Annotated in this window: 64 protein-coding genes and 1 pseudogene (2 of these 65 running past the window's edge); 32 read left to right on the plus strand and 33 right to left on the minus strand. The window is 58.6% G+C overall.

What is annotated here, in order from left to right; genetic code table 11:
* Together fecA and V6L81_RS21945 are read left to right on the plus strand one after the other, a co-directional pair.
* A protein-coding gene (gene fecA, locus V6L81_RS21940) for a TonB-dependent Fe(3+) dicitrate receptor FecA (protein WP_338660329.1) crosses the window boundary here: on the plus strand, positions 1-1,094 show its final stretch. 1,243 nt of this gene lie to the left of the window's left edge; the window shows 1,094 of its 2,337 coding nt (coding positions 1,244-2,337); its start codon lies off the left edge, out of view; it ends in the stop codon at positions 1,092-1,094.
* Positions 1,095-1,296: 202 nt separating this feature from the next.
* Entirely contained in the window at positions 1,297-1,725 is a 429-nt protein-coding gene (locus V6L81_RS21945) for an HPF/RaiA family ribosome-associated protein (RefSeq protein ID WP_095001183.1), read from the plus strand.
* 74 nt (positions 1,726-1,799) lie between these two features.
* Here the strand turns inward: V6L81_RS21945 and V6L81_RS21950 are convergent, their stop codons facing one another.
* A complete protein-coding gene (locus tag V6L81_RS21950) occupies positions 1,800-2,300 on the minus strand; it encodes a phosphate-starvation-inducible protein PsiE (protein WP_016781843.1) in 501 nt (166 codons plus the stop codon).
* A 269-nt stretch (positions 2,301-2,569) separates the two neighbouring features.
* On the opposite strand from V6L81_RS21950, the gene V6L81_RS21955 reads away from it, so the two are divergent.
* The 3 genes from V6L81_RS21955 (at position 2,570) to V6L81_RS21965 (ending at position 3,904) form a co-directional block, all read left to right on the plus strand.
* A complete protein-coding gene (locus V6L81_RS21955) occupies positions 2,570-2,827 on the plus strand; it encodes a YebG family protein (protein WP_016781842.1) in 258 nt (85 codons plus the stop codon).
* 78 nt (positions 2,828-2,905) lie between these two features.
* Positions 2,906-3,481, plus strand: coding sequence for an NAD(P)H-dependent oxidoreductase (locus V6L81_RS21960; protein WP_095001390.1), 576 nt, complete (start codon positions 2,906-2,908; stop codon positions 3,479-3,481).
* A 30-nt stretch (positions 3,482-3,511) separates the two neighbouring features.
* Positions 3,512-3,904 carry a MerR family transcriptional regulator gene (locus V6L81_RS21965; RefSeq protein WP_095018224.1) on the plus strand — a complete coding sequence of 131 codons (393 nt, stop codon included), beginning with the start codon at positions 3,512-3,514 and terminating at the stop codon, positions 3,902-3,904.
* On the opposite strand, the gene V6L81_RS21970 is transcribed toward V6L81_RS21965, so the two are convergent.
* From V6L81_RS21970 to hmgA, 4 genes are all read right to left on the minus strand, one after another.
* Entirely contained in the window at positions 3,880-4,905 is a 1,026-nt protein-coding gene (locus tag V6L81_RS21970) for a Glu/Leu/Phe/Val dehydrogenase dimerization domain-containing protein (protein WP_095018259.1), read from the minus strand. The genes V6L81_RS21965 and V6L81_RS21970 overlap by 25 nt on opposite strands.
* 225 nt (positions 4,906-5,130) lie before the next feature.
* Positions 5,131-5,769, minus strand: coding sequence for a maleylacetoacetate isomerase (maiA, locus tag V6L81_RS21975; protein ID WP_315266759.1), 639 nt, complete (start codon positions 5,767-5,769; stop codon positions 5,131-5,133).
* A gap of 12 nt (positions 5,770-5,781) precedes the next feature.
* Entirely contained in the window at positions 5,782-7,086 is a 1,305-nt protein-coding gene (fahA, locus tag V6L81_RS21980) for a fumarylacetoacetase (protein WP_130871992.1), read from the minus strand.
* 3 nt (positions 7,087-7,089) lie between these two features.
* On the minus strand, positions 7,090-8,394 hold the full coding sequence (gene hmgA, locus V6L81_RS21985; protein WP_338660330.1) for a homogentisate 1,2-dioxygenase: 1,305 nt from the start codon (positions 8,392-8,394) through the stop codon (positions 7,090-7,092).
* Between the two features lie 164 nt (positions 8,395-8,558).
* Here hmgA and V6L81_RS21990 point away from each other — a divergent pair, with 164 nt between their 5' ends.
* Entirely contained in the window at positions 8,559-9,353 is a 795-nt protein-coding gene (locus V6L81_RS21990; RefSeq protein ID WP_095001178.1) for an IclR family transcriptional regulator, read from the plus strand.
* 12 nt (positions 9,354-9,365) lie between these two features.
* Here V6L81_RS21990 and V6L81_RS21995 read toward each other — a convergent pair whose 3' ends face one another.
* From V6L81_RS21995 to V6L81_RS22005, 3 genes are all read right to left on the minus strand, one after another.
* Positions 9,366-9,740, minus strand: a complete 375-nt coding sequence (locus V6L81_RS21995) for a hypothetical protein (protein WP_338660331.1) — start codon at positions 9,738-9,740, stop codon at positions 9,366-9,368.
* Between the two features lie 457 nt (positions 9,741-10,197).
* Positions 10,198-10,884: an LrgB family protein gene (locus tag V6L81_RS22000; RefSeq protein ID WP_095023067.1), complete on the minus strand. Its 687-nt coding sequence runs from the start codon at positions 10,882-10,884 to the stop codon at positions 10,198-10,200.
* Positions 10,874-11,260, minus strand: coding sequence for a CidA/LrgA family protein (locus V6L81_RS22005; protein WP_095001174.1), 387 nt, complete (start codon positions 11,258-11,260; stop codon positions 10,874-10,876). Before V6L81_RS22005 ends, V6L81_RS22000 begins: the two co-directional genes overlap by 11 nt.
* Positions 11,261-11,359: 99 nt before the next feature.
* Here V6L81_RS22005 and V6L81_RS22010 point away from each other — a divergent pair, with 99 nt between their 5' ends.
* Positions 11,360-12,256 (plus strand): LysR family transcriptional regulator, encoded by an 897-nt coding sequence (locus tag V6L81_RS22010; RefSeq protein ID WP_095001173.1) that lies wholly within the window; start codon positions 11,360-11,362, stop codon positions 12,254-12,256.
* Here V6L81_RS22010 and V6L81_RS22015 read toward each other — a convergent pair.
* The gene (locus tag V6L81_RS22015; protein ID WP_095001172.1) at positions 12,237-12,692 is read right to left on the minus strand and encodes a flavodoxin; all 456 of its coding nucleotides are present in this window, start codon (positions 12,690-12,692) and stop codon (positions 12,237-12,239) included. The genes V6L81_RS22010 and V6L81_RS22015 overlap by 20 nt on opposite strands.
* Before the next feature lie 101 nt (positions 12,693-12,793).
* On the opposite strand from V6L81_RS22015, the gene V6L81_RS22020 reads away from it, so the two are divergent.
* Positions 12,794-13,261: a PAS domain-containing protein gene (locus tag V6L81_RS22020; RefSeq protein ID WP_095001171.1), complete on the plus strand. Its 468-nt coding sequence runs from the start codon at positions 12,794-12,796 to the stop codon at positions 13,259-13,261.
* Between the two features lie 58 nt (positions 13,262-13,319).
* On the plus strand, positions 13,320-13,925 hold the full coding sequence (locus tag V6L81_RS22025; RefSeq protein WP_338660332.1) for a hypothetical protein: 606 nt from the start codon (positions 13,320-13,322) through the stop codon (positions 13,923-13,925).
* On the opposite strand, the gene V6L81_RS22030 is transcribed toward V6L81_RS22025, so the two are convergent.
* Positions 13,926-14,858, minus strand: coding sequence for a MerR family transcriptional regulator (locus V6L81_RS22030; RefSeq protein ID WP_095020531.1), 933 nt, complete (start codon positions 14,856-14,858; stop codon positions 13,926-13,928).
* A gap of 246 nt (positions 14,859-15,104) precedes the next feature.
* On the opposite strand from V6L81_RS22030, the gene V6L81_RS22035 reads away from it, so the two are divergent.
* The 6 genes from V6L81_RS22035 to V6L81_RS22060 all read left to right on the plus strand — a co-directional run bounded on the left by V6L81_RS22035 (position 15,105) and on the right by V6L81_RS22060 (position 18,090).
* On the plus strand, positions 15,105-15,674 hold the full coding sequence (locus V6L81_RS22035; RefSeq protein ID WP_095001168.1) for an antibiotic biosynthesis monooxygenase: 570 nt from the start codon (positions 15,105-15,107) through the stop codon (positions 15,672-15,674).
* Positions 15,675-15,762: 88 nt separating this feature from the next.
* The gene (folM, locus tag V6L81_RS22040) at positions 15,763-16,473 is read left to right on the plus strand and encodes a dihydromonapterin reductase (RefSeq protein ID WP_095001167.1); all 711 of its coding nucleotides are present in this window, start codon (positions 15,763-15,765) and stop codon (positions 16,471-16,473) included.
* Between the two features lie 25 nt (positions 16,474-16,498).
* Positions 16,499-17,059, plus strand: a complete 561-nt coding sequence (folE, locus tag V6L81_RS22045; protein WP_095001166.1) for a GTP cyclohydrolase I FolE — start codon at positions 16,499-16,501, stop codon at positions 17,057-17,059.
* Positions 17,059-17,445 carry a dihydroneopterin triphosphate 2'-epimerase gene (folX, locus tag V6L81_RS22050; protein ID WP_095001165.1) on the plus strand — a complete coding sequence of 129 codons (387 nt, stop codon included), beginning with the start codon at positions 17,059-17,061 and terminating at the stop codon, positions 17,443-17,445. Before folE ends, folX begins: the two co-directional genes overlap by 1 nt.
* Positions 17,446-17,459: 14 nt before the next feature.
* Entirely contained in the window at positions 17,460-17,756 is a 297-nt protein-coding gene (locus V6L81_RS22055; protein WP_095023069.1) for a DUF1244 domain-containing protein, read from the plus strand.
* Positions 17,749-18,090 carry a HopJ type III effector protein gene (locus V6L81_RS22060; RefSeq protein ID WP_095023070.1) on the plus strand — a complete coding sequence of 114 codons (342 nt, stop codon included), beginning with the start codon at positions 17,749-17,751 and terminating at the stop codon, positions 18,088-18,090. The genes V6L81_RS22055 and V6L81_RS22060 overlap by 8 nt, the downstream gene beginning before the upstream one ends.
* Before the next feature lie 151 nt (positions 18,091-18,241).
* Here V6L81_RS22060 and trxB read toward each other — a convergent pair whose 3' ends face one another.
* Positions 18,242-19,204, minus strand: coding sequence for a thioredoxin-disulfide reductase (gene trxB, locus V6L81_RS22065; protein WP_016781820.1), 963 nt, complete (start codon positions 19,202-19,204; stop codon positions 18,242-18,244).
* Positions 19,205-19,515: 311 nt separating this feature from the next.
* Here trxB and cysZ point away from each other — a divergent pair, with 311 nt between their 5' ends.
* Together cysZ and V6L81_RS22075 are read left to right on the plus strand one after the other, a co-directional pair.
* Positions 19,516-20,277, plus strand: a complete 762-nt coding sequence (gene cysZ, locus V6L81_RS22070; RefSeq protein WP_338660333.1) for a sulfate transporter CysZ — start codon at positions 19,516-19,518, stop codon at positions 20,275-20,277.
* A 61-nt stretch (positions 20,278-20,338) separates the two neighbouring features.
* A complete protein-coding gene (locus V6L81_RS22075) occupies positions 20,339-21,529 on the plus strand; it encodes a glycosyltransferase family 1 protein (protein ID WP_232527634.1) in 1,191 nt (396 codons plus the stop codon).
* On the opposite strand, the gene V6L81_RS22080 is transcribed toward V6L81_RS22075, so the two are convergent.
* Positions 21,526-22,008, minus strand: a complete 483-nt coding sequence (locus tag V6L81_RS22080) for a glutathione peroxidase (RefSeq protein ID WP_095001160.1) — start codon at positions 22,006-22,008, stop codon at positions 21,526-21,528. The two genes, V6L81_RS22075 and V6L81_RS22080, sit on opposite strands and share 4 nt — an antisense overlap.
* Positions 22,009-22,143: 135 nt before the next feature.
* Entirely contained in the window at positions 22,144-22,629 is a 486-nt protein-coding gene (locus V6L81_RS22085) for a peptidylprolyl isomerase (protein ID WP_095001159.1), read from the minus strand.
* Between V6L81_RS22085 and V6L81_RS22090 the strand changes: the two are divergent.
* From V6L81_RS22090 to V6L81_RS22100, 3 genes and pseudogenes are all read left to right on the plus strand, one after another.
* Positions 22,628-22,935, plus strand: a pseudogene (locus V6L81_RS22090) (DUF3565 domain-containing protein). The gene V6L81_RS22085 and the pseudogene V6L81_RS22090 overlap by 2 nt on opposite strands.
* Positions 22,936-22,995: 60 nt before the next feature.
* Entirely contained in the window at positions 22,996-25,095 is a 2,100-nt protein-coding gene (gene pta / locus V6L81_RS22095) for a phosphate acetyltransferase (RefSeq protein ID WP_095001158.1), read from the plus strand.
* Positions 25,096-26,001 carry an acyltransferase gene (locus V6L81_RS22100; protein ID WP_271351151.1) on the plus strand — a complete coding sequence of 302 codons (906 nt, stop codon included), beginning with the start codon at positions 25,096-25,098 and terminating at the stop codon, positions 25,999-26,001.
* A gap of 180 nt (positions 26,002-26,181) precedes the next feature.
* Here the strand turns inward: V6L81_RS22100 and cysN are convergent, their stop codons facing one another.
* The 3 genes from cysN to V6L81_RS22115 form a co-directional block, all read right to left on the minus strand.
* Positions 26,182-28,080: a sulfate adenylyltransferase subunit CysN gene (cysN, locus tag V6L81_RS22105; protein WP_095024926.1), complete on the minus strand. Its 1,899-nt coding sequence runs from the start codon at positions 28,078-28,080 to the stop codon at positions 26,182-26,184.
* Positions 28,081-28,089: 9 nt separating this feature from the next.
* Positions 28,090-29,007, minus strand: a complete 918-nt coding sequence (gene cysD, locus V6L81_RS22110; RefSeq protein ID WP_095001155.1) for a sulfate adenylyltransferase subunit CysD — start codon at positions 29,005-29,007, stop codon at positions 28,090-28,092.
* A 247-nt stretch (positions 29,008-29,254) separates the two neighbouring features.
* Positions 29,255-30,013 (minus strand): Nif3-like dinuclear metal center hexameric protein, encoded by a 759-nt coding sequence (locus V6L81_RS22115; protein WP_095001154.1) that lies wholly within the window; start codon positions 30,011-30,013, stop codon positions 29,255-29,257.
* 100 nt (positions 30,014-30,113) lie between these two features.
* Between V6L81_RS22115 and algW the strand changes: the two genes are divergently transcribed.
* Positions 30,114-31,268, plus strand: a complete 1,155-nt coding sequence (algW, locus tag V6L81_RS22120) for a Do family serine endopeptidase AlgW (protein ID WP_095001153.1) — start codon at positions 30,114-30,116, stop codon at positions 31,266-31,268.
* 106 nt (positions 31,269-31,374) lie between these two features.
* On the opposite strand, the gene hisC is transcribed toward algW, so the two are convergent.
* The 10 genes from hisC to V6L81_RS22170 all read right to left on the minus strand — a co-directional run bounded on the left by hisC (position 31,375) and on the right by V6L81_RS22170 (position 39,419).
* A complete protein-coding gene (gene hisC, locus V6L81_RS22125) occupies positions 31,375-32,427 on the minus strand; it encodes a histidinol-phosphate transaminase (protein WP_095024927.1) in 1,053 nt (350 codons plus the stop codon).
* A 5-nt stretch (positions 32,428-32,432) separates the two neighbouring features.
* Positions 32,433-33,755, minus strand: a complete 1,323-nt coding sequence (gene hisD, locus V6L81_RS22130) for a histidinol dehydrogenase (protein WP_095001151.1) — start codon at positions 33,753-33,755, stop codon at positions 32,433-32,435.
* Between the two features lie 148 nt (positions 33,756-33,903).
* Positions 33,904-34,539, minus strand: coding sequence for an ATP phosphoribosyltransferase (hisG, locus tag V6L81_RS22135; RefSeq protein WP_016781809.1), 636 nt, complete (start codon positions 34,537-34,539; stop codon positions 33,904-33,906).
* Between the two features lie 181 nt (positions 34,540-34,720).
* Positions 34,721-35,986 carry a UDP-N-acetylglucosamine 1-carboxyvinyltransferase gene (gene murA / locus V6L81_RS22140; protein ID WP_095001150.1) on the minus strand — a complete coding sequence of 422 codons (1,266 nt, stop codon included), beginning with the start codon at positions 35,984-35,986 and terminating at the stop codon, positions 34,721-34,723.
* A gap of 31 nt (positions 35,987-36,017) precedes the next feature.
* The gene (locus V6L81_RS22145) at positions 36,018-36,257 is read right to left on the minus strand and encodes a BolA family protein (RefSeq protein ID WP_003439919.1); all 240 of its coding nucleotides are present in this window, start codon (positions 36,255-36,257) and stop codon (positions 36,018-36,020) included.
* Positions 36,258-36,372: 115 nt separating this feature from the next.
* Positions 36,373-36,678, minus strand: coding sequence for a lipid asymmetry maintenance protein MlaB (locus tag V6L81_RS22150; RefSeq protein ID WP_095001149.1), 306 nt, complete (start codon positions 36,676-36,678; stop codon positions 36,373-36,375).
* Positions 36,675-37,334: a phospholipid-binding protein MlaC gene (locus tag V6L81_RS22155; RefSeq protein WP_095001148.1), complete on the minus strand. Its 660-nt coding sequence runs from the start codon at positions 37,332-37,334 to the stop codon at positions 36,675-36,677. The genes V6L81_RS22150 and V6L81_RS22155 overlap by 4 nt, the downstream gene beginning before the upstream one ends.
* An 11-nt stretch (positions 37,335-37,345) precedes the next feature.
* On the minus strand, positions 37,346-37,813 hold the full coding sequence (gene mlaD, locus V6L81_RS22160) for an outer membrane lipid asymmetry maintenance protein MlaD (RefSeq protein WP_095018238.1): 468 nt from the start codon (positions 37,811-37,813) through the stop codon (positions 37,346-37,348).
* Positions 37,813-38,610: a lipid asymmetry maintenance ABC transporter permease subunit MlaE gene (gene mlaE / locus V6L81_RS22165; protein WP_095001146.1), complete on the minus strand. Its 798-nt coding sequence runs from the start codon at positions 38,608-38,610 to the stop codon at positions 37,813-37,815. The genes mlaD and mlaE overlap by 1 nt, the downstream gene beginning before the upstream one ends.
* On the minus strand, positions 38,610-39,419 hold the full coding sequence (locus V6L81_RS22170) for an ATP-binding cassette domain-containing protein (protein WP_095001145.1): 810 nt from the start codon (positions 39,417-39,419) through the stop codon (positions 38,610-38,612). The genes mlaE and V6L81_RS22170 overlap by 1 nt, the downstream gene beginning before the upstream one ends.
* A 292-nt stretch (positions 39,420-39,711) precedes the next feature.
* Here V6L81_RS22170 and V6L81_RS22175 point away from each other — a divergent pair, with 292 nt between their 5' ends.
* The 10 genes from V6L81_RS22175 to V6L81_RS22220 all read left to right on the plus strand — a co-directional run bounded on the left by V6L81_RS22175 (position 39,712) and on the right by V6L81_RS22220 (position 46,786).
* Positions 39,712-40,686, plus strand: a complete 975-nt coding sequence (locus V6L81_RS22175; RefSeq protein WP_095001144.1) for a KpsF/GutQ family sugar-phosphate isomerase — start codon at positions 39,712-39,714, stop codon at positions 40,684-40,686.
* Entirely contained in the window at positions 40,686-41,210 is a 525-nt protein-coding gene (locus tag V6L81_RS22180) for an HAD family hydrolase (protein ID WP_095001143.1), read from the plus strand. Before V6L81_RS22175 ends, V6L81_RS22180 begins: the two co-directional genes overlap by 1 nt.
* A gap of 8 nt (positions 41,211-41,218) precedes the next feature.
* A complete protein-coding gene (gene lptC, locus V6L81_RS22185) occupies positions 41,219-41,791 on the plus strand; it encodes an LPS export ABC transporter periplasmic protein LptC (RefSeq protein ID WP_095031458.1) in 573 nt (190 codons plus the stop codon).
* Positions 41,778-42,323: a lipopolysaccharide transport periplasmic protein LptA gene (gene lptA / locus V6L81_RS22190; RefSeq protein ID WP_095001141.1), complete on the plus strand. Its 546-nt coding sequence runs from the start codon at positions 41,778-41,780 to the stop codon at positions 42,321-42,323. The genes lptC and lptA overlap by 14 nt, the downstream gene beginning before the upstream one ends.
* Entirely contained in the window at positions 42,323-43,048 is a 726-nt protein-coding gene (gene lptB, locus V6L81_RS22195; protein WP_095001140.1) for an LPS export ABC transporter ATP-binding protein, read from the plus strand. Before lptA ends, lptB begins: the two co-directional genes overlap by 1 nt.
* A 235-nt stretch (positions 43,049-43,283) precedes the next feature.
* Positions 43,284-44,777 carry an RNA polymerase factor sigma-54 gene (locus V6L81_RS22200; RefSeq protein ID WP_095001139.1) on the plus strand — a complete coding sequence of 498 codons (1,494 nt, stop codon included), beginning with the start codon at positions 43,284-43,286 and terminating at the stop codon, positions 44,775-44,777.
* Positions 44,778-44,852: 75 nt separating this feature from the next.
* The gene (gene hpf / locus V6L81_RS22205; protein ID WP_016781796.1) at positions 44,853-45,161 is read left to right on the plus strand and encodes a ribosome hibernation-promoting factor, HPF/YfiA family; all 309 of its coding nucleotides are present in this window, start codon (positions 44,853-44,855) and stop codon (positions 45,159-45,161) included.
* Positions 45,162-45,173: 12 nt separating this feature from the next.
* Positions 45,174-45,638 (plus strand): PTS IIA-like nitrogen regulatory protein PtsN, encoded by a 465-nt coding sequence (ptsN, locus tag V6L81_RS22210; RefSeq protein ID WP_095001138.1) that lies wholly within the window; start codon positions 45,174-45,176, stop codon positions 45,636-45,638.
* A gap of 2 nt (positions 45,639-45,640) precedes the next feature.
* Positions 45,641-46,498: an RNase adapter RapZ gene (gene rapZ, locus V6L81_RS22215; RefSeq protein ID WP_019825031.1), complete on the plus strand. Its 858-nt coding sequence runs from the start codon at positions 45,641-45,643 to the stop codon at positions 46,496-46,498.
* 15 nt (positions 46,499-46,513) lie between these two features.
* Positions 46,514-46,786, plus strand: coding sequence for an HPr family phosphocarrier protein (locus V6L81_RS22220; RefSeq protein WP_095001137.1), 273 nt, complete (start codon positions 46,514-46,516; stop codon positions 46,784-46,786).
* A 133-nt stretch (positions 46,787-46,919) separates the two neighbouring features.
* On the opposite strand, the gene V6L81_RS22225 is transcribed toward V6L81_RS22220, so the two are convergent.
* The 6 genes from V6L81_RS22225 to pmbA all read right to left on the minus strand — a co-directional run bounded on the left by V6L81_RS22225 (position 46,920) and on the right by pmbA (position 52,182).
* Positions 46,920-47,813, minus strand: coding sequence for a ZIP family metal transporter (locus V6L81_RS22225; protein WP_095001136.1), 894 nt, complete (start codon positions 47,811-47,813; stop codon positions 46,920-46,922).
* Between the two features lie 26 nt (positions 47,814-47,839).
* The gene (locus tag V6L81_RS22230) at positions 47,840-48,451 is read right to left on the minus strand and encodes a superoxide dismutase (RefSeq protein WP_153326378.1); all 612 of its coding nucleotides are present in this window, start codon (positions 48,449-48,451) and stop codon (positions 47,840-47,842) included.
* A gap of 1 nt (position 48,452) precedes the next feature.
* Positions 48,453-48,902, minus strand: a complete 450-nt coding sequence (locus tag V6L81_RS22235) for a hypothetical protein (protein ID WP_095001134.1) — start codon at positions 48,900-48,902, stop codon at positions 48,453-48,455.
* Between the two features lie 27 nt (positions 48,903-48,929).
* Entirely contained in the window at positions 48,930-50,306 is a 1,377-nt protein-coding gene (locus tag V6L81_RS22240; RefSeq protein ID WP_095018241.1) for an aspartate ammonia-lyase, read from the minus strand.
* Complete coding sequence (locus V6L81_RS22245; protein ID WP_095001132.1) at positions 50,299-50,694, minus strand: FagA protein; 396 nt, start codon at positions 50,692-50,694, stop codon at positions 50,299-50,301. Before V6L81_RS22245 ends, V6L81_RS22240 begins: the two co-directional genes overlap by 8 nt.
* Positions 50,695-50,835: 141 nt before the next feature.
* A complete protein-coding gene (gene pmbA, locus V6L81_RS22250; protein ID WP_095018242.1) occupies positions 50,836-52,182 on the minus strand; it encodes a metalloprotease PmbA in 1,347 nt (448 codons plus the stop codon).
* 107 nt (positions 52,183-52,289) lie between these two features.
* Between pmbA and yjgA the strand changes: the two genes are divergently transcribed.
* On the plus strand, positions 52,290-52,811 hold the full coding sequence (gene yjgA, locus V6L81_RS22255) for a ribosome biogenesis factor YjgA (protein ID WP_016781786.1): 522 nt from the start codon (positions 52,290-52,292) through the stop codon (positions 52,809-52,811).
* A 47-nt stretch (positions 52,812-52,858) separates the two neighbouring features.
* On the opposite strand, the gene tldD is transcribed toward yjgA, so the two are convergent.
* Positions 52,859-53,857 carry the 3' portion of a metalloprotease TldD gene (gene tldD, locus V6L81_RS22260; RefSeq protein ID WP_338660334.1) on the minus strand. 444 nt of this gene lie beyond the right edge of the window, so the window shows 999 of its 1,443 coding nt (coding positions 445-1,443); its start codon lies off the right edge, out of view; the stop codon is at positions 52,859-52,861.

The following is a 53,857-nucleotide window of genomic DNA, read 5'->3' on the forward strand; positions in this document are numbered from 1 at the left end:
CACCGCGGGAATATTGGGTGCGCGGGATCGAAACCCGCATAGCCCAGGGCTTTGATCTGGGCAACAGCAGCCACGAAGTGGGCGCAGGTTATCGTTATATCAACGAAGCCGGCCATGAGTTGCGCTACCGCACGCCGATTGCCGCCAATGAACTGCCCACCACCAACAGCCGCAATGACCGCGACACCCGTGGTGCCACCGAAGCCCATGCATTCTTTATCGACGACAAGATCGACATCGGCAAATGGACCTTCACTCCGGGCATTCGCTACGAAATGATTGAACAACAGCAAACCAACTTGCTGACCAACGTCAAATACAAGGGCGACTACAACACTCCGCTTCCCGCCCTGAACGTGATGTACCACGTGACCGACAGCTGGAATCTGTATGCCAATACCGAAGGCTCCTTCGGCAGCGTGCAGTACAGCCAGATGCCCAATCGCGTTACCGGCGGCGAAGTAAAACCGGAAAAAGCGCGCACCTGGGAAATTGGCACTCGCTACGACAATGGCAACCTGCGCGCGGAGATCGGCGCATTTCTGATCAACTTCAACAACCAGTACGACAGCAACCAAACCACCGACACGGTGATCGCACGGGGCAAGACCCGTCATCAGGGCATCGAGGCCAGCGTCAACTACGCGCTGGATGGCCTGAGCCCGGTACTGGTGGGGTTCGACGTATACGCCACCTATGCCTATGTTGACGCGACCATCCGCGAAGACGGGCCGAACAAAGGCAATCGTGTGCCGTTCTCCTCGAAAAACAAAGGCAGCATCGGCGTCGGCTATACCGAGGGGCCGTGGAAAGCCAACCTGGACAGCACCTTCCAAAGCAACCAGTTCGCCGACAACGCCAATACCCGCGCCGAAAGCGCTGACGGCAGCACCGGTTTGATCCCAGGCTATATGGTCTTCAACAGCCGTGTGGGCTATGACTTTGGCCACCAGCTGTCCGACCTTAACGTGGCTGTGGGAGTCAAAAATATCCTCAACCACGAGTACTATACCCGCTCGTTTGACGACAACAACAAGGGCAAATACGTGGGCGAGCCACGCACGCTCTATGTACAAACCTCTGTCGCATTTTGATTTAAATTGGCTAAAGCCCGCACACGCGGGCTTTTCCTACAGGCAAAGACTGACACCGGTCACGACTTGAAAGACTTCCTGAAAATAGTGCTTGAAATATTTGCTCATCGGCCCAAACACTGTAACTGAGCGATGACGATGAACCTTTGTACACCCAAGGCCGTCAGACCTCACACGAGCACGCTTATATAAGGGAAGAACTATGCTTACTCACGTCTTTTCCGATAAACACATCGACAGTGACAAACGCACCCAGGACTGGGTCACCGCTACTGTTGAAGTCACGCTCGAACGCCATTTGGAAGATCTGACCCGGGTCGAGGTCCATCTCAGTGATGAAAATGGCGGCAAGTCCGGTCCCAAGGACAAACGCTGCAAAATGGAGGCTCGACCTAAAGGACACCAGCCAATTCTCGTATCCCACGACGCTGATTCACTGACCCAGGCTGTGGAGGGTGCTGCTCAAAAACTGGAGCACGCTCTGGAGCACCTGTTCGGCAAGCTGCGTGGCAAACGTACAGTGACCCTCGCCCCGGAAGGGTTTGAGGCAAAAGAGCCAAAGCAGACCGCTGATGACTTGCTTGAAGAAGAGTTCCTGGAGAAAGAAAAGGAACTCGACAAGATCAGCTGATTGAACGTCAGTGAGGCACAAAAAAGGGCGGGCTTACCTTGGTAAGCCCGCCCTTTTTCATATGTAAAATCGACTTACAATTCCCCCTTCTCCACTTCCGGATGCTCGCCGGAACCGGCACCGGTCTTGCGATGAGGGTTCTCGATCTTCACCGACGGGAACTGCGAAGACGCATAGCGCACCACCAGAATGGCGAAGGCCAGCAACAGGATCGCCCCGGTCAGGTACACCACTCCCATGTCTGGCGGGTTGTGATGGGACACATTGGAAATCAGCAAGCGGGTCAGCGCCGTGATCGCCACATAAATCAGGAAGCGCACGGGCATGTGGTTGGTCTTGAAATAAATCCCGACCATTGCCCCCAGCTCGAGGTAGATAAACAGCAGCAGGATGTCATCAATCGTGATGTTGCCCTTCTCCACCATTCCCAGGAATTCCATCACCGCCGCCCAGGCAGTGACCGCGCCAATGGCAAACAATGCCAGGTAATGGAAGGTTTCGACGAACAGGTTGCCCATCGACTCGGCCAGTTCATGAACCTGGCGACGTAGCTTCTCAGCTTTGTTAACTCTCACGATGCAGCTCCTTGAATCGACTCGAACGGATCATCCGCGATGCACATGACGCTTTTAACATGCAGAAAAAAGGCCATGTGGCAGCCTGATGCTGCTCACTTAAGATGATGGCGGGCGGCAATTAGACACGTCGGGCGCCCGCTGCGCCTATCAATTACAGCTAGAGTGAAAAAGCCGCTATTCAAATCCCGATGATTGGCTTATCCTTTTAGCTGTATATAAATACAGTAATCGCTAGATAATTTACGTGAAGGCATATGAGGTGGTAAATGGCCGTCGAAGTGGTATACCGCAGCAGCCGAGATCTGGAGCGTTTGTTCATGGATAAAGCCGAAGCTGACCGTCATGACAAAATGCTGGAACTGGCAGAGTTGCTGGCCGAAGTGTTGCAAAAAGCTGTGCCGTCCCTGAACGAGCAGCAAGTCGAAGAAGCCGGTATCTACATGGCGAAAAATCGCGATGTGTTTGCCAAGGCATTCAAGAGCCAGCCGGACGCCCTGTCCGAGTTGCTGGTCGACAGCGAGTAATCGCCCCCGGTTCTCGCTTGACTCTCCCCTACGGGGCAGCCTCTACCCTCAAAGGCCCCCTTTGAGGTTGGCGTCATGATGAGCAAGCGAGTACTGGTGATTCTCGGTCACCCCGGCACGAACAGTTTCTGTAGCGCACTGGCAGACAGCTACATAGCTGCCGCCAAGGATGCCAGCCATGAAGTACGCATCATGCGCCTGGGCGCCCTGCGCTTCGACCCGGTGCTGCGCGAAGGCTATCAGGAGGTCCAGGCACTGGAGCCTGACCTGCTCCACGCCCAGGCCAACATCCTCTGGGCCGAACACCTGGTGCTGGTCTACCCGATCTGGTGGGGCGGAATCCCCGCATTGCTCAAAGGCTTTTTCGATCGCATCCTGCTGCCCGGTTTTGCCTTTCAATACCGCAAGGGCAAGGCTTTCCCCGACAAGCTACTGAAAGGCCGCAGCGCGCACCTGCTGGTGACGATGGACACCCCGCCGTGGTACTACAGATGGGTGTACCGCATGCCGGGGCTGCATCAGATACGCAAAACCACACTGGCGTTTTGTGGCATAAAACCCACCGCCACCCTGACGTTTGGCCCCATCCTGAACGCCACGCCTCATCAAAGAGACGCCTGGCTTCTAGAGGCACGCAAGCTCGCCACTCGATAATTCGGCGGGCGGCGATTAAAAGGACTTTTCATGTACATCGGCAAAGCCGCCCAATTGTCGGGCACCACCGTCAAAAGCATTCGCCACTACGAAGAAATCGGCCTGTTACCTGCACCGCAACGCCGTGGCGCTTATCGCATCTACAGCGAGCAAAGCGTTGAACTGCTGACATTTATCAAATGCGCGCAACAGCTGGGCTTCAAGCTCAAGGAAATGCAGGCCATCCTTGATCAACACCGCGGCCAGACGCTGCCATGGGAGGTCGTGAGCAACGCCATCGCCCGCAAAAAACACGCCGTAATGAATCAGATCGAAGCGTTGCAACAGGTGCATGCGGGGTTGGAAGAGTTTGAAACACGCTTTGCCATGGAAGGCCCGGAACTGGACCTGGCCTGTGTTCAGTCCTTGGGGTACAACAATTGATGAGCCAGCTCGTCCGAAACCCGTGCCGGTGAACGCTTTTCGGCCTGGGCGTGAGCATAGATGCCGGTCAGGCGCTGACTGATCTGCAGCAACTGCTGGTTGATGGCCTCGGGGGCGGCACCTTCATGGGTCAGGGCCATATAGATCAGCCCGCCGGAATTGATGACGTAATCCGGGGCATACAAAATCCCCCGCCGCTCGAGCTGATCGGCCACTTGTAGATTGGTCAGCTGGTTATTGGCACACCCGGCCACAGCCGAGCAGCGCAGTTGCGCGACGCTGTGCCAGTTCAATACGCCGCCCAGACCACACGGCGCAAGGATATCGCAGGGTGTGCTGAGCAAGGCTTCGCAGGCAATCGGGTGCGCCCCCAGTTGTTCCATGGCCAGGCGCACTTTGCCGGGGTCGGTATCGCAGACCAGCAATTCGGCGCCCGCAGCATGCAGCTGTTCGGCCAGCGCGTAACCCACTTTGCCCAGGCCCTGCACCGCCACCCGCAAACCTTCGAGGTTGTCGCTACCCAATCGCGACGATGCGGTGCTGCGAATGCCGGCAAAAACCCCCATGGCCGTATGCGGCGAAGGATCCCCCGCAGCAGTGGTGCTGGTGACATGCCGGGTGTGCTGAGCAATGCAGTCCATATCGGCAGTGGAGGTGCCGCTGTCAATTGCCGTGATATAGCGCCCGTCCAGTTGGTCCACACAGCGACCAAAAGCCTCAAACAGCGCCGCGCGACTATCAACGTGGGCCGCACGCACCACCACAGCCTGCCCCCCTCCAACAGCCAGCCCTGCCAGCGCGGCTTTGTAGCTCATGTCTTGGGCCAGGCGGATGGCATCACCGACTGCACTTTCGTCATTGGGGTAAGCAAGATAACGACAGCCCCCCAGCGCCGGCCCCAGGCGAGTGTTGTGGATGGCTATCACGGCTTTAAGGCCTGTAACGGGGTCTACACTAAGGTGCAGCGACTCGAGCTGAGCGCTTTGCATAAGAGCAAACATCATCAGGCCCTCGAACGATTATGGGTAAACGCCAGTATAGGTGGCGCCAGAAAATTCGTTGAAGAGCTCAGGAATAAGCCTGCGCGGTTTTCAGGGTTTCGGACATATCCCGGCGGGATAGGGTTCTGTGGGAGCGGGCTTGCTCGCGATGCAGGCAATACGGTTATTACGCAAGACCGCGTTGATTCGATCGCGAGCAAGCCCGCTCCCACACACAGAGTGAGGTCAGGCCGGAGTGTCAGGCTGATTGGCCGGATGCGCCTGGATAAAGGCCGGGTGTTGCTCAGCCAGCGCTGCCACTCGGGCAATGCGCGGGTACGCCGCCATTGGCACGCCAAAACGCTGCGCCGCGTACAGCTGAGGGATCAAATACACATCCGCCAACCCGGGCTGCGCGCCAAAGCAGTAACCTTCGTCACCGATCAACTGCTCGATGGCTGCCAGTCCTTGGCCGATCCAGTGACCGATCCACTCCACCACCTGCTCCTCATCCTGCCCCAACTGGCGCAGTCGATTGAGCACGCTGACGTTGTGCAACGGGTGGATATCACAAGCAACCAGAGCCGCTACCCCCCGTTCATGAGCGCGGGTGGCGAGGTCAGCGGACAGCAGCGCCACCTGGGGATAGCGCTCTTCAAGGTACTCGATGATTGCTGGCGACTGGGTCAAGACGCAGCCTTCATCGGTACGCAAGGCCGGCACGCGGCCCTGCGGGTTGATGGCCAGATACGCCGGCTGACGGTGTTCACCGCCAGCCGGTACGAGCAGATTGACCGGCACCGCCTGATAATCCAGCCCTTTCAGGGCCAGCGCGATACGCACCCGGTAAGACGAGGTTGAGCGGTAATAGGTGAAGAGTTCCATGACCCGCTCCTTTTAGCGCGCGGCAACAACCTTGCCCCGGCACTCGCCAAAACCGATGGAAGCATGGCCTTCACGGGCGCAGCGGGCACGCAGGATGATTTCGTCACCATCCTCCAGAAATTTACGCACTTCGCCTGAAGCCAGTTCTATCGGGTGTTTACCGCCCTCGGTGATTTCCAGCAGGCTGCCCAGTTGCGAACGGGCCGGGCCCGACAAGGTGCCCGAACCGAACAGGTCACCGGACTGCAACTGGCAGCCGTTGACGCTGTGGTGAGCCACCAGTTGGGCCGCGGTCCAGTACATGTTCAGGCTGTTGCTCAAGCCCAGACGATGGGCTGGCAGGTTCTGCTCGCGCATCGCCTCGGTCAGCAGCAGCACTTCAAGTTCAATATCCAGCGCGCCATTGGCCTGATCCCTGGTATCGAGCAGGTAAGCCAGTGGCTGTGGATCACCCTCAGGACGGGCCGGTTGCGCGCGACGGAATGGTTCCAGCGCCTCGGCACTCACCACCCACGGCGAGATACTGGTGATAAAGCTTTTGGACAGAAACGGGCCCAGCGGCTGGTATTCCCAGGCCTGGATGTCCCGTGCCGACCAGTCATTGAGCAGGCAGAAGCCGGCAATGTGCTCTGCAGCTTCGCTGACCGGGATGGCATCGCCCATATCATTGCCTTTGCCAACCCAGATGCCCAGTTCCAGTTCGTAGTCCAGGCGGGCGCACGGGCCAAAGGTTGGCTCGGTCTGCCCGGCAGGCAAGGTCTGGCCTTTAGGGCGCCGAACTTCGGCACCGGACGGGCGAATGGTCGAGGCGCGCCCGTGATAGCCAATCGGCACATACTTGTAGTTGGGCAGCAGCGGGTTGTCCGGGCGGAACAGCTTGCCGACGTTTTTGGCGTGCTCAATGCCCACATAAAAGTCGGTGTAGTCGCCGATTTTGGCCGGCAGGTGCATCTGGCAATCAGCTGCCAGTGGCAGCAGGCGGGAACCCTGGGCTTCGATTTTGCCGCGCAGGGAACTGCCCTCCCCCAGCAGTTCCTGCAAACGCTCGCGCAGGGCAACCCGGGCGCCCCGATCCAGGGCAAAGTAGCTATTCAACGCCCCGCCCAACGAAGCCTCTACGGCTATCTTGGCCTGACCTTCAAACAGCCCCGCTGCCAGCCCGGCTTCCAGGTCGAAAATGGCATCGCCAATAGCCACCCCGCTACGTGGCGCCGAGCCATCAATGCTGAAAATGCCCATGGGCAGGTTTTGCAGGGGGAAGTCGCTGTGGCCGTTGGCGGAGGCGATCCAGCTGCGGGTCAAAGTGGACTGGGTCATGGGTTATCTCCGGTTCGGGGTGAAGGTCACGGGCAGCGTGGCCCAGCAAGCGTCGTAGTTCGATTGCAGCTGCGGGCACTCCAGGGCGAACCGGCTGGGGCGCAACACCTGGCTGGTTTCGAACATAAAGGCCATGGTGTTTTCGATCTTGCTGGGTTGCAGCTCGGCCGCAATGGCTTTGGTACAGGTTTCGCCGTCCGGCCCGTGGGCGCTCATGCAGCTGTGCAGCGATGCACCGCCGGGCAGGAAGCCTTCGGCCTTGGCATCGTAACTGCCCTGGATCAGGCCCATGAATTCGTTCATCAGGTTGCGGTGGAACCAGGGTGGCCGGAAGGTGTTTTCAGCCACCATCCAGCGCGGCGGGAAAATCACGAAATCGAGGTTGGCCAGTCCCGGTACGCTGGTAGGCGAAGTCAAAACAGTAAAAATCGATGGATCGGGATGATCGAAGCTGACAGTGCCGATGGTGTTGAAGCGGCGCAGATCGTATTTGTACGGCACGTTGTTGCCATGCCAGGCCACTACGTTGAGCGGCGAATGATCCAGCTCGCAGCCCCACAACTCACCAAGAAATTTTTGCACCAGTTGCGTAGCGCGCGCACCGTCTTCGTAGTGGGCGAGCGGAGTCAGAAAGTCGCGAGGGTTGGCCAGGCCATTACTGCCAATCGGCCCCAGATCAGGCAGGCGCAGCGGTGCACCATGGTTCTCGGCAACATAGCCACGGGCCTGCGGGTCGAGCAACTCGACACGAAACTTGAGACCGCGAGGGATGACCGCGATCTCCAGAGGCTGCAGATCCAGACGCCCCAGTTCGGTACAAATGCGCAAACGCCCCGACTCGGGAACCAGCAACATTTCGCCGTCGGCATTGAAAAACACCCGCTGCATCGAAGTATTGGCGCAGTAATGGTAAATGCTGATGCCCGAGGGTTTATCCGACCCGCCATTGGCCACCATGCCCACCAGGCCGTCGATAAAGTCCGTAGCCTCGGCAGGAATCGGCAGCGGGTTCCAGCGCAAGCGATTCGGCGTCACCGGGCCCAACGGGCCACCAGCCAGTTGCCGCTCCAGTTTGACGAACGCCGGATGGTTGGCTGACGGCTGGATGCGGTACATCCACGTACGCCGCGCCTCGCTGCGCACCATGGTGAACGCAGTTCCGGAAAACAATTCGGCGTACAGACCGTAGGGGGCTTTTTGCGGGGAGTTCTGACCCACCGGCAGGGCGCCGGGCAATGCTTCGCTGCTGAATTCGTTGCCAAACCCGGACAGATAGCCAAGACCTGACAAAGGCGAATCGACGTTCATGGAGCCTCCAGCATGGAGAAGGCAGATGACTGCGCCCTGCGCTGAAGGCATTTGCGCGTCGCTGCGTTATTTTTATCGTAATTCAATTACGCATAACGTAATTTGATTGGTAACAAGCGTCAAGCTATAAAGACGCCCATTCGTCCCGAGATATAAACACTTCCATGGAAAAGCCCCGCAGCAGCAACGACAGCACCGGCAAGCAAAAAGTGCGTTCGGCCGAGGTCGGCACTGACATCCTCAAGGCGCTGGCCGAGCTCTCACCCTCCACATCGCTGTCGCGCCTGGCCGAACACGTGCAAATGCCCGCGAGCAAGGTGCATCGCTATTTACAGGCACTGATTGCCAGCGGGTTTGCCGAGCAAAATGTCGCCACCAATCATTACGGTTTGGGGCGCGAGGCGTTGCGTGTGGGACTGGCTGCGCTCAACAGCATGGATGTGCTCAAGGTCGCCAGCCTGCCCCTGGCCGAACTGCGCGACGACTTGAACGAAACCTGCTTTTTGGCGGTGTGGGGTAACCAGGGCGCGACCGTGGTGCATATCGAGCCGGCGGTGCGGGCGGTCACGGTGGTGACCCAGCTGGGCTCGGTATTGCCATTGCTGAGTTCATCCACGGGGCTGGTGTTCAACGCTTTTTTACCGGATCGCGAAACCGCCGACTTGCGCGAACTGGAGTTCAAGACCGATCAGGTGCATCCGCTGCAAACACCTGCAGCCTACGTCGCACTTTGCAGTCAAATCCGCCAGCGCGGCCTGCACTTCGTCCATGGCTTGCTGATGCCTGGCGTCGATGCCTTGTCGGCCCCGGTGTTCAATGCGACCGGTCAGGTGGCGGCCGTACTGACAGTGGTTGGTCCCACCTCCCTGTTCCACGCCGATGAAAACGGGCCCGCAGCCAAACGCTTGTTGGCCGCGAGCCAGGCCATCAGTTGGCGGATGGGTTATCAGCCAGCCTGACAGCTCATTGTTTTAGACCATCCACTCGTATTTGGCCTCATCGAGCAGGTCTTTCATCATCTGCTCGATGTCGGCCATGGACGGTTGATCCACTCGCAGGCTGTCATCGAATGTCCAGGACCGGGAAAACACCCCCGACTCCCAGTCATCATGGGCCTGCACAGCGCCCCACTCCAGCGTATCCACACCCAGGCCCAGCAGGCTCTGACTGTACGTCAGGGTCTGGTCAACGATGTTATTCACCGTATTGAGATAGATGCTTCTGCAATCCAGGCCCTGGGGCTGGAGTCGCTCGTCAAGAAACGAGCGCACGCGCTCGATCACTACTGCGCTGGGTTTGAGGCTGAAGCTGTTGATCGGCGATGCGGGTTTTTCATTACGGGTCATGGTGAACCTCCTGTCAGTGCTCCAGGCCCATCCGGCGTCGTGCACGGTTCAAGTCGACCTGGAGAGTCCGTGTGAAGGCTCATTCAACACCGGGACGACAGCAGGTGTGCGGCACATAGTTACCGCACAAGGACTGTTGCCGTAGCTGTAATACAGATTGTCCCAAACCGGGCTTACTCCGCTGCGGGCCAGCCCTTAAGCTTGCCGGACTTCGCAACACGGACACGCATCGAGTCGCATCGACTCTGCTCTCCCCGATTTACCCTGACGTTGATTTGTAGCTCCTTGATGAACGTCTTCCTTGGCCGCTGTTTTACAGCGGCCTTTTTTATGGTGCCCGAAAAAATCTGTGGGAGCGGGCTTGCTCGCGATGGCATCGACACGGTTTTCCAGTAAGACCGAGTTGAGTCAATCGCGAGCAAGCCCGCTCCCACGGGGTATGTGGCGGGTTTAAGAACTAGAACACCATCGCCAGCAACGGCGCGGCAAACAGGTTAAGGATGCCGGTCAGCACCATCACCAAGCCTGCTACCGAGCCTTCCTCACTGCCCACTTCGCGGGCACGGCTGACCCCTGCGCCATGAGCGCCGATACCAAACAGGGCGCCCCGGGCCAGACTGCTGCGCAGCGGCAACCACTTGAGCAAAATACCGCCCAGCAACGCGCCAAACACACCGGTGAACATTACAAACACCGCCGTGAGCTCAGGTACGCCACCCAGATCCTGTGCCAGCGGCATGGCAAACGGTGTGGTGATGGAGCGCGGCACCAGCGACATGGTCAATGAGGTGTCCAGCGCCAGCGCCCGGGCCAGCCAGAACGAACTGCCAATGGACGCCGCGCTGCCCGCCAGCATCCCCAGCAGCAACGCCACCCAGTGACGGGCCAGTAAATTGCGTTGCTGCCAGATCGGTACGGCAAAGGCCACCGTTACCGGCCCCAGAACCAGCATCAGCCAATGGGTATTGCTTGAGTATTCAGCATAGGCAGTGTGCAACGGCACGGCCACGGCTAGCAGCAAGGCCGGGACCAGGATCAGCGGAGACAACAGGTATCGCCCGGTACGCCGGTACAGCCAGCGGCTGAAGGCGTAGGTCAACAGCGTGAACAGCAGCCAGAACATGGGCATCAGTTCAAACTTCATGACGCATCCTCCAGCGGCACACCGCTTCCACAGTAAACGCCGTCACCACCATCACCAGCAAGGTACTCACGCCAATGACCAACAGGATGCGCCAACCTTCATCACGCACGATTACACCGTAATCAAGCAGGCTCATGAGTGCAGGGATGAAAAACAACAGCATTTCGGCCATCAACACACCGGCCCCCAATTGCAGGGTCGCCGGTCTGACCCAGCCCAGGGCAAACGCCAGCAACAGCAGCGCCATGCCCACCACCCCGCCCGGGATCGGCAAGTGCCCCCAGGTTGCCAGCTGGCAGCCCAGAAAATACAGCGCCAACAAAACGGCCAGTTCACTGACCAACCGACCCAGGCGTTTTACATCGAAGCGTTTCATGTTGTTTCCATTTCAGACAGGTTTCCAGTTTAAAGAGCCTGCTAACATCCCGGAAACGAATTGTCAGACTTGTAGCCATTCCAAAATGGAATCACGCCAATGGAATTCAAACACCTGCGCACCTTTGTCGAAGTCGCCCGCCAGGGCGGTTTTACCCCCGCCTCCCACAGCTTGCATATCAGCCAGTCAGCGGTGAGCAAACAAGTGGCGCAGCTCGAGCACAGCCTCGGTACACCGCTGTTCGACCGCCTGGGTTCTCAGGTGCGGCTGACGGCAGCGGGCAATGTGGTGTTGCAGCGGGCCGAAGGCATGCTGCGCTTGCATCGGGAGTTGTTGAGCGAGCTGGACGACTTGAGCCAGATGACCCGGGGGGAACTGCGGGTGGGCCTGCCGCTGCTGGGCAGCAACACCCTGTTTGCCGGGCTGTTTGCCGAATACCGTCGACGCTACCCGAATATCCGGGTGCAGTTGCTCGAAGAAGGCAGCTTGAATATCGAACAGGCCGTTTTGAGCGGCGAACTGGAGCTGGGCGGCAGCCTGACCCCGAATAATCCCGCGTTTGCTTATCAGCCGTTTTGTGACGAGCCGCTGGATGTTCTGCTCCCGGCCGATCATCCGCTGGCCGAGGGGCCTGGCGTAAGACTTGAGCAATTGGCTGATACGCCCTTTTTGCTCTACCAGCGCAGCTTTGTGCTCAACGACCGGGTGCTCAAAGCCTGCCAGCAGTCAGGCTTTACCCCCAACGAAGGCGGGCGCAGTGGCCAGGCGGATTTTCTGGTGGCATTGGTGGCTGCAGGCCAGGGCGTAGTGTTGCTGCCCAGTGTGGTCGCCCGCGGGCTGGTGCGCCCCGGGGTGGTGCGGCTCAAACTGCTCGCACCGGATGACTTGCGCTGGGATATCGCGTTTATCTGGCGTGATGGCGCGTATCTGTCACGGGCAGCCCAGGCCTGGCTTGAGCTGCTGCGTGAACGCCCGGTTACGGCTTCAGTGTTTTGATCAGTTCTGCAATCCACGGCTCGGAGTCTTCCTCCGGAGTCACCGTGACGCTGGAGTCCAAACGCAGCATCGGCAGCACTTCACGCACGCCAAGCTCGGCAAACAGTTCGCGCATTTGCTCACCACCGCCACAAAACGTGTCACCGTAACTTTCATCACCCAGGGCAATCACTGCCCCAGGCAGCCCGCGCCAGGCGCCTGGCAACTGGTCACGGATGGCGCTGTACAGTGGCACGAGATTGTCCGGCAGCTCGCCCATGCCCGTGGTCGAGGTCACCGCCAGCAGCGCTTCGGGAGCAAACGCCTGGAGATCGGCCAAAGTGGCGCGGGTATTGAGCAAAACCTCAAAACCGGCATCGGTCAGCAGTTGTTTCGCATTGCGGGCGACTTCTTCAGCGGTGCCGTACACCGAGCCGGAAAGGATGGCGACTTTCATCAATCTGATCCTGTAGCTGACTAAAAGCCTGGGATATTAACAGGTCTGGCAGCGATGCCTTACCATGCGCCCATCTGTATGCCTCTCTGGAGAACCACTCAATGATCAACGCCCGTTTATTACAACGCATGGTGGACGCGTCCCAGGACGGCATTGTCGTTGCCGAACAAGAAGGTGAAGACAACATCCTGATTTATGCAAACAACGCCTTTGAAACCCTCACCGGCTACAGCCGCGACGACATCCTCTATCAGGACTGCCGCTTCTTGCAGGCCGGCGACCGTGACCAGCAGGGCCTGCAATTGATCCGCGAGGCGATTGCCAGCGGTCAGCCCACCCGCCAGATCCTGCGCAACTATCGCAAGGACGGCACGCACTTCTGGAATGAACTGTCGATCACGCCGGTGTTTAACGAAAACGACAAGCTGACATACTTTATTGGCGTGCAAAAAGACGTCACCTTGCAGGTAAAGGCCCAGCAGCGGGTCGCCCAGCTCGAAGCCCGACTGGCCTCGGTTCAGGCTGAACTGCAGGCGCTCAAGGCGACGAGCGGATTAAACAAAACGTAGAAATTACGGTCTGATAGTCGCTGTGACGATTTTTCAGACACCTTTTCGAGCTTTATCCATGTCGCACGATGCCCTTTTGACTCAGGACGAACTGGATTTCATCCAAACGATGCACCAAAACCCGCTGTTGAATAAACGGGATGCGTCGTCGAGCCTGATGGTCAACGGGATGTCGCAAATCCGCGATTTGCTGACACGCCTTGCCGCCCATGAACAGGTCACCATCCAGGCACAAATTGCCAATCAGCAAATGAGTTTTCCGCTGCGCCTGGTTGAAGACGAATTCCATGCCCAGCATCTGCAACTCGGCGCCCCGAGCATCTTCGAAGACGGGCCAAAGGCGCGCCCCTGGCGCCTGTCACTGGCCGAGCCGGTGCCGCTGGAAAATATCCGCGGCAAGGCAGGTCATCTGTGGGTAACCGAACTGTCGTTCAAAGGCGTGCTGATTGAAATGCGTCACGACAGCCAGCCGCCACGCCAGTTTGCACAGTGGTTCAGCCCCGATGGATATGAGCGGATCAACCTGCGCGACACCCTGGAGCGTAAAACGGAAACGGGCCTTTATGCCTACCGCCTAAGCCAGAGCGACAAGGGCGAAACCGAGCATCTGCGCCAGTACATCCTGCAACAACACCGCCTGGCGCACCCGGGCCTGCACGTCTGATCAACCGCCCGGCGTTGCCTTGAGTTCAGCATCCAGACGTTGATTGATCAGGCGTGACACACTCCCCAGGCAAGCGATGGATGAGTTCGCCAAGGCCTCCTGAACCACATCCGAGGCCTCACCTGCCAACGACACCGAGCAATTCAAGGTCTGTGCCAGGCGTGTCAGCCTGCGCTGGTGGGCCGTGTTCAATGCATGGTTGGCAAACAGCACAACGGCCCGGGGCTCCAGCTTCTGGCAAACCAGTGACAACTCTTCCAATGGCTGACCTATGGCCACAACCCTGACCACGCGGTCATTACGGGTCAGCAGCAAGCCCGCCACCAGCAACTCCAGCTCGCGGCACAACTCAGGCATCGCCACCACCAGCACGCACGGGCGGGCAACAGCGGCCTGCAATTGAAGGCGATGCTGTACCCGACCGCGCAAGAAGCCGTCCAGCAGCAGCCATTCACTGGTACGGCCAAAAGTATCCCGGGTCCCAAGCAGTTGCTGCCACAGCGGCAAGAAAATCCCCTGAAACACAACGTCAATCGGGTAGCTGGAGAAAATCTGCCCGTAAAGACGCTCCAATTCGGGTTCGTTAAAGTCCGTGAGGGCGCTGCCAATACGGGTTTGCCAGTCGCGGTACTCACTGCTGGCGGGTGCCGGGACATCGACGGAACTGTTGCTTGCTAGCAATTGCGCGACTTTGCTGACAGAAACCCCACGCTCAAGCCAGCCCATGACCTGACGAATCGTTCCAATATCGCTCACGGAATACAGACGATGCCCACTTTCGGTGCGTTTTGGTTCGATCAACCCATAGCGACGCTCCCAGGCACGCAGGGTTACCGGGTTGATTCCCGTCAGCCTGGCCACTTCCCGGATCGGATACAGACCCTGGCAATCATCAGCCTGGGCAATGGGCTCGAGTTCAGTAATCACAGGCATCGGCAGGGCAACAATCAGAAAGGGTGACTGGATTCTACCCGTCAATCCAGACCCTGTGGGAGCGGGCTTGCTCGCGGTGCAGGCCACGCGGTCTGTCAGGTGAGCGCGGTGATGCCCGCTCCCACAAACGGCGCTGTGTGTATTCAGGAACAATCCTTGCTTGTTTTTACGGACATGGCCCACCACCCCGGCGCCGTGTTTTGTGATTGCCCTACCCGGGCAGCATCAGCCTCATGGAGATACACAATGTCTACCTCCCCTGTCACATTGATGGTTGCGCGCCGTGTCGCCAAAGGCCGCTACCAGGAACTGATCGCCTGGCTGCACGAAGGCGAACAGCTGGCCACGGACTTTGCCGGCTACCTGGGCTCGGGCGTTCTGGCGCCGCCACCGGGCGACGACGAATTTCAAATCATCTTCCGCTTTGCCGACGAATCCACCTTGCATGCCTGGGAGCACTCCGTCTCGCGCAAGGCCTGGTTGCTGCGTGGCAGCGACCTGTTCGCCAACCCTTCCGAGCACCGGGTCAGCGGCATCGACGGCTGGTTCGGCAATACCGGGCAAAGACCGCCCCGCTGGAAGCAGGCAGTCGCCATCTGGCTGGCGTTCTTCCCGGTCTCACTCCTGTTCAACTTTGTATGCGCCCCCTTGCTCGGCGAGTTAGCCCTGTTGCCACGGGTACTGGTCAGTACCCTGGCCCTGACGCCGCTGATGGTTTACCTGTTTATTCCACTCTCTACCCACTTGCTGGCAGGTTGGCTGCACAGCACCCCAGGCAAACCCCTGCGCAGCGCTATCGCGACACCGCGCCACTAATCTCGGGCTTGGCCGTCAGGTCGCGGACACTGGTATAGTTTTGCCAATGCGCCGCGACTGTTTCCGGCTTTTGTGCACCGAGTACGTCATGCCCACTTCTACCGCACCGATTCTGATCACTGGCGCAGGCCAGCGCGTTGGCCTGCATTGTGCGCAGCAGCTGCTGGCCGACGGCTATCCGGTGATTTTCACCTATCGCAGTGAAAAACCCGGCGTGCAAATTCTCCGCGACCTGGGTGCCATTGCGCTGTTTGCCGACTTTTCGACCGAAGCCGGCATTCTCGATTTTATCGAACGGCTGAAAATACACACCGACAGCTTGCGGGCGATTGTCCACAACGCCTCGGCCTGGCTGGAAGAAACCCCACAGACAGAAACCAGCGCCTTTTTGCACATGTTCAGCGTGCATATGCTCGCGCCATATCTGATCAACCTGCATTGCAGCGAGCTGCTCAAACGCTCGAACCCTGCAGATATTGTGCATATCAGCGATGATGTAACACGCAAGGGCAGCAGCAAGCATATGGCCTATTGCGCAACCAAAGCCGGGCTCGACAGCCTGACCCTGTCATTCGCGGCTAAACTGGCGCCACAGATCAAAGTCAACGGTATCGCCCCGGCCTTGCTGATGTTCAACCCCGACGACGATGCGGCGTACCGCACCCAAGCGCTGGCCAAATCCGTGCTGGGCATCGAGCCCGGCGCCGAGGTGATTTACCGCAGCCTGCGCTATCTGCTGGACAACCCGTATGTGACCGGCACCACCCTGACCGTCAACGGCGGCCGGCATTTAAAATAATGCCGCCCCGCGAGGAAGTACTTAGATGAGCGCATCACTGCCTGAGCATTACCGCGAGATTCTTATTGGTTTAGGCGAAGACCCTGAGCGCGAAGGCCTGCTCGACACCCCCAAACGCGCCGCCAAAGCCATGCAATACCTGTGTCATGGCTACGAGCAGAGCGTGGAGAAAATCGTCAACGGCGCCCTCTTCGCCTCTGACAGTGACGAAATGGTGATCGTGGCCAATATCGAGCTGTACTCATTGTGCGAGCATCACCTGCTGCCCTTTATCGGCAAGGCCCATGTGGCCTATATACCGACGGGCAAGGTACTGGGGCTGTCGAAAATCGCCCGCATTGTCGACATGTTTGCCCGGCGCCTGCAGATCCAGGAAAACCTCACCCGGGAAATCGCGGACGCCATCGAAAGCGTCACCCAGGCTGCCGGTGTGGCCGTGGTGATCGAAGCCCAGCATATGTGCATGATGATGCGCGGCGTAGAAAAACAGAATTCGACCATGAACACCTCGGTCATGCTCGGCGCCTTCCGCGAACCGAGCACCCGCATGGAGTTCTTGCAACTGATTGGACGGAGCAAGTCGTAATGCCACAACTTCAGCCAGGAATGGCCCGTATTCGCGTCAAGGACTTGTGCCTGCGTACCTATATCGGCATCAATGAGGAAGAAATCCTCAACAAGCAGGATGTGTTGATCAACCTCACCATCCTCTACGCGGCGCAGGAGGCGGTGCGCGATAACGATATCGACCACGCGCTCAATTACCGCACCATCACCAAGGCCGTGATCCAGCACGTCGAAGAGAACCGCTTCGCCCTGCTTGAGCGCCTGACCCAGGAGTTGCTGGATCTGGTGATGGCCAACGACGCGGTACTGTATGCCGAAGTCGAAGTCGACAAACCGCACGCGCTGCGCTTTGCCGAATCGGTGTCGATTACACTGGCGGCGAGCCGTCAGACTGCAACCTCATAACCCCGGTGAACCCCATGACACCTCAAGAACAGCTTGAACTGGAGGCAGCCGCCTTTCGCCGCCTTGTCGCGCACCTGGACAGCCGCAAGGACGTGCAAAACATAGACCTGATGAACCTCTCGGGTTTTTGCCGCAATTGCCTGTCCAAGTGGTACAAGGCCGCAGCAGACGAGCGCCAGATCGCCATCAGCCTCGATGATGCACGCCAAGTGGTCTACGGCATGCCGTATGCCGAGTGGAAAGCCCAGTACCAGAAAGAAGCCAGCGCCGAACAGACGGCGGCGTTCACCCAAGGAAAAAAGCATGACTGATTTGAACACCCTGCGCGCCAGCCTCAACAGCGGCGAGCACGTTTTTGCCGATACCCTGGCGTTTATTGGCGCGCACTACGATTACCAGCCTCAGAGCTTCATCAATGGCGGTGTGGAAAACGCTGCAGGGCAAAATGAAGGTTCGTGCAAGACCCTGGGCCTGGCCCTGCTGGAAGGTTTGAGCGACCAGGAAACCCTGCTGGCTTTCGGCGAACACTACCGCTCGGTACTGGCCACGCCTGAAGGCACAGACCACAGCAACATTCGCGCACTGATTGCCCACGGCCTGGCCGGGGTCAAGTTCGAAGCCCAGCCGCTTACGCGCAAGGTGTAATACTGCAACTCATCGTGGGAGCGGGCTTGCTCGCGATGCAGGCGCCGATTTTTTTCAGTTACACCGCTGCGATCCCATCGCGAGCAAGCCCGCTCCCACAGGGCAGACACAAAAAAACCGGCCAAGGCCGGTTTTTTGTTGAGGCAGGCTATCAGAACTGGGCGTTCTGCAGGCCGTCCAGGTAGCGCTCGGTGTCCAGCGCTGCCATGCAACCGGCGCCAGCCGAGGTAATGGCCTGACGATAAACGTGGTCCGCCACGTCGCCCGCAGCAAACACGCCTTCAACGCTGGTCGCAGTAGCGTTGCCTTCACGGCCGCCCTGCACAACCATGTAGCCGTCTTTAAGCTCAAGCTGGCCTTCGAACAACGAAGTGTTCGGTGTGTGGCCGATGGCGATAAATACGCCATCGACTTTCAGCTCGTCAAAGCTGCCGTCGTTGTTCTTCAGGCGCGCACCGGTCACACCCATGTTGTCGCCCAGCACTTCGTCCAGGGTCGCATTCAGCTTGAGTTCGATCTTGCCTTCAGCAACACGGGCGTGCAGCTTGTCGATCAGGATCTTCTCGGCGCGGAAGGTTTCGCGACGGTGAACCAGGGTTACTTTGCTGGCGATATTGGCCAGGTACAGGGCCTCTTCAACCGCGGTGTTACCACCACCCACTACGGCAACAGGTTTGTTGCGGTAGAAGAAACCGTCACAGGTCGCACAGGCAGAAACGCCTTTGCCCATGAATGCTTCTTCCGACGGCAAGCCCAGATAACGGGCGCTGGCGCCGGTAGCGATGATCAGTGCGTCGCAGGTGAATGTACCGCTGTCACCCTTGAGGGTGAACGGACGATTTTTCAGGTCCACTTCATTGATGTGGTCGAAAATGATTTCCGTCTCGAAACGCTCCGCATGCTCACGCATGCGTTCCATCAAGGCCGGGCCGGTCAGGCCGTGAACATCACCGGGCCAGTTGTCGACTTCGGTGGTGGTGGTCAGTTGACCGCCAGCCTGCATGCCCGTGATCAGCAGTGGTTTGAGGTTGGCGCGGGCCGCATAGACAGCGGCGCTGTAACCGGCAGGGCCGGAACCCAGAATAATCACACGCGAATGACGTACTTCAGACATGACTCACTCCTATGACCGCCCGCATTGAAACCGGGTCGGAACGCCGCTTTACCGGCTGGAATAAAAAGAAACCGTAAACCTGCCCAGGCTATGCCTGCAACGCGCAGATCCTGAAAAATATGGGTGAAGCATATAGAGGCCGCAGAGAGTAAGGAAATACGCATTAACAATCCAGCTCATAGCAGGTCTCTATGTAGTCGAAGTCGATTTTAGACGGCTTTGTTACAGTTATTGTCGATACTGCGACAAGGCTTTCGTCCTGCGGACAAAGCCGCTAAGGTCGCCCGGTTTTCCACTGTTCGGAGCACGCTATGCCCGCCCCTGTTCTCTCTGGCCCGCAGTACCTGCGTGAAGGCCTTAAGTTGATCCTCAGCCCTGGCTTGCGCCTGTTCGTGCTGCTGCCGTTACTGATCAATCTGGTGCTGTTCGTCGGATTGATTTATTTCGCCGGGCATCAGTTCAGCCTCTGGGTCGATACCTTGATGCCGACCCTGCCCAACTGGCTCGGTTTCCTCAACTACGTGTTGTGGCCACTGTTCGTGGTGCTGGTGGCGTTGATGGTGTTTTTCACCTTCACCATGCTGGCCAACATCATCGCCGCGCCATTTAACGGTTTTCTCTCGGAGAAGGTCGAAGCCGTGGTGCGCGGGGTCGATAATTCGCCACCTTTCAGCTGGGGCGAACTGGCCGCCATGGTGCCGCGCACCCTGGCCCGTGAAATGCGCAAGCTGGGCTACTTTCTGCCGCGGGCCACTGCCCTGCTGATCCTCTCGTTTATTCCGGTGCTCAACCTGATCGCGGCACCGCTGTGGCTGCTGTTCGGGATCTGGATGATGGCCATCCAGTACATCGACTACCCGGCCGACAACCACAAGCTGGGCTGGAACGAGATGCTCGCCTGGCTGCGCGAAAAACGCTGGCAGAGCATGAGTTTTGGCGGCATCGTCTATCTGGTGCTGCTGATCCCGGTGGTCAATATCCTGATGATGCCCGCAGCCGTTGCCGGTGCAACCCTGTTCTGGGTGCGCGAGCGTGGCGATGAAGCGCTGGCAGCCGCCGACCGCAGCCGCTGACTTCATCATTCCATCATCACCGTGACACATTGACGTCATGACCCCAACGCACACTGGGGTCATGACCACAGCCCTTCATATCGCACTTGTTACCGAAACCTTCGCCCCTGAAATCAATGGCGTGGCCAATACCCTTGGCCACCTGTGCGATGGCTTGCGCGCCCGCAACCACCGCGTGCAACTGATACGCCCACGCCAGAGCGCCGATGGCAATCAGCGCAGCAGCGACGACCTGATGCTCTGCCGCGGTTGGCCGCTGCCCGGTTATCCCGGCCTGCAATGGGGCCTGACCTCCACCCATCGCCTGACCAGGCGCTGGTGCCAGCACCCCCCTGACGTGGTTTATATCGCCACAGAGGGGCCCCTTGGGCTGTGCGCACTCAGGGTTGCCCGACGCCTCGGCATTACCGCGGTCACCGGCTTTCATACCAATTTTCAGCAGTACTTGCGCCAGCATGGCCTGACCCTGTTTACCCGGGCGCTGACTCACTACCTGCGCGGGTTTCACAACCGCTCGGCAATGACCCTGGTGCCCAGTGCCAGCCAACGCGTAGAACTTGAGCGCAGGCATTTTGAACGCCTGGAGCTGCTGCCCCGTGGCGTCGATAGCCAGCTGTTCAGCCCGGCAAAACGTCAGAATGCCTTGCGCCAGAGTTGGGGGCTCAGAGAAAACGATATTGCCCTGTTGTATGTAGGACGCTTGGCACCGGAAAAAAATCTGGACGCACTCAAGCGCTGTTTCGATGAACTACAAGCCCGTTATCCCGCACGCCGCTTCAAATTGATCGTGGTGGGCAACGGCTCAAAACGTGCCTCACTGGAAGCCTCGCTGCCTGAGGCCATTTTTTGCGGGCAGCAGTCTGGCGAAGCGCTAGCGTGCCATTACGCATCCGGTGACGTGTTTTTGTTTCCCAGCCTGAGCGAAACCTTCGGCAACGTGGTGCTCGAAGCCCAGGCTTCAGGCCTGGGAGTGGTGGCCTATGACGAGGCTGCTGCCGGCTTGCATATTCGTCATGGCTACAACGGCGTACTGGCCATGCCGGGGGATGAATACGCCTGGATCGAAGCCGCCTGCTGGCTGCTTGATGACCCGGAAACCTTGCGCACCCTGCGCCTCAATGCCCGCTGCCATGCCAGTCGGCAAAGCTGGACGGGGATTGTCGAGCAGTTCGAAAACCAGTTGCAGCAGGCTCGCCAGGGCCGCGAATACGCAGCCCCGGTGCCGGTTCCGATGACCGTAAAAAAGCCTTAGGCCAGGGACTTCTCAATGGCCTGAATGACCGTGGCATCGTCTGGGGCGGTACGCGGTGAGAAACGCGCCAATACCCGGCCATCCTTGCCAACCAGAAACTTCTCGAAGTTCCAGGTAATTTCCCCTTCAAATTCGGCGCCCTCGCCTGCCAGCAACCGATAAAGCTGATGGCGGTCAGGCCCGTTGACCTCAAGCTTGCTGCTCAGAGGGAAAGTGACGCCGTAGTTGAGGCTGCAAAACGCCTGGATATCCTGCTCGCTCCCCGGTTCCTGCCCGGCGAACTGATTGCATGGCACGCCTAGAACGCTGAAGCCCTTGCCCTTGAATTGCTGGTAGAGGTTTTCCAGGGCTGCGTACTGAGGGGTCAAACCGCACTTGGAGGCGACATTCACTACCAGCACCACTTTGCCTTTAAAAGTCTCCAGCGGCAGCGGCTTGCCATCCAGCGCGTCCAGGGTAAGTTCGTGAAATGCACTCATGACGGACTCCAAAAATTCCCGTATCCACATTCAAACAATCGTTCAGCCTGCCGATTGCCCTCATAATCCAGGATGCAAAAAGGCGCCCGTAGGCGCCTTTCCTGGCTAGCTCTCATGTGAGCGTAGCAGCACTTGTCAGTGCTGATGACCGCCTTCACCGTGTACGTGGCCGTGAGCGATTTCTTCTTCGCTCGCGTCACGGATGGCCACAACCTTGACCTTGAAGTTCAGACGCTGACCAGCCAGTGGGTGGTTACCGTCTACAGTCACGTCGTCGCCGTCCAGGTCACGGATGGTCACGATCTGCATTTGGCCGTCCGGCGCCGAAGCGTGGAACTGCATGCCAACTTCCAGTTGGTCAACGCCTTCGAACATGCTGCTGCTCAAGGTGCTGACCAGTTCGGCGGAGTACTCGCCGTACGCGTCTTCCGGCTCAACGGTAACGTCCAGCTCGTCACCGACGGCCTTGCCAACCAGAGCCTTTTCCAGACCCGGGATGATGTTGCCAGCGCCTTGCAGGTAAACCAGCGGCGCGCCGCCGGCGGAGCTGTCGATGACCTCACCAGCGTCGTTGGTCAGGGTATAGTCGATGGAGACAGCCTTGTTAGCGGCGATCGTCATGGGGCGAGACCTTTTGCAAAAAATAATGAGTTCGCAAGTTTAACCAAGCAATCGCCCGAAAGCGAACACAACCAAGACCAACGGATAATTTTGAAAACTTCAACGATCATTGGCTGGCGTCAGGATGAGGAGCAGCACTGGGTTGCCGTGCTCTCCTGTGGCCACACACAGCACCAGCGCCATCAACCGCCCTGGCAATCCCGGCCGTGGGTGCTTGATCCCGGGCAACGCCAGGCCAAAATAGGCCAGCCCTTTGCCTGTGGCTGGTGTGCTCAAGAGGCGGATAGCGCTAATCTTGGCAATTGATTCAGGCACAAGCCCCGTTTAAAGGGTGTTGCCCTTGCACTGCCACGTCAGGAAGCTCGCATGCAAACTTTCTTTATCGCGCCCACCGATTTTGGTGTGGGTCTGACATCCATTAGCCTGGGCCTGGTTCGCACTCTTGAGCGCGCCGGGCTTAAAGTCGGGTTTTTCAAGCCCATTGCCCAGCCGCACCCGGGGGATTTGGGGCCGGAGCGCTCCACTGAACTGGTGGCCCGCACCCACGGCCTCAAGCCGCCTACCCCACTGGGCCTGGCCCATGTCGAGCGCATGCTGGGTGACGGCCAGCTCGATGAGTTGCTCGAAGAAATCATCAACCTCTATCAACAAGCGGCCATCGGCAAGGACGTGCTGATTGTCGAAGGCATGGTGCCCACCCGCACGGCCAGCTACGCGGCACGGGTCAACCTGCACCTGGCCAAGAGCCTGGATGCTGAAGTGATCCTGGTCTCGGCCCCGGAAAACGAAGTGCTGACCGAGCTGTCGGGTCGGGTGGAGTTGCAGGCCCAGCTGTTTGGCGGGCCAAAAGACCCGAAAGTGCTGGGCGTGATCCTCAACAAGGTGCGCACCGACGAAAGCATGGACGCTTTTGCGGCACGCCTCAAAGAGCATTCGCCGCTGCTGCGCAGTGGTGACTTCAAGTTACTGGGCTGCATTCCCTTTCAGCCCGAGCTGAATGCTCCACGCACCCGCGATGTGGCCGAATTGCTGGGAGCCCAGGTGCTCAATGCCGGGGACTATGAAACCCGTCGCATGTCGAAAATCATCCTCTGCGCACGCACGGTGCTCAACACCCTGCAACTGCTCAAACCGGGCGTGCTGGTGGTTACCCCGGGAGATCGCGACGACATTATCCTGGCCGTGAGCCTCGCTGCCATGAACGGCGTCCCGCTGGCCGGCCTGCTGCTGACCAGCGACACCCAGCCCGACCCACGCCTGATGGAACTCTGCCGTGGCGCCCTGCAGGCCGGGCTGCCGGTGCTGTCGGTGAGTACCGGCTCGTACGACACCGCCAACCGTCTCAACGGCCTGAACAAGGAAATTCCCATCGATGACCGCGAGCGCGCGGAAATCATCACTGATTTCGTCGCCAGCCACCTCGATGCCCACTGGCTGCACCAGCGCTGCGGTACACCCCGCGAAATGCGCCTCACCCCTGCAGTTTTTCGCTATCAGTTGATCCAGCGTGCCCAGCAGGCCAACAAGCGCATTGTCCTGCCCGAAGGCAGCGAACCCCTGACCGTACAGGCTGCGGCCATTTGCCAGGCACGCGGTATCGCCCGTTGTGTATTGCTGGCCAAGCCCGAAGAAGTCCAGGCAGTGGCCAAGGCCCACGGTTTTGAACTGCCCGAGGGACTGGAGATTCTTGACCCGGACCTGATCCGCGGCCGGTACGTCGAACCGATGGTGGCCCTGCGCAAAACCAAAAGCATCAACGCGCCGATGGCCGAGCAGCAACTGGAAGACCCGGTAGTGATTGGCACCATGATGCTGGCTCTGGATGAGGTCGACGGTCTGGTTTCAGGGGTGATCCACTCCACCGCCAACACCATCCGCCCTGCCCTGCAACTGATCAAAACCGCGCCGGGCTGTACGCTGGTGTCATCGGTGTTCTTTATGTTGTTCCCCGAGCAGGTGCTGGTGTATGGCGACTGCGTCATGAACCCGCACCCGAGCGCCACTGAACTGGCTGAGATCGCCCTGCAAAGTGCCGACTCTGCCGCTGCCTTCGGCATCACGCCACGGGTGGCCATGATCAGCTACTCCAGCGGCGAATCGGCCAGCGGTGAAGAAGTCGAAAAAGTCCGCGAAGCCACCCTTCTGGCGCACGAAGCGCAACATGCGCTGCTGATCGACGGCCCGTTGCAATACGACGCAGCAGCCAACGAAGTGGTGGCCAGGCAACTGGCGCCCAACAGCCAGGTGGCGGGCCGGGCCACGGTATTTGTGTTCCCCGACCTCAATACCGGCAACACCACGCACAAAGCCGTACAGCGCAGCGCTGACTGCGTCAGCCTGGGGCCTATGCTGCAAGGCCTGCGCAAACCGGTAAACGATCTGCCTCGCGGCGCACAAGTGGACGATATCGTCTACACCATCGCCCTTACGGCGATTCAAGCCGCCAACCGACCTATGGATGTGTAAATGCTGGACTTTCTGCCTGCGCCGATACGCGGCGTCATCGCTTCACTGCTGCTGGCGATCAACACCATCCTGTGTTGCACGCCGTTGTTTATCGTCGCGATTTTCAAGCTGTGCCTGCCGTTCCCGGCGGCGCAACGGCTGACCGACGAATTGATGCGCCGAATCCACGAAGCCTGGGTCGGCAACAACAACCGCTGGATGGACCTGATACGCAAGACCCGCTGGCATATCAAAGGCCTTGAAGGGCTGGACTATGAGCACTCGTATCTGGTGACCAGCAACCACCAGAGCTGGGTTGACATCATGGTGCTTCAATATGTGCTTAACAAACGCATCCGTCCGCTGAAGTTCTTCCTTAAACAGGAACTGATCTGGGTTCCGGTGATTGGCCTGGCGTGGTGGGCACTGGGCTTTCCGTTTATGAAACGCTATTCGAAGGCGTACCTGGCCAAACATCCGGAAAAGAAAGGTGCTGATCTGGCAACCACGCGCAAGACCTGCGCCAAATTCAAGAACCAGTCGGTGGGCATCTTCAACTTCGTCGAAGGCACACGCTTTACCGAAGCCAAGCATGGGCAGCAGAACTCACCGTTTCGCTACCTGCTCAAGCCCAAGGCCGGCGGTATCGCCTTCGTCCTGGACGCGATGGGCGAACAGCTGAAATCAATCGTCAACGTGACCATCCACTACCCGGGCGGGCGTCCGGGATACTGGGACTTGTTGTGCGGCAATGTGAAGGACGTGGTCGTGGTGTTTGAAGAGCTGCAAATACCCGATGAATTCCTGGGCAAGAACTACGACCAGGACCCGGAGTACCGCCTGGCGTTCCAGGGCTGGATCAACCAGCTCTGGGAAGAGAAGGACCGCTTGCTGGAGCAGTTGCATCGGGACTATCCGGCACAGTGAAGAAGATCAAAAGCCCCTCACCCTAACCCTCTCCCAAAGGGAGAGGGGACTAAAGGCAAAAGCAGACCTGTACAACACCACAAATCAGCTCCCTCTCCCTCGGGAGAGGGCTGGGGGAAAATACAGCGCCCAACAAAAAGCCCGCCACCGATCACTCGGTGGCGGGCTTTTTAGTGCGGCTTAAATTGCGCCGCGTTGACGCAACAGGTCCAGCACCTGCTTGACGCTTTCTTCCAGTGACAGCGTTTGCGTGTCGACCACCAGGTCGGCATTCAACGGCACGTCATACGGGAAGGACTCACCCGGAATATTGTCGCCACCCGCCGCATACAAACCTTGCGGGTCTCGCTCGGCGCATACGGCCGGGGATGCCTGCACATACACGGTAAGCAGACGGTCGCTGCCGATCAGCGCCTTCGCCTGTTCACGGCCTTCGGCATCCGGTGCCACGAACGCGGCCAATGTCAGCAAGCCCGCTTCGTTAAACTGACGCGCCACGTGAGCGGCACGACGCCAGTTTTCCGTACGACCGGCACGATCCTGTGGCAGCCCCTTGTTCAGGTCATGGCGCAGGTTCTGACCATCGAGTACAAACACCGCACGGCCCATGTCGAACAGCTTGCGCTCAACTGCATAGGCCAGGGTGCTCTTGCCGGCGCCGGACAGGCCGCTGAACAGCACTGTGGCTGGCTGCTGGCCAAAGCGCTGGGCACGCTCTTCAACCGCCACATGCGCCAGCTTGCCATGATGGGTCGCGCTGCCATGACTCAACGGCTGCGCAACGATCATCCCGGCACCGACAGTGCCATTGGTCAAACGGTCGATGATGATAAACGAACCGGTGGTGCGGTTGCTGGCGTAGCCGTCCAGGGCGATCGGTGCATCGAGGCTGATCTTGACCTTGCCGATCTCGTTCAGTTGCAAGGCGCTGGCCGGGCCCTCTTCCAGGGTGTTCACATCGACCTTGTTGATGATGCTGGCAATCGAACCCGGTACATAGCTGGTGGCGCGCTTGATGTCGTACTTCTTGCCCGGCAGCATCGGCTCTTCAGCCATCCACACCAGCATGGCTTCGAAGTTGTCAGTCACCAGCGGCACATTGTCGGCATGCACCAACAGGTCGCCACGGGAGATGTCGATCTCGTCTTCCATGGTCAGCGTAACTGCCTGGCCCGGGCCTGCGTGTTCCAGCTCACCTTCAAAGGTAACGATGGATTTGACCCGGCTGCTCTTGCCCGACGGCAATACGACGATTTCATCGCCCTTGTGCACGATGCCGCTGGCCAGGGTACCGGCAAAACCACGGAAGTTCAGGTTCGGACGGTTCACGTACTGCACCGGGAAGCGCAGGTCGGTGAGGTTGCGGTCGGCCGCCACTTCCACGGTTTCGAGGATTTCCATCAGCGACTGGCCGGTGTACCACGGCGAGCGCTCGGACTTGTTCACCACGTTGTCGCCTTTAAGGGCGGACATCGGCACAAAGTGCAGGCTGGTAGGCTTCATCTTCAAGCCTTCGGCGAACTTCAGGTAGTCGGCCTTGATCGACTCGAACACACCCTCGTCGAAACCCTTGAGGTCCATCTTGTTGATGGCCACGACGATATGCTTGATGCCCAGCAACGAAGCAATAAAGCTGTGGCGACGGGTCTGGGTCTGCACGCCGTAACGGGCATCCACCAGAATGATCGCCAGGTCACAGGTCGATGCACCGGTGGCCATGTTGCGGGTGTACTGCTCATGGCCAGGGGTGTCGGCAATGATGAATTTGCGCTTGGCGGTGGAGAAATAACGATAAGCCACGTCGATGGTAATACCCTGCTCGCGCTCAGCTTGCAGGCCGTCTACCAGCAGCGCCAGGTCGATATCGTCGCCTGTGGTACCGCTTTTTTTCGAGTCGCGGGTAATGGCTTCCAGATGGTCTTCGTAGATCATCTTGGAGTCGTGCAGCAAGCGCCCGATCAGGGTGCTCTTGCCGTCGTCGACGTTGCCACAGGTCAGGAAACGCAGCATTTCTTTGCGTTCGTGCTGGCCCAGGTAGGCGAGGATGTCCTCGCTGATCAAATCAGATACGTGCGACATGACAACCCCTTAGAAATAACCTTGACGTTTTTTATCTTCCATCGAGCCTGCGCCATCGTGGTCGATGACTCGGCCCTGGCGCTCGGAAGTTCGCGTCAGGAGCATTTCCTGGATGATGTCGGTCAGGGTTTCAGCCTCGGACTCCACCGCGCCGGTCAGCGGGTAGCAGCCAAGCGTCCGGAAACGGACCTTTTTCTTGACGATACGCGCCTTGTCTTCGTCAGACAGGTGCTCAAGGATGCGCTCGTCGTCGATCATGATCAGCGTGCCGTTCTTCTCGATCACTTCGCGTTCTGCGGCGAAGTACAGCGGCACAATCGGGATGCCTTCGAGGTAGATGTACTGCCAGATATCCAGCTCGGTCCAGTTCGACAACGGGAACACGCGAATCGATTCGCCCTTGTTGACGTTGCCGTTGTAGACGTTCCACAACTCGGGCCGCTGATTTTTCGGGTCCCAGCGGTGCTTGCTGTCACGGAAGGAATACACGCGCTCTTTGGCACGGGATTTTTCTTCATCGCGACGCGCACCACCAAAGGCGGCATCAAAACCGTATTTGTCCAGAGCCTGCTTCAGGCCCTCGGTCTTCATGATATCGGTATGCTTGGCGCTGCCGTGGGTGAAAGGGTTAATCCCTTGTGCCACGCCGTCCGGGTTGACGTGAGTGATCAGGTCCAGGCCCAGCTCGGCGACCATCTTGTCGCGAAAGCTGTACATCTCCTGGAATTTCCACTGGGTGTCGACATGCATCACCGGAAACGGCAGCTTGCCAGGGAAAAACGCCTTGCGAGCAAGGTGCAGCATCACGGCGGAATCTTTACCGATCGAGTACAGCATCACCGGGTTATCGAACTCGGCGGCCACCTCGCGGATGATGTGGATGCTTTCCGCCTCCAGCTGTTTCAGGTGCGTCAGTTTGTCGACCATGGCTACTCACGAAAGCTATCTTATGAACGGCCTGCGGGCCGTGTTCGAGGGGCGAATGCTAGCACAGCACCCTCTTCTATAGATGGCGCCAACTAGATCGAAACGGTCTAAGAATAGACCTCGGAGTTTGGGCGATTACTCCATGTGGGAGCGGGCTTGCTCGCGATGCAGGCAATGCGGTTATACAGCAAGAACGCGTTGATTCGATCGCGAGCAAGCCCGCTCCCACAGGGTTCAACTCCAATGCTCAGATCGGATTCGGGCAATCGATAAACAGGTGTTCCAGGGCGAAGCGCCGCGCCAGGTAATCCCCCAGGGCTTGCACGCCATAACGTTCGGTGGCGTGATGGCCTGCGGCAATAAAGCTGATGTCGTTTTCCCTGGCACTATGGAAAGTCTGCTCTGACGCTTCGCCACTCAGGTACAGATCAACCCCCGCCTGTACCGCCTGATCGATAAAGCCCTGCCCGCCACCGGTACACCAGCCCACGCGACGGATCATTTCGCTGCCTTCAATCAGCAACGGCTCACGGCCCAGCGCTTCTTGCACACGGCGGGCAAAATCGCGGGCCGTTACAGGCTCGGCCAAGGAACCCACCAGCCCCACCACTTTCGAATTGCCCGGTTCCAGCGGACCTTCGACGGTGATATCCAGCTGCCGGGCCAATTGCACGTTGTTGCCCACTTCTGGATGCAGATCCAGCGGCAAGTGGTAGGCCAGCAGGCTGATATCGTGCTTGAGCAGGGTTTTCAGGCGGCGCTGCTTCATACCGGTAACGCACGGGTCTTCGCCTTTCCAGAAGTAGCCGTGATGCACCAGCACCAGATCAGCCTGGGCCTCGACTGCGGCATCCAGCAATGCCTGGCTGGCGGTCACGCCACTGACTATACGCATCACCTGCGGGCGGCCTTCGACTTGCAAGCCATTGGGGCAGTAATCGCCGATGGCGGCACAGTTGAGGTAACGATTTGCCTCTTCTACCAGCGTGCTCAGGGAGACAGCCATAAAAGACTCCTAAATATAGCGTTCAGAGCCGGGCGGCCCTCGTATAATGGCGTCATTATGGGCCGTCAGAATGGCTCTGCAACCTTCAGGACTGAGTTCAATGTTTAAGGCTTTGCGTTTCTTTGGCTGGCCGTTGCTGGCTGGCGTGCTTATCGCTTTGCTGATTATTCAGCGTTACCCGCAATGGGTTGGGCTGCCGAGCCTGGACGTTAATCTGCAACAAGCCCCGCAAACCAGTTACATGCAGCAGGGTCCCGTGACCTACGCCGATGCAGTGGTGCGCGCCGCGCCTGCCGTGGCCAACTTGTACACCACCAAGGTGGTGAACAAAAACGCCCGCCCATTGTTTGAAGACCCGCAGTTCCGTCACTTTTTCGGCAACAACGAGCCTAAACAGCGTCGTATGGAGTCCAGCCTGGGTTCGGCAGTGCTGATGAGCCCCGAGGGCTATTTACTGACCAATAACCATGTAGTCGCAGGTGCCGACCAGATTGTGGTGGCACTCAAGGACGGCCGCGAAACACATGCACGGGTTATTGGTAGCGACCCGGAAACGGACCTGGCAGTACTGAAGATCGACCTGAAAAACCTGCCTGCAATTACCATCGGCCGCTCGGACACCCTGCGCATCGGTGATATCGCCCTGGCGATCGGCAACCCGTTTGGCGTTGGCCAGACCACCACCATGGGCATTATCAGTGCCACCGGGCGCAACCAGTTGGGCCTGAACAACTACGAAGACTTTATCCAGACGGATGCCGCGATCAACCCGGGTAACTCGGGCGGCGCGCTGGTGGATGCCAACGGTAACCTGACCGGCATCAACACCGCGATTTTCTCCAAGTCCGGCGGCTCACAGGGCATCGGTTTTGCGATCCCGATCAATCTGGCCATGGAAGTCATGAAGTCGATCATCGAGCACGGCCAGGTGATTCGCGGCTGGCTGGGCATTGAAGTGCAGCCGTTGACCCAGGAGCTGGCCGAGTCGTTTGGCCTCAGTGGTCGTCCGGGAATTGTTGTGGCGGGGATATTCCGTGATGGCCCGGCGCAAAAAGCCGGTTTGCAACTGGGAGACGTGATTCTGAGCATTGATGGCGAACCCGCCAGCGATGGCCGTCGTTCGATGAATCAGGTGGCGCGGATCAAACCTTCGGACAAAATCACCATACAGGTCATGCGCAACGGCAAAGAGCTCAAGCTCACCGCCGCAGTGGGCCTGCGACCGCCGCAAGAGCAGCCGCCGCAGAACGACTGAAAACCCTCACCCCAGCCCTCTCCTAAAGGGAGAGGGGGCCGATTTGTGGTGCTGCGCGAATACTGCTCTTGCTTTAGTCCCCTCTCCCTCCGGGAGAGGGCAGCGGTTACAAGTCTGACAACCCTTCAATCAACGCCGCATTCTGCTCCGGCGTGCCGATGCTGATGCGCAGGAACTGGGCAATGCGCAGTTGCTTGAAGTGACGCACGATCACCCCCTGATCACGCAACTTGGCCGCCAACGCCGCCGCATCGTGTTCCGGGTGACGGGCGAAGATAAAGTTCGCGGCCGATGGCAGCACTTCAAAGCCCAGCGCCTGCAACTGCGCGACCACTTGCTCGCGACTGTCGATCACCCACTGGCAGGTCTGTTCGAAATATTCGCGGTCGGCAAACGCTGCCGCTGCGCCAACAATGGCGATACGATCAAGCGGATAGGAGTTGAAGCTGTTCTTGATTCGCTCCAGCGCTTCGATCAGATCCGGATGGCCCACCGCCAGGCCGACACGCAAACCGGCCAGGGAGCGCGACTTGGACAGGGTCTGGGTGACCAGCAGGTTCGGATAACGGTCCACCAGGCTGATGGCCGTTTCGCCGCCAAAGTCGATATACGCTTCATCCACCACGACCACCGAATCAGGGTTGGCCTTGAGGATCTGTTCGATGGCCTCCAGCGCCAGCAGGCAACCGGTCGGTGCATTGGGGTTGGGGAAGATGATCCCGCCATTGGCCCGGGTGTAGTCCGCAGGCTGGATCTGGAACTGCTCATCCAGTGCTATGGCGTCAAATTCGATGCCATACAGCCCGCAGTAAACCGGATAAAAACTGTAACTTATATCCGGAAACAGCAGCGGTTTGTCGTGCTGGAACAGGCCATTGAAAACATGGGCCAGCACTTCGTCCGAGCCGTTGCCCAAAAACACCTGATTGGTCTGCACACCGTAATACTCGGCCACCGCCTGCTTAAGCAGGTCGCTGTTCGGGTCGGGGTATAAACGCAGGTTGTCATTGATTTCGGCCTGCATCGCTGCCAGCGCTTTAGGCGAAGGCCCATAGGGGTTTTCGTTGGTGTTGAGCTTGACCAGTTTGGTCAGCTTCGGTTGCTCACCCGGCACATAAGGCACCAGGGCTTTAACGAATGGGCTCCAGAACTTGCTCATACTTGTTACCCCTGTTTGTCGGCGAGGATGCGGTATTCAGCACTGCGGGCGTGACCGGTCAGCGATTCGCCGCGAGCGAGAATCGAAGCGGTTTTGCCCAGGTCGGAAGCACCCTGCTCGGAGCAGAAGATAATCGAGGAGCGCTTCTGGAAATCATAAACGCCAAGCGGTGACGAAAAACGCGCCGTACCGGAAGTCGGCAGTACGTGATTAGGCCCTGCGCAGTAGTCGCCCAGCGCCTCTGAGGTGTGACGACCCATAAAGATCGCACCGGCGTGGCGGATCTGCGGCAACCAGGCTTGCGGGTCTGCCACCGATAGCTCCAGGTGTTCCGGAGCAATGCGGTTGGCCACGTCGATAGCCTGCTGCATGTCGTTCACCAGAATCAGCGCACCACGACCATTGATCGAGGTTTCGATGATTTCGGCCCGTTCCATGGTCGGCAGCAGTTTGGCGATGCTGGCCGCCACCTTGTCGAGGAACTCGGCATCGGGGCTAACCAGAATCGCTTGCGCGTCTTCATCGTGCTCGGCCTGGGAGAACAAATCCATGGCAATCCAGTCCGGGTCGGTCTGGCCGTCGCACACGACGAGGATCTCCGAAGGGCCGGCAATCATGTCGATGCCTACCTGGCCAAATACATGACGCTTGGCGGTCGCGACGTAGATATTGCCCGGGCCTACCACCTTGTCGACTTTGGGTACGCTTTCGGTGCCATAAGCCAATGCCGCAACCGCTTGTGCGCCACCAATGGTGAACACCCGGTCAACGCCCGCAATGCAGGCGGCAGCCAGCACCAGTTCATTGATTTCGCCACGCGGGGTCGGCACGACCATCACCACTTCGGTCACGCCGGCAACCTTGGCCGGAATCGCGTTCATCAGCACCGACGAAGGGTACGACGCTTTGCCACCCGGTACGTACAGACCGGCACGATCCAGCGGCGTGACTTTCTGGCCCAGCACCGTGCCATCGGCTTCGGTGTAGCTCCAGGAGTCCTGTTTCTGTTTCTCGTGGTAGCTGCGCACGCGCTGTGCGGCCGTTTCCAGTGCTTCACGTTGTGGCGCAGTGATGCGGGTCAGGGCCAGTTCCAGGCGCTCGCGCGGCAGGATCAGGTCAGCCATCGAGGCCACTTCAAGCCCGTCAAAGCGCTGGGTGAACTCAACCAGGGCAGCGTCGCCCCGCTCACGCACAGCCTTGATGATGTCGAGCACACGCTGGTTGACCGAGTCGTCAGACACACTTTCCCAGCTCAGCAGATGATCCAGATGCTGCGCGAAGTCCGGGTCAGCAGCGTTGAGTCGGCGAATTGCAGTGGGAGCGGTCATAGCGAGGGCCTCGGTAATGGGCGAATGCTTGGAATAAGGGTTTTGCGCAGCTCAGGCACCACAAGACTACCAAGCCATCCGCGTGGGTACCTGAGATTTCTGGCTATTACGCGGATAGATGGGCGCGACCTGAAGCCGCGCAGGTGAGTCAGCCGCGGTGTCGAGATTCCACTGCTTTGCGCAGGGTATCGATCAGGGCTTGAATACGGGCGTGCTGCATTTTCATCGAAGCCTTGTTAACCACCAGGCGGGAGCTGATGGCGGCAATGAATTCCTGGGGTTCCAGGCCATTGGCACGCAAGGTGTTGCCGGTATCGACCACGTCAATGATCTTGTCGGCCAGACCAATCAGGGGGGCCAGCTCCATCGAGCCATACAGCTTGATGATGTCGACCTGACGGCCCTGTTCGGCGTAGTAACGCTTGGCGACGTTGACGAACTTGGTCGCAACGCGCAGGCGGCCCTTGGGTTCAGCGACACCAATGGCACCGGCGGTCATCAGCTTGCACTGGGCAATCTGCAGGTCCAGCGGCTCGTACAGGCCCTGGCCACCATACTCCATCAGCACGTCTTTACCGGCCACACCGAGGTCGGCGGCACCATGCTCAACGTAAGTCGGCACGTCGGTGGCACGGACGATCAGCAGGCGGACGTCAGGCTGTGAGGTCGGGATGATCAGCTTGCGGCTTTTGTCCGGATTCTCGGTCGGCACAATGCCTGCTTCGGCCAGAAGCGGCAGGGTGTCGTCAAGGATACGGCCCTTGGACAGTGCAATGGTCAACATGGGAAACGTAAGTCCTTATCAGGGTACTTTTGCCCGTGCGCAATCGGCGCCGGACAAGCATCGAGCCTGATATCAGGCTCGACTTGAACGATTCGAGGCCAGGTAAGGTAACGCTTGCAGGCCGTTACGTCACCTGGCAGCTGGACACTATCCCTGTGCCCATGATGCCAAACAGCAAAAACTAGCCCGGAACGCGGCGGATTTTAGCGCCCAGCATTTGCAGTTTTTCTTCGATGCACTCGTAACCACGGTCTATGTGGTAGATGCGATCGATCAGGGTATCGCCTTCCGCCACCAGCGCCGAAATCACCAGGCTGGCAGAAGCACGCAGGTCGGTGGCCATTACTGGCGCGCCCTTGAGGGTTTCAGTGCCGGTCACGATGGCAGTGTTGCCTTCAACCTGGATCTTGGCGCCCATGCGGTGCAGTTCATACACGTGCATGAAGCGGTTTTCGAAGATCGTCTCGATCACTGCACCCGTGCCTTCGGCAATGGCGTTGAGCGAGATGAACTGCGCCTGCATGTCGGTCGGAAACGCCGGGTACGGAGCAGTACGCACGTTCACCGCTTTAGGGCGTTTGCCGTGCATGTTCAGCTCGATCCAGTCTTCACCGGTGGTGACCTCGGCGCCTGCTTCCTTGAGCTTCTCAAGGACGGCTTCAAGGATGGTCGGATCAGTGTCCTTGACCTTCACGCGGCCACCGGTGACGGCAGCGGCTACCAGGTAAGTACCGGTTTCAATACGGTCCGGCATGACGCGGTAAGTCGCCGAATGCAGCTCTTTGACGCCATCAATGGTGATGGTGTCAGTACCAGCACCGCTTACCTTGGCGCCCATGGCGTTCAGGAAGTTGGCCAGGTCGACGACTTCAGGCTCGCGTGCAGAGTTCTGCAATACGCTGCGGCCGTTGGCCAGTGCTGCGGCCATCATGATGTTCTCGGTACCGGTCACGCTGACGGTATCAAAGAAGAAGCTGGCACCGCGCAAGCCGCCTTCAGGCGCCTTGGCCTTGATGTAGCCACCTTCAACGTCGATCACTGCGCCCATGGCTTCAAGGCCGCGGATGTGCAGGTCAACCGGACGCGAGCCAATGGCGCAGCCGCCCGGCAAGGCAACTTCAGCGTAACCGAAACGTGCAACCATCGGCCCCAGTACCAGGATCGATGCGCGCATGGTTTTCACCAGCTCATACGGCGCGACCAGGGTTTTGATGGTGTTCGGGTTGATTTCGACACTGAGCTTTTCATCGATCACCGGCTCAATGCCCATGCGACCGAACAGCTCGATCATGGTGGTGATGTCATGCAAATGCGGCAGGTTGGCTACAGTGACCGGGCCATTGCACAGCAGGGTCGCTGCCAGGATCGGCAGGGCAGAGTTCTTCGCCCCGGAAATGCGGATCTCGCCATCAAGGCGGGCACCGCCGGTAATAATCAATTTATCCATAACAATCTCGACGCCAATGGGCTCAGGGGGCTCAGGTGCGCTCGGCCCAGGCCGCGCTGCTGAAGAATTTCATAGTGACCGCATGGATGCTGCCATCAGCGATCCACGGGTTCAAATGGGCATAGATGCTTTGTTGACGTTTGACCGGGCTCAGGGCCACCAGTTCGTCACTGATCACGTTCAACTGAAAGTTGCAGCCTTCGCCCTCAACTTCTACCTGGGTTCCTGGCAGCTTTCCTTCAAGAAAGCTCTTCACTTCTACGGCCTGCATGCTCAACCTCAATCGGCGCCTAACGCGCACGGGTCGGCCATCATACAAAAAAGCCCCGCGCCTGCGAACCCCGCATAACAGGACTCTGACAGGGGGGCTTATTTATATGTGGCGATTAATGATGTGCCAGCAGCTCGGTCACACCCGAAACCTGGGCGATTTCGCGCATGTCTTCGGGCATGGCACGAATGCTCAATGGCTTGTTCAGGGCCTGGGCATCACGGATATAACACAGCAGCAGCGACAAACCGACGCTGCTCGATTTGGTAACGCCCGAGCAGTCAACCACCAGCTCTTTGGCCAGGGCTTTTTTGATCAGGGCCTGACCTTCTGTGCGCAAACGGGGGCCAGTCTGATAATCGAGCACGCCACTAAGGCGTAGCTCGCTCTCGCCGGCCAGGGTTATGGCCGCTTCACTCATTGCCCGGCTGCCTTGGGCGATGCCGCATCAGTGGTCTGCTTGGCCTTGGCCACTTCACCCGCCCAGTTGTCGATGGTTTTATCCAGGTTGTTGCCGTTGCGCTGCATGGCATCGGCGAACTGATCGCGGAACAGCTTGCCGATATTGATGCCATTGATGATCACGTTACGCACTTTCCACTCGCCATTGACCTTGTTAAGGGTATAGGACAATGGATAAATGGCGCCGTTGTCACCCTTGACGGTCATGTCGACACTGGTGCGATCGCCGCTTTCGTCCTTGGCCGGGCCAACGGTGATGCCCTGATTCTTGAACTCAAGCAAGGCATTGCCGTAGAACTGCATCAGGCTGCGCTTGAAGTTCTCTTGAAAGCGCTGCATCTGGGCAGGCGTTGCATTGCGCGAGTACTTGACCGTCATGATGCTTTTGGAGATGCCATCAACATCTACTGCAGGGCCGACGATTTCGTTCAGGGCATCATAGAACTTGCTTGGGCTTTGTTTGTATTGCTCCTTGTTGGCAGCCAGGTCGGCCAGCAACCTTGTCGTGGTATCTGAAACGATGTCATGGGCCGACTGCCCCGGCGCGGCGTTCGCCACCAGAGGAAGGGCTGCGGCCAGTATTACCAGCAGGCCACGGCGCAAGAGAGAAATCATCTGGAAGCTCCTTATTTGGCGTCTTTGCTAACGGTATTGAGCAGGAATTTACCGATCAGGTCTTCAAGAACCAGCGACGACTGCGTGTCGTGAATGGTGCCGCCGTCCTTGAGGGTCGCGTCTTCGCCACCCACGCTGATGCCGATGTATTTCTCGCCCAGCAGGCCTGCTGTGAGGATAGACGCTGTCGAATCCACAGGCAGGTTATCCACCGCTTTTTCGAGCTGCAATGTGACGCGGGCCATGTAGTTGTCACGGTCCAGGTCGATTGCTGTCACCTTGCCGATGGTCACGCCAGCCATGGTGACTTTGGCGCGCACGGTCAGCCCGGCAATATTGTCGAAATTGGCATAGAGCTTGTAGGTGTCAGTGCTCGCCGTCGGGGACAGCCCGCTGACCCGCAAGGCAAGCAACAGCAAAGCCAGGATGCCAGCCAGCAGGAACAGGCCGACACCGATTTCCATGGTGCGGTTTTGCATCAGAAATCTCCAAACATCAAGGCGGTCAATATAAAGTCCAGCCCGAGGACTGCCAGTGAGGCATACACCACGGTCTTGGTAGTGGCACGGCTGATCCCCTCTGAGGTGGGCTCACAGTCATAACCTTGAAACACGGCAATCCAGGTCACCACAAAGGCAAACACGATGCTTTTGATGATCCCGTTAATTACGTCACCACTGAAGGTTACGCTGTTTTGCATGTTGGCCCAGTAGGAGCCGTCGTAGACACCGAGCCAGTCCACGGCAACCCACGAACCACCCCAGATCCCGACCACGCTGAAAATCATCGCCAGCACAGGCAGGGAAATAAACCCGGCCCACAACCGCGGCGCAATGATGTACTTGAGCGGATCAACACCGATCATTTCCAGGCTGGACAACTGCTCGGTCGATTTCATGTTGCCGATTTCAGCCGTCAGCGCCGACCCTGCGCGCCCGGCGAACAGCAAGGCGGTAACCACGGGACCCAGTTCGCGCAACAGGGTCAGGGCCACCATCTGCCCCACTGCCTGCTCCGAACCATAGCTGGACAGGATACTGAAGCCTTGCAGTGCCAGTACCATGCCGATAAATATGCCGGACACCACGATAATGACCAGCGACATGACGCCAACCGAATGCAGCTGCCTGACCAGCAAACCAAACCCGCCCCCGATACCGCCACGCCCCAGCAGTGCATGAAACAGGAACACTGCCGAACGCCCCAGTACCGCAACGGTGTCGATCCCGGCCCGGCCGAACAGACCGATACGGCTCATTAATGACATCTTGCGCATCAGCGCTTCCCCAGTAGATCGGTTCGGTAGTCCGACGCCGGAAAGTGGAACGGAACCGGGCCATCCGGGTCGCCGGTCATGAACTGGCGAATGCGCGGGTTATCGGCGTTCATCAATTCTTCGGGCGTGCCCTGCCCCAGCACCTGGCCATCGCCGACTACATATAGATAGTCGGCAATGCTCGCAGTTTCAGCCAGATCGTGAGAAACCACGATACTGGTAATGCCCAGCGCATCATTGAGCAAACGAATCAGGCGTACCAGCACGCCCATTGCAATGGGATCCTGCCCCACGAAGGGTTCGTCATACATCAGGATCTGCGGATCCAGGGCAATCGCCCGCGCCAGCGCCACCCGGCGTTTCATGCCGCCGGACAACTCGTCGGGCATCAGGTCGATAGCTCCGCGCAAGCCCACCGCCTGCAATTTAAGCAGCACGATGTCACGGATCATTTCTTCCGGCAGCTCGGTATGCACCCGCAACGGGAAAGCAACGTTCTCGAACACGTCCAGATCGGTAAACAGCGCACCGCTCTGAAACAACACGCCCATATGCTTGCGGGCATCAAACAAATCACTGCGCGACAGGGCCGGCAGGTTTTGATTGTTGACCCACACTTCGCCGCTGTTGGGACGCAGTTGCATGCCCATCAGGCGCAACAGTGTGGTCTTGCCGCAGCCAGACGGCCCCATGATCCCCGTGACCTTGCCACGCGGGATGCGAATATCGACATTATTGAAGATGCTGCGCGTACCGCGCTTGAAGGACACTCCCTTCAGCTCGACCGCGTAGGCGTTATCGGCGCTCATCTAAACTCCTTGCGATGCAGCCTCTGCCTCTCACCCGGACACCAAACTTCTTGTGAAGAAGCACGCGTTCCCTGGCGGGCCGAACTGGCGGCGAACTATACCACTGCTCATAGTGACCGCCCAAGACCGAAGGAGTGCCGGTTAAGTCTCAGTACAGTGAAATAAAGATGTTTTTTCTGCAAACACACGCGCACTTTGTAAGCACATGCAATAAAGCACAGCGATCAAGCGTGAGGGAACGCCACATAACCGCTATAATCGTTGCCTTTTCTCAGGCTACCCGACTTCAACCATGAGCCAATCCAGCGACCTGATCCAATCCGCCCAACGCACCATCCGCCTCGAACTGGAAGCCGTAGAGGGCTTGCTGACACATATCGACGCAGATTTCGTACGCGCTTGCGAGATGATTTTGGCCAGTAAAGGCCGGGTGGTCGTGGTCGGCATGGGCAAGTCAGGACACATCGGCAATAAAATTGCCGCAACCCTGGCCAGCACCGGCACCACGGCTTTTTTTGTCCACCCGGCAGAAGCCAGCCACGGCGACATGGGCATGATTACCCGCGATGACATTATCCTCGCACTGTCCAACTCCGGCTCGACCGCCGAAATCGTCACCCTGCTGCCACTGATCAAGCGCCTGGGCATCAAGCTGATCAGCATGACCGGCAACCCCGAATCGCCGCTGGCCAAGGCCGCCGATGTCAGCCTGGATGCCCGCGTGGCCCAGGAAGCCTGCCCGTTGAATCTGGCACCGACCTCGTCCACCACGGCAACCTTGGTGCTGGGCGATGCACTGGCTATTGCCCTGCTTGAAGCTCGCGGTTTTACTGCAGAAGATTTCGCCTTTTCCCACCCCGGCGGAGCACTGGGCCGACGCCTATTGCTGAAAGTGGAAAACGTCATGCACTCTGGCGATGAACTGCCGCAAGTCGTGCGCGGTACATTGCTCAAGGAAGCGTTGATGGAAATGACCCACAAGGGCCTGGGCATGACCGTCGTCATAGAAGAGGACGGTCGACTGGCCGGAATCTTTACTGACGGCGACTTGCGCCGCACCCTGGACCGCGAAATCGACATCCGCAACGCCACCATCGACGCGGTCATGACCCCGCACGGCAAAACCGCCCGCGCCGACATGCTGGCAGCCGAAGCCCTTAAAATCATGGAAGACCACAAAATCAGCGCGCTGGTGGTGGTCGACAAGCAAGATCGTCCGGTTGGCGCCTTGAACATGCACGATCTGCTACGCGCAGGAGTAATGTAATGACCCAGGAACTTCTCAAGCGCGGCAAGGGCATCAAGCTGGCCATTTTTGACGTTGACGGCGTATTGACCGACGGCCGCCTGTATTTCCTCGAAGATGGCAGCGAATTCAAGACCTTCAATACCCTCGACGGCCAGGGCATCAAGATGCTTATGGCCGCCGGTGTGCAAACGGCAATTATCAGCGGCCGCAAAACCCCGGTGGTCGAGCGTCGCGCACAAAACCTGGGCATCCCGTATCTGTACCAGGGCCGCGAAGACAAATTGGTCGTACTGGACGAGCTTCTTGGCCAACTCAACCTAAGCTATGAACAGGTTGCTTACCTGGGAGATGACTTGCCCGACCTGCCGGTTATCCGCCGGGTAGGTCTGGGCATGGCCGTGGCCAACGCTGCGGACTTTGTCCGCGAGCACGCCCACGGGGTAACCCGGGCGCGGGGTGGCGAAGGTGCCGCCCGTGAATTCTGCGAGCTGATTCTGCGTGCCCAGGGCAGCCTGGACGCAGCCCACGCCGCCTACCTATAGAGCTTTCTATGCTGAGCAAAAAGATTCGCCAAATAGTGCTGTTTACAGTGATTGCCTCGCTGTTTGCAGCTGCTGGCTACTGGAATATCAGGCCGGAACGTTTTCTCAATGCCCCTACCCTGGCGGTGGATGAAAACGCTATCGACTACTACGCCACCAATGCACACAGCCGTCAGTTTTTACCTGACGGCAAGCTGCAGTACGACATGACGTCCGAGAAGCTTGAACATTTGAAGGCTTCCGAGGTCACTCAGATGACCCAACCGAAAATGCAGCTCTACCGCGGCACGGCCTACCCGTGGCACGTGCAGAGCGAGCGCGGTGAAGTCAACCCGGATGGCACCGAGGTCGAGCTTATCGATTCGGTGCGCATCGCGCGCACTGACGAAAAAAACCGCACCACCATTATTACCAGTACCCGTATGACTGTATTCCCCCAGAAGGAATATGCGCAGACCGAGCGAGACGTTAGAATCGACGGCGCTGGCGGCGTAACCACTGGCAAGGGCATGAAAGCATATTTGAAAGACGGCAGGATGGACCTGCTGTCCAACGTAAGAGGACAGTATGAGTCTCGTTAAAACCCTCCCTTTATTGCTCAGCCTGAGCGCAGCACTGGGAAGCGTGAGCGCCTGGGCTCTGCCGAACGACACCGAACAACCTATTCGCATCCAGGCCAACGAGGCACAACTGGATGACAAGCAAGGTATTGCCACCTACAAGGGCGATGTCATCATCACCCAGGGCTCGATGAAAATCACCGGCAACACCGTCACCATCACCCGTAATGCTGCGGGCGAAATCGACGTGGTGACATCCGTCGGCAACCTGGCCTACTTCGAGCAACTGCAAAAAGCCACTGACCCCAAACCGGTACAGGCTTATGCCGTCACCATTCAATACCATGCACCACAAAACCGCATCGTACTGATTGACAAGGCCAAAGTGATTAACGACGGCAATACCACCGAGGGCGAGAAAATCGTCTACGACACGGTAAAACAAATTGCCAGTGCCGGTCGCGCCAATGGCGCCAATGTCACCGCACCTCGCCCGCGCATCGACATGGTGATCCAGCCCAAGAAGAAAACCGACCAGCAGAAGGCCCAGTAATGGCAACTCTGAAAGCCCAGCATCTGGCCAAAAGCTACAAGAGCCGTCAGGTAGTACGTGATGTCAGCCTGTCGATCGACAGCGGGCAAATCGTGGGCCTGCTCGGCCCCAACGGCGCGGGCAAAACCACCTGTTTCTACATGATTGTCGGCCTGGTGCACGCCGATCAGGGTCGCGTACTGATCGATGACCTGGACGTCAGCCACGAGCCCATGCATGGTCGCGCACGCGCCGGTATCGGTTACTTGCCACAGGAAGCCTCGATCTTTCGCAAGCTGTCGGTGGCCGACAACATCATGGCAATCCTCGAAACCCGCAAGGAGCTCGACAAGACCGGTCGTCGCAAGGAGCTGGAAAGCCTGCTGCAGGAATTCCATATCAACCATATTCGCGACAACCTGGGCATGAGCCTGTCGGGCGGTGAGCGCCGTCGGGTAGAAATTGCCCGCGCACTGGCCACGGCACCCAAGTTCATCCTGCTCGACGAACCCTTTGCCGGTGTCGATCCGATCTCGGTGGGCGACATCAAACAAATCATCTACCACCTCAAAGCCAAGGGCATTGGCGTGCTGATCACCGACCACAATGTCCGTGAAACCCTCGATATCTGCGAAACGGCCTATATCGTCAATGACGGTCAATTGATCGCTGAAGGCGATGCTGAAACGATTCTGGCCAACAAGTTGGTGCGGGAAGTTTACCTGGGTCACGAGTTCCGCCTGTAAGCCCGGACACATCATGGGCAGCCAGGGCATCCGGGCAGTAAAAATGCGCCAGCATTTTATTGCCCGAATATTCAACGGGGTGCTCTCGATCAGTTCACCACCCGCAAACTAATTTAGACCGCCCCCTAGGCAAACGCACCGGTTTCAGGCATATAATTTGCTTATGTTTGGCGCTCACGCGCCCTGTAGTGGATGGCGCCATGTGCGCCGGCGAATAAGGTGTTAAGCCCCTGCCATGAAACCATCGCTAGTCCTGAGAATGGGCCAGCAGCTGACAATGACACCTCAGCTGCAACAGGCCATCCGCCTGCTCCAATTGTCGACCCTCGATCTGCAACAGGAAATCCAGGAAGCCCTGGAGTCCAACCCCATGCTCGAGCGCCAGGAAGAAGGCGACGACTTCGACAATGCAGACCCCCTTGCCGATAACATTGAGCAAAAGCCCAATCCCGACGTTCAAGAGCCCACCTACCAGGAAACTGCCCAGACCGTAGACAATCTGGAAGACGGTGACTGGGGTGAGCGCATTCCCAACGAACTGCCCGTGGACACTGCCTGGGAAGACATCTACCAGACCAGCGCCAGCAGCCTGCCAAGCAACGACGATGACGAGTGGGACTTCACCACCCGCACCTCGACCGGTGAAAGCCTGCAAAGCCACCTGCTGTGGCAATTGAACCTGGCTCCGATGTCCGACACCGACCGTCTGATCGGCGTAACCCTGATCGACTGCATCAACAACCAGGGCTACCTGGACGAAACCCTCGAAGAAATCCTCGAAGCCTTTGATCCGGAACTGGACATTGAACTCGATGAAATCGAAGCCGTCCTGCATCGCATCCAGCAATTCGAACCGGCTGGCATTGGCGCGCGCAACCTGGGCGAATGCCTGCTCCTGCAATTGCGCCAACTGCCTGCCAAGACCCCCTGGCTGAGCGAGGCCAAGCGCCTGGTCACCGACTACATCGACCTGCTGGGCGCACGCGACTACAGCCAGCTGATGCGCCGCATGAAGCTCAAAGAGGACGAACTGCGCCAGGTCATTGAACTGGTACAGAGCCTCAACCCGCGCCCGGGTTCGCAAATCGAATCCAGCGAAGCCGAATACGTCGTACCTGACGTGATCGTGCGCAAGGACAACGAGCGCTGGCTGGTCGAGCTTAACCAGGAGTCCGTACCGCGCCTGCGGGTGAACGCGCAATACGCCGGTTTCGTACGCAGAGCCGATACCAGCGCCGACAACACCTTTATGCGCAACCAGCTGCAGGAAGCACGCTGGTTTATCAAAAGCCTGCAAAGCCGCAACGAAACCCTGATGAAAGTGGCGACCCAGATCGTCGAGCACCAACGCGGATTTCTCGAGCATGGCGATGAAGCCATGAAACCCCTGGTACTGCACGATATCGCCGAAGCGGTGGGCATGCACGAATCCACCATTTCCCGGGTTACCACACAAAAATTCATGCATACCCCACGGGGTATTTATGAACTTAAATACTTTTTCTCCAGCCACGTCAGCACCTCTGAAGGCGGCGAATGCTCCTCCACCGCGATCCGTGCCATCATCAAAAAACTGGTTGCAGCGGAAAATCAGAAAAAGCCGTTGAGTGACAGCAAGATCGCTGGTTTACTGGAGGCACAAGGTATTCAGGTAGCCCGTCGCACCGTCGCCAAGTACCGCGAATCCCTCGGGATAGCGCCTTCGAGCGAACGCAAGCGTTTGATGTAAGCCACGGACCCCGGCGTTTCAGTGGCAGGCTGCTCGGCCTGCCGCTTTATGCAATGGCATCAAAGGAGAAACTGTATGCAAGTCAACATCAGTGGACACCAACTGGAAGTCACCGAACCGCTACGCGCATACATCGGCGAAAAACTCGACCGACTGGAGCGTCACTTCGACAAGATTACCAACGTACAGGTAACGATGGCGGTCGAAAAACTGAAACAGAAAATCGAGGCCACCTTGCACATCCATGGAGGAGAAGTCGTTGCCAACGCCGAGCATGACGATATGTATGCCGCCATCGATCTGCTCACTGACAAGCTTGATCGCCAACTGAAAAAGCATAAGGAAAAGACCCAAAGCCTGCTCCAGGGCGCGACCGGTCGTTAATACTCCCTACCCATGATCCGACTTGAAAGTATCCTGACCCCCGGCCGTTCCCTGGTGAACGCGCCGGGCGGCAGTAAAAAGCGTGCACTCGAACATATTGCCAACCTGATCAGCCGCGAAGTGCCTGGTCTCGAAATGCAGGATGTTTTCGAGAGCCTTATTGCCCGTGAAAAACTGGGTTCCACCGGTTTTGGCAACGGCATCGCCATACCCCATTGCCGCCTCAAGGGCTGCGAGTCGCCTGTAAGCGCCTTGCTGCACCTCGACGCCCCCATAGATTTCGACGCCATCGATGGCGCGCCGGTCGACCTACTTTTCGTTTTGCTGGTGCCAGAAGCGGCAACCGATGCACACCTGGAACTGCTCCGGCAGATTGCCAGCATGCTCGATCGCAAAGACGTGCGCGAAAGACTGCGCAACGCACCTAGCAACGAAGCGTTGTATCAGGTTGTTCTGGACGTACAGAACGGTCATTAATCATGCGCTTAGTCATAGTCAGCGGACGCTCCGGCTCCGGTAAAAGCACTGCCCTCGCCGTCCTTGAAGACAACGGTTTCTATTGCATCGACAACCTGCCAGCCGGCTTGCTGCCGGAACTGGCCGAACGCGCGTTGATTCACACTGAACTGGCCCAGCCACTGGTGGCCGTTTCGATCGATGCGCGCAACCTGCCGAGTCATTTGTCACGTTTTCCGCAGTTGCTTGAAGAGGTGCGTAACCGGCATATCCAGTGCGACGTGCTGTACCTGGATGCCGACGAAGAAACCTTGCTCAAGCGCTTCTCGGAAACCCGCAGGCGCCACCCGCTCAGCAGCGCGAGCCGCTCCCTTGCCGAAGCCATTCGCGATGAAACCCAGCTTTTGGGCCCCATTGCCGACCTCGCTGACCTGACCATCAACACCACCAATCTGAATCTGTATCAGTTACGTGACACCATCAAGCTGCGTCTGCTGAACAAGCCAGAGCCAGGCACCGCCTTTTTGGTGGAGTCGTTCGGTTTCAAGCGCGGTATGCCGGTGGATGCCGACCTGGTGTTTGACGTGCGTTGCCTGCCCAACCCGTACTGGAAACCCGAGCTGCGCGAGCAGTCAGGGCTGGACCAGCCGGTAGCCGATTATCTGGCGGCGCAACCTGATGTCGAAGAGATGTTCCAGGACATCTCCAGCTACCTGCTTAAATGGCTACCGCGCTTTGCAGCCAGCAACCGCGCCTATGTGACAATCGGAATCGGCTGCACGGGCGGGCATCACCGCTCCGTGTACCTGACCGAACGCCTGGGCAAATGCCTGCAAGAAACTCTGAAGAACGTCCAGGTTCGCCACCGCGACCTTACTTGAAGGATCTACCCCGCGATGCCTGCAGTGGAAATTGAAATCATCAACAAACTGGGCTTGCACGCCCGTGCATCGGCAAAGTTTGTCGGCATCGCAGGGCAGTTCCCATGTCAGATCCAGGCGGGTCGCACCCCTGAGTCGATGGTCGACGGCAAAAGCATCATGGCCATGATGATGCTGGCCGCCGGCAAGGGCACAACCATCCACATCAAGACCGAAGGTGAGAAGGATCAGGAAGCGCTGGACGCACTGGTTGCCCTGATCAATAACTACTTTGATGAAGGCGAATAAGCCTGAAGCCTTTTCGACGCAGCGGCAGGGAAACTGCCGCTGTGGGAGCGAGCCTGCTCGCGAAGGTCGTTCGCGAGCAGGCTCGCTCCCACGGCAGGAATTGATCGACTAAAGAGTATCTGCAGAGATCGATTCAACCAAGCGCCGTATCCATCACCATCATCAAACAAAAGCCGACACACAGCCCCAGGCTCGCCAGCTTTTCGTGGCCATTGCGCCGCGACTCGGGGATGACTTCCTGGGTGACCACCAGCAGCATCGCCCCGGCCGCCAATGCCAGACCCAACGGCAACAGCACCTCGGCCAAGTTGACCAGCCAGGCACAGAGCACCGCAAAGACCGGTTCAACCAGACCTGATGCAGCACCAATCAGGAACGCCTTGACCCGCGACATGCCCGCCCCTGCCAATACAAGGGCAATCACCAGGCCTTCCGGCACATCCTGCAACGCAATGCCCATCGCCAGGCTATCGGCATCCGGCATGCCGCCACCCGCCGACACCCCGACCGCCATGCCTTCAGGAATGTTGTGCGCCACAATGGCAATCACAAACAACCAGATGCGCGGCGCGATGACCGGCTCACCGGGGCGACTGACAAATACCTCCGGCCCGGCGCCCGAGACCTTGCGATCCACCAGAAACAGGCAGAATGCGCCCAGCAGGATCCCTGCACTTATAAGCCCGCTGGCGGGCCAGGGTGACAACCCCAGGCTTTGCGCTGCCGCAATGCCCGGCACAATCAGCGAAAAGGCCGTGGCCGCCAGCATCACACCGGCCCCAAAGCCCAGCAGAGTGTCACTGACCGCCACCGGCATTTTTCGAATAACCAGGACAGGCACGGCGCCTAACGCCGTGCCCAGTGCACACAACGCACCGCCCTGCAGCGCCCGCAGCAGCCGGGGCTCCAGATCCAGCCAGACCAGCCCCTTGGCAACCAACAGGGCCGTACCCGCCAACAGCAAAAGCGTACCGAAGGCATAGCGAAACATTCGAACGCCACCGACCGCTAAAATTTGCGTGCCCATAATCCGCCTGAATCCTTTCGTTGCGCTTAGCCAATCGCCGCTTGATAGCGTCGCGCCACTTCCGGCCAGTTGATCACGTTGTAAAACGCGTTGATATATTCCGGGCGGCGGTTTTGATAGCGCAGGTAATACGCGTGCTCCCACACATCAAGCCCCAGGATCGGCGTATTGCCGTTCATCAGCGGGCTGTCCTGGTTGCCGCTGCTTTCGATTACCAGCGTTTTTTGCGGGGTCACGCTCAACCATGCCCAGCCACTGCCAAAACGCGTCAGCGCGGCTTTGGTAAAGTTTTCCTTGAACACCTCCAGACCACCCAACTGCTCGTCAATCGCCTTGGCCAGCGCACCTTCGGGCTTACCCCCGCCTTTAGGGCTCATGACTTCCCAGAACAACGAGTGGTTGGCATGCCCGCCACCCTGGTTGATCACTGCAGCGCGCAGCTTTTCGGGCAACTGATGAACACTGGCCACCAGTTTTTCCACCGGCCACTTGGCCCATTCGGTGCCCTCTACGGCCGCATTGAGGTTGTTGATGTAGGTCTGGTGATGCTTGGTGTAGTGAATTTCCATGGTTTGCGCATCAATATGCGGTTCAAGCGCGTCATAGGCATAAGGCAATGCAGGCAAGGTGTAAGTCATTTCAATGTGCTCCTAAGTGATGGCCGCTAACTGTCGAGAACTCATGGCTGCTCTGAGCCACATTGCTTTTGAGCAACAGGTTGGAACGCGGGTACTCGCCGTACTCACTGATAAAATTCAAAAGCTCTACGTAGGTCTTGCTGCTCTGACGCAGCGCCGCTTCACGCAATGCTGTCGGCAGGCGCGCGTTCTGCATGGTTTGCAACAATCGCTGATGAATCGCACAGAGGTACTCCACGCTCTCCTCCGGTTGATTGAGGCGCAAATGCAGATCCGCCAGGTTGTGGTGTGAAATGACGCAGGCGGCCACTGCTTCGTCGGCATCACTCCAGCGCTCGAACAGCACCTGGGCCAGGGCCAGCGCCTGCAGATAATGCTCGCGGGCATCGACCAGTTCGCCTTCGGCGAAACAGCGGTTGGCTCTTTCGATCGTGCGTTTCCAGTGATCCATGTGAACCTCCAAAGCAGTGTCGATGGATTAAACGCCGCCGGCGGTGAGTTTCTCGGGGTCGAGAAGGACCTCAAGCTGGCTGCGTGACAAATCCGTGTATTCAAGTGCCACATCGATTACCGGGCGCCCTTGCTGGTAAGCGGTCTTGGCAATTTCGGCGGCTTTTTGATAACCGATGATCGGGTTCAGTGCCGTTACCAGGATCGGATTGCGCGACAGCGCCTCCTTGAGCTTGGCTTCATTGACCTTGAAGCTGGCTATGGCCTTGTCAGCCAACAGGCGGCTTGAGTTGGCCATGAGTTCGATGCTGCTCAACAGGTTGTGCGCAATCACCGGCAGCATGACGTTCAGTTCGAAATTGCCGGACTGACCTGCCACGGTGATCGCCGCGTCGTTGCCGATGACCTGGGCCGCGACCATCGCCGTGGCTTCCGGAATCACCGGATTGACCTTGCCCGGCATGATCGACGAGCCCGGCTGTAACGCCTCAAGTTCGATTTCGCCCAGACCGGCCAGGGGGCCGGAGTTCATCCAGCGCAGGTCGTTGGCGATTTTCATCAGTGACACTGCCGTGGCCTTCAACTGACCAGAAACAGCCACTGCGGTGTCTTGCGAACCAATCAAGGCAAACAGGTCCTTGCCCGGCGTGAAGGCCACCCCGGTCAGCTCGCTGAGTTGCTGACTGAATAACGCAGCAAACTGCGGGTGGGCGTTAATCCCGGTGCCCACCGCGGTACCGCCCTGGGCCAGGGCTTGCAGAGCTGGCTGCAGGTTATGCAAATGCTCGATATTGGCCTTGAGCTGCTGCGCCCAGCCATTGAGCACCTGGCTCATGCGTACCGGCATCGCGTCCATCAAGTGGGTGCGCCCGGTTTTGACGTAGGCGTGAACCTCGATCGCCTTGCGCTCGATAACCTGCACCAGATGGCTCAGCGCCGGCAGCAACTGCTCGTGCAGGCCCAGTGCAGCGCTGACATGGATGGTGGTCGGGATAATGTCGTTGCTGCTTTGCCCGCAGTTGACGTGATCGTTGGGGTTCACCGGCTCGCCCAGCAGCCGCGTGGCCAGGGTTGCAATCACTTCGTTGGCATTCATGTTGGAGCTGGTGCCCGAACCGGTCTGGAAAATATCCACCGGGAAGTGCTCCATGAAATCACCGGTCAACAGGATCTGGGTGGCCTCGACAATCGCCTCGCCCTGGGCCGCGCTGATCTGCTTGAGTTCAACGTTGGCCAGGGCCGCTGCGCCCTTGGCCAGGATCAGGGCGCGAATGAATTGCGCAGGCATGCGTTGATGGCTGATGGGGAAATTGTCGACTGCACGCTGGGTTTGCGCACCGTACAACGCGGATTCAGGCACACGCAACTCACCCATGCTGTCACGTTCGATACGAGTGTTACTCATCGGGAAATCCTTGCACCAGTTCTGTTAAAGAAATTGAAGGTTCGAGCTCGCAGGTTGCCAACTGCCAGGCAAAGCTTTGCCAGCGCTTGAGTCGGCAATTGCACAGGGCTTGGGTTTCGAGGTCGCGCAGCGGACGCCACGCGTTGTCCAGGCACAGATTGCGCCAGTGCCAAGGCAGCGCGGTGTCAGTGGCTGTGTCTAGCATCAGGCGGAAGGTGGTGACCGCAATCAACCACGGGGAAGTGGCTGTACAGCCAGCAAGATAGCGGCCTTCAGCCAGGTAATGCTCGATCAGGCGCGGCTCGTCCGGCGCCAGCCCGCAGCGGATCTGGCGGCTCATCCAGCGCCAGCTTTCTAGATACGGCCCTTCACGCAACGCAGAACTCATGACCCAGGCTCACTCGATAATGAGATTCATTATTAAGCGATATTGATTATCAAAACAAGCCTGCTAAAGGACAGGATGCACAAACACAAAAAAGGCGTATCACCGCTGCAGTGATACGCCTTGGCATGGAACCGGCCAGTCTTAGCTGCCCGCCACCATCATGCGTTCAATCAGCACCGAACCGGTGCGGATGTTGCTGCGCAGCTCCAGATCGTTGCCCACGGCCACGATCTGTTTAAACATATCGCGCATATTGCCGGCGATGGTCACTTCCTGCACCGGGAACTGGATTTCGCCATTCTCGACCCAGAAACCCGCCGCGCCACGGGAATAGTCACCGGTGACCATGTTCAGGCCGCTGCCCATTAACTCGGTGACAAACAGACCACGCCCCATTTTGCGAATCAAGGCTGCCTGGTCTTCATCACCGTGTGTCACAAAGAGGTTATGCACGCCGCCGGCGTTGGCAGTGCTCGGCATGCCCAGTTTGCGCCCCGAGTAAGTGCTCAGGATGTACGAAACCAACTCGCCGTCCTTGATAAACGGTTTGGCGTAAGTGGCCAGGCCATCATTGTCGAACGACGAGCTGCCCATGGCGCGCATCAGGTGCGGGCGCTCATCCAGGGTCAACCATTCAGGGAAAATCTGCTGCCCCATTGCATCGAGCAGGAACGACGATTTACGGTACAGGTTGCCACCCGAGATTGCCCCCAGGAAACTGCCAAACAGGCCGCCAGCCAGTTCGGCCGAGAACAGCACCGGCACCTCGCACGTCGGTACCGGGCGCGAGCCCAGTCGCCGGGCAGCGCGCTCGGCGGCGCGCTGGCCAATGCTCACGGCGTCCATCAACAACTCGCCCTGGCAATTGACGTCATACCAGTAGTCACGCTGCATCTGGCCGTCGCCTTCGGCAATCATTACGCAGCTGAGGCTGTGACGGGTCGAAGCCGAGCCGCCGATAAAACCATGGCTATTGCCGTACACGCGGCAGCCCTGATGGGTGCTGAGGGTGGTGCCATCGGCATTTTTGATCCGGCTGTCGGCCTCAAATGCAGCGGCTTCGCAGGCCAGGGCCTTTTCAATGGCCTGCTCGGGGGTGATGTCCCAGGTGTGGAACACATCAAAGTCTTTCAGTTCACGGGCCATCAGGCTGGCATCGGCCAAACCCGAGCTTTCGTCTTCCGAGGTGTGTTTGGCAATCGCCAGGGCGGCGGCGACGGTTTCGCGGATGGCATCCGGGCCGGTGGCCGAGGTGCTGGCCGAGCCTTTGCGCTGGCCTACATAGAGGGTGATGCCAAAACCCTGGTCACGGTTGAACTCTACGGTTTCAACTTCGCGCTGACGTACCGAGGTCGACAACCCCTGCTCCAGCGACACGGCGACTTCACAGGCGCTGGCACCCTGGCGCCTGGCTTCGGCGATGATTTGCTCGACCTGTTCCTGCAGTGCCGGCAAGGCCTGCGGGCCGACGCTTTGAACTGCACTCATGGTTTTCTCCACTCAAATTCTGTTTTCGGCAGGGCCGCCGAGCGACCGGGCCGGACAAGCGGCCCCCGACTGGTTATCATGGCGGCGTTTCTTTGCGGACTGCCACCATGGTTGATTCTTACGACGACGCCTTCGACGGCGAAAAAAGCAAATCGCAGGTCAAACGCGAGCTTCATGCTCTGGTTGATCTGGGCGAGCGTCTCACGACACTCAAGCCTGACTTGCTGAACAAAATGCCCCTGACTGACGCTATGCGTAAGGCTTTGGCAGATGCTCCAAAACACACGGCTCATATTGCGCGCAAGCGCCATATGATGTTCATCGGCAAACTGATGCGCGATCAACCGCTTGACGAAATTCTTGCCTTGATCGATCAAGTCGATGCCTCTTCTCGCCAGTACAACGAACGTTTTCACAACCTCGAGCGCTGGCGTGATCGCCTGATCGAGGGTGATGACGCTGTACTGGAAAAGTTTGTTGCCGAGTTCCCTGAAGCCGACCGCCAGCAAATGCGTTCGGTGATACGTCAGGCCAAACACGAGCTGGCTCATAACAAGGCACCGGCTTCAAGCCGCAAATTGTTCAAGTACATCCGTGGGTTGGACGAGACTCAACGCGGTCTGCGTTAAGCCTCGTACCCGTGAAGGTTGCCTGGCAACCTTCACGGGGCCTCCCCTCAACCGCCCGTACCGCCTACAGTGATCGCGTCAATCTTCAGGGTTGGCTGGCCGACACCTACCGGCACCGACTGCCCATCCTTGCCACACGTGCCTACGCCGCTGTCCAGCGACAGATCGTTACCGACCATCGACACCTTGCTCATTGCTTCCGGCCCGTTGCCAATCAGGGTCGCGCCTTTGACTGGGCGAGTGATTTTGCCGTCTTCAATCAGATAGGCTTCGCTGGTGGAGAACACAAACTTGCCGCTGGTGATATCGACCTGACCACCACCCAGATTGGCGCAGTAGATGCCCTTTTTCACCGAAGCGATGATTTCGGCAGGATCGCTTTCGCCGCCCAGCATGTAGGTGTTGGTCATGCGCGGCATCGGCAAGTGCGCATAGGATTCGCGACGGCCGTTGCCGGTGCGCGCCACGCCCATCAGACGGGCATTGAGCTTGTCCTGCATATAGCCCTTGAGCACGCCGTTTTCAATCAGGGTGGTGCACTCGGTCGGGGTGCCTTCGTCATCCACGCTCAGCGAGCCACGGCGGCCCGCCAGGGTACCGTCATCGACGATGGTGCACAGTTTGGAAGCAACCATTTCGCCCATGCGTCCGCTGTAGGCAGAACTGCCCTTGCGGTTGAAGTCCCCTTCCAGACCGTGACCCACCGCTTCATGCAACAGTACGCCGGACCAACCCGAGCCCAGAACCACCGGCATGGTGCCTGCCGGAGCCGGTACCGCTTCGAGGTTGACCAGGGCCTGGCGCAACGCTTCACGGGCGTAACCCATGGCACGATCGTCAGTGAGGAAATAGCGGTAGTCGGTACGCCCGCCACCACCATGACCGCCGCGCTCGCGACGGCCATTCTGCTCAACGATGACGCTGACGTTGAAACGCACCAGCGGCCGGATATCTGCCGCCAGCCCGCCATCGGTGGAGGCCACCAGAATCCGCTCCCAGACCCCGGCCATGCTCACGGTGACTTGCTGGATACGCGGATCGAGGGC

Source organism: Pseudomonas bubulae, assembly GCF_037023725.1.
Lineage (GTDB): Bacteria > Pseudomonadota > Gammaproteobacteria > Pseudomonadales > Pseudomonadaceae > Aquipseudomonas > Aquipseudomonas bubulae.

Excerpts from the sequence above, each read along its gene's own strand:
- V6L81_RS22230 (WP_153326378.1), bottom strand. The coding sequence starts at position 48,451 with ATGACTTACACCTTGCCTGCATTGCCTTATGCCTATGACGCGCTTGAA.
- lptC (WP_095031458.1), top strand. The coding sequence starts at position 41,219 with ATGCTGAGCAAAAAGATTCGCCAAATAGTGCTGTTTACAGTGATTGCC.
- maiA (WP_315266759.1), bottom strand. The coding sequence starts at position 5,769 with ATGGAACTCTTCACCTATTACCGCTCAACCTCGTCTTACCGGGTGCGT.
- hisC (WP_095024927.1), bottom strand. The coding sequence starts at position 32,427 with ATGAGCAAGTTCTGGAGCCCATTCGTTAAAGCCCTGGTGCCTTATGTG.
- V6L81_RS21990 (WP_095001178.1), top strand. The coding sequence starts at position 8,559 with ATGGAAAAGCCCCGCAGCAGCAACGACAGCACCGGCAAGCAAAAAGTG.
- fahA (WP_130871992.1), bottom strand. The coding sequence starts at position 7,086 with ATGACCCAGTCCACTTTGACCCGCAGCTGGATCGCCTCCGCCAACGGC.
- V6L81_RS22170 (WP_095001145.1), bottom strand. The coding sequence starts at position 39,419 with ATGAGCGCCGATAACGCCTACGCGGTCGAGCTGAAGGGAGTGTCCTTC.
- V6L81_RS22055 (WP_095023069.1), top strand. The coding sequence starts at position 17,460 with ATGACACCTCAAGAACAGCTTGAACTGGAGGCAGCCGCCTTTCGCCGC.
- V6L81_RS22020 (WP_095001171.1), top strand. The coding sequence starts at position 12,794 with ATGATCAACGCCCGTTTATTACAACGCATGGTGGACGCGTCCCAGGAC.
- V6L81_RS22015 (WP_095001172.1), bottom strand. The coding sequence starts at position 12,692 with ATGAAAGTCGCCATCCTTTCCGGCTCGGTGTACGGCACCGCTGAAGAA.
- V6L81_RS22115 (WP_095001154.1), bottom strand. The coding sequence starts at position 30,013 with ATGGCTGTCTCCCTGAGCACGCTGGTAGAAGAGGCAAATCGTTACCTC.
- V6L81_RS21945 (WP_095001183.1), top strand. The coding sequence starts at position 1,297 with ATGCTTACTCACGTCTTTTCCGATAAACACATCGACAGTGACAAACGC.
- V6L81_RS22085 (WP_095001159.1), bottom strand. The coding sequence starts at position 22,629 with ATGACGATCGCCGCTAACAAGGCTGTCTCCATCGACTATACCCTGACC.
- V6L81_RS22030 (WP_095020531.1), bottom strand. The coding sequence starts at position 14,858 with ATGCCTGTGATTACTGAACTCGAGCCCATTGCCCAGGCTGATGATTGC.
- V6L81_RS22200 (WP_095001139.1), top strand. The coding sequence starts at position 43,284 with ATGAAACCATCGCTAGTCCTGAGAATGGGCCAGCAGCTGACAATGACA.
- V6L81_RS22035 (WP_095001168.1), top strand. The coding sequence starts at position 15,105 with ATGTCTACCTCCCCTGTCACATTGATGGTTGCGCGCCGTGTCGCCAAA.
- V6L81_RS22155 (WP_095001148.1), bottom strand. The coding sequence starts at position 37,334 with ATGATTTCTCTCTTGCGCCGTGGCCTGCTGGTAATACTGGCCGCAGCC.
- V6L81_RS22005 (WP_095001174.1), bottom strand. The coding sequence starts at position 11,260 with ATGAAACGCTTCGATGTAAAACGCCTGGGTCGGTTGGTCAGTGAACTG.
- murA (WP_095001150.1), bottom strand. The coding sequence starts at position 35,986 with ATGGATAAATTGATTATTACCGGCGGTGCCCGCCTTGATGGCGAGATC.
- hisG (WP_016781809.1), bottom strand. The coding sequence starts at position 34,539 with ATGTTGACCATTGCACTGTCCAAGGGCCGTATCCTTGACGACACCCTG.
- cysN (WP_095024926.1), bottom strand. The coding sequence starts at position 28,080 with ATGTCGCACGTATCTGATTTGATCAGCGAGGACATCCTCGCCTACCTG.
- V6L81_RS22245 (WP_095001132.1), bottom strand. The coding sequence starts at position 50,694 with ATGAGTTCTGCGTTGCGTGAAGGGCCGTATCTAGAAAGCTGGCGCTGG.
- ptsN (WP_095001138.1), top strand. The coding sequence starts at position 45,174 with ATGATCCGACTTGAAAGTATCCTGACCCCCGGCCGTTCCCTGGTGAAC.
- trxB (WP_016781820.1), bottom strand. The coding sequence starts at position 19,204 with ATGTCTGAAGTACGTCATTCGCGTGTGATTATTCTGGGTTCCGGCCCT.
- V6L81_RS22225 (WP_095001136.1), bottom strand. The coding sequence starts at position 47,813 with ATGGGCACGCAAATTTTAGCGGTCGGTGGCGTTCGAATGTTTCGCTAT.
- yjgA (WP_016781786.1), top strand. The coding sequence starts at position 52,290 with ATGGTTGATTCTTACGACGACGCCTTCGACGGCGAAAAAAGCAAATCG.
- lptA (WP_095001141.1), top strand. The coding sequence starts at position 41,778 with ATGAGTCTCGTTAAAACCCTCCCTTTATTGCTCAGCCTGAGCGCAGCA.
- pta (WP_095001158.1), top strand. The coding sequence starts at position 22,996 with ATGCAAACTTTCTTTATCGCGCCCACCGATTTTGGTGTGGGTCTGACA.
- V6L81_RS22010 (WP_095001173.1), top strand. The coding sequence starts at position 11,360 with ATGGAATTCAAACACCTGCGCACCTTTGTCGAAGTCGCCCGCCAGGGC.
- mlaE (WP_095001146.1), bottom strand. The coding sequence starts at position 38,610 with ATGCGCAAGATGTCATTAATGAGCCGTATCGGTCTGTTCGGCCGGGCC.
- folX (WP_095001165.1), top strand. The coding sequence starts at position 17,059 with ATGCCACAACTTCAGCCAGGAATGGCCCGTATTCGCGTCAAGGACTTG.
- V6L81_RS22175 (WP_095001144.1), top strand. The coding sequence starts at position 39,712 with ATGAGCCAATCCAGCGACCTGATCCAATCCGCCCAACGCACCATCCGC.
- cysD (WP_095001155.1), bottom strand. The coding sequence starts at position 29,007 with ATGGTCGACAAACTGACGCACCTGAAACAGCTGGAGGCGGAAAGCATC.
- V6L81_RS21960 (WP_095001390.1), top strand. The coding sequence starts at position 2,906 with ATGAGCAAGCGAGTACTGGTGATTCTCGGTCACCCCGGCACGAACAGT.
- V6L81_RS21955 (WP_016781842.1), top strand. The coding sequence starts at position 2,570 with ATGGCCGTCGAAGTGGTATACCGCAGCAGCCGAGATCTGGAGCGTTTG.
- cysZ (WP_338660333.1), top strand. The coding sequence starts at position 19,516 with ATGCCCGCCCCTGTTCTCTCTGGCCCGCAGTACCTGCGTGAAGGCCTT.
- V6L81_RS22145 (WP_003439919.1), bottom strand. The coding sequence starts at position 36,257 with ATGCAGGCCGTAGAAGTGAAGAGCTTTCTTGAAGGAAAGCTGCCAGGA.
- hpf (WP_016781796.1), top strand. The coding sequence starts at position 44,853 with ATGCAAGTCAACATCAGTGGACACCAACTGGAAGTCACCGAACCGCTA.
- V6L81_RS22240 (WP_095018241.1), bottom strand. The coding sequence starts at position 50,306 with ATGAGTAACACTCGTATCGAACGTGACAGCATGGGTGAGTTGCGTGTG.
- V6L81_RS22000 (WP_095023067.1), bottom strand. The coding sequence starts at position 10,884 with ATGAAGTTTGAACTGATGCCCATGTTCTGGCTGCTGTTCACGCTGTTG.
- hmgA (WP_338660330.1), bottom strand. The coding sequence starts at position 8,394 with ATGAACGTCGATTCGCCTTTGTCAGGTCTTGGCTATCTGTCCGGGTTT.
- V6L81_RS22080 (WP_095001160.1), bottom strand. The coding sequence starts at position 22,008 with ATGAGTGCATTTCACGAACTTACCCTGGACGCGCTGGATGGCAAGCCG.
- V6L81_RS22075 (WP_232527634.1), top strand. The coding sequence starts at position 20,339 with ATGACCACAGCCCTTCATATCGCACTTGTTACCGAAACCTTCGCCCCT.
- pmbA (WP_095018242.1), bottom strand. The coding sequence starts at position 52,182 with ATGAGTGCAGTTCAAAGCGTCGGCCCGCAGGCCTTGCCGGCACTGCAG.
- V6L81_RS21995 (WP_338660331.1), bottom strand. The coding sequence starts at position 9,740 with ATGACCCGTAATGAAAAACCCGCATCGCCGATCAACAGCTTCAGCCTC.
- V6L81_RS22100 (WP_271351151.1), top strand. The coding sequence starts at position 25,096 with ATGCTGGACTTTCTGCCTGCGCCGATACGCGGCGTCATCGCTTCACTG.
- V6L81_RS22220 (WP_095001137.1), top strand. The coding sequence starts at position 46,514 with ATGCCTGCAGTGGAAATTGAAATCATCAACAAACTGGGCTTGCACGCC.
- mlaD (WP_095018238.1), bottom strand. The coding sequence starts at position 37,813 with ATGCAAAACCGCACCATGGAAATCGGTGTCGGCCTGTTCCTGCTGGCT.
- folM (WP_095001167.1), top strand. The coding sequence starts at position 15,763 with ATGCCCACTTCTACCGCACCGATTCTGATCACTGGCGCAGGCCAGCGC.
- V6L81_RS21965 (WP_095018224.1), top strand. The coding sequence starts at position 3,512 with ATGTACATCGGCAAAGCCGCCCAATTGTCGGGCACCACCGTCAAAAGC.
- V6L81_RS22180 (WP_095001143.1), top strand. The coding sequence starts at position 40,686 with ATGACCCAGGAACTTCTCAAGCGCGGCAAGGGCATCAAGCTGGCCATT.
- rapZ (WP_019825031.1), top strand. The coding sequence starts at position 45,641 with ATGCGCTTAGTCATAGTCAGCGGACGCTCCGGCTCCGGTAAAAGCACT.
- hisD (WP_095001151.1), bottom strand. The coding sequence starts at position 33,755 with ATGACCGCTCCCACTGCAATTCGCCGACTCAACGCTGCTGACCCGGAC.
- algW (WP_095001153.1), top strand. The coding sequence starts at position 30,114 with ATGTTTAAGGCTTTGCGTTTCTTTGGCTGGCCGTTGCTGGCTGGCGTG.
- V6L81_RS22150 (WP_095001149.1), bottom strand. The coding sequence starts at position 36,678 with ATGAGTGAAGCGGCCATAACCCTGGCCGGCGAGAGCGAGCTACGCCTT.
- V6L81_RS22060 (WP_095023070.1), top strand. The coding sequence starts at position 17,749 with ATGACTGATTTGAACACCCTGCGCGCCAGCCTCAACAGCGGCGAGCAC.
- V6L81_RS22025 (WP_338660332.1), top strand. The coding sequence starts at position 13,320 with ATGTCGCACGATGCCCTTTTGACTCAGGACGAACTGGATTTCATCCAA.
- V6L81_RS22235 (WP_095001134.1), bottom strand. The coding sequence starts at position 48,902 with ATGGATCACTGGAAACGCACGATCGAAAGAGCCAACCGCTGTTTCGCC.
- folE (WP_095001166.1), top strand. The coding sequence starts at position 16,499 with ATGAGCGCATCACTGCCTGAGCATTACCGCGAGATTCTTATTGGTTTA.
- lptB (WP_095001140.1), top strand. The coding sequence starts at position 42,323 with ATGGCAACTCTGAAAGCCCAGCATCTGGCCAAAAGCTACAAGAGCCGT.
- V6L81_RS21970 (WP_095018259.1), bottom strand. The coding sequence starts at position 4,905 with ATGTTTGCTCTTATGCAAAGCGCTCAGCTCGAGTCGCTGCACCTTAGT.